Annotated in this window: 50 protein-coding genes (2 of these 50 running past the window's edge); 21 read left to right on the top strand and 29 right to left on the bottom strand. The window is 62.5% G+C overall.

From position 1 onward, the window contains the following. Positions 1 to 1,526, top strand: the 3' portion of a protein-coding gene (locus AC6H1L_RS06505) for an NAD(P)/FAD-dependent oxidoreductase (RefSeq protein ID WP_497600718.1). The gene continues 181 nt to the left of window position 1, outside the view; the window shows 1,526 of its 1,707 coding nt (coding positions 182-1,707); its start codon lies beyond the left edge, outside the window; it ends in the stop codon at positions 1,524 to 1,526. Here AC6H1L_RS06505 and AC6H1L_RS06500 read toward each other — a convergent pair. The 9 genes from AC6H1L_RS06500 to AC6H1L_RS06460 form a co-directional block, all read right to left on the bottom strand. Further along, positions 1,500 to 1,703 (bottom strand): hypothetical protein, encoded by a 204-nt coding sequence (locus tag AC6H1L_RS06500; protein ID WP_497600717.1) that lies wholly within the window; start codon positions 1,701 to 1,703, stop codon positions 1,500 to 1,502. The genes AC6H1L_RS06505 and AC6H1L_RS06500 overlap by 27 nt on opposite strands. A 25-nt stretch (positions 1,704 to 1,728) precedes the next feature. Beyond that, the gene (druD, locus tag AC6H1L_RS06495) at positions 1,729 to 2,886 is read right to left on the bottom strand and encodes a Druantia-type antiviral defence protein DruD (RefSeq protein WP_497600716.1); all 1,158 of its coding nucleotides are present in this window, start codon (positions 2,884 to 2,886) and stop codon (positions 1,729 to 1,731) included. Between the two features lie 4 nt (positions 2,887 to 2,890). After that, entirely contained in the window at positions 2,891 to 5,038 is a 2,148-nt protein-coding gene (locus tag AC6H1L_RS06490) for a hypothetical protein (RefSeq protein WP_497600715.1), read from the bottom strand. 183 nt (positions 5,039 to 5,221) lie between these two features. Then, positions 5,222 to 7,150: a hypothetical protein gene (locus AC6H1L_RS06485; protein ID WP_497600714.1), complete on the bottom strand. Its 1,929-nt coding sequence runs from the start codon at positions 7,148 to 7,150 to the stop codon at positions 5,222 to 5,224. 511 nt (positions 7,151 to 7,661) lie between these two features. Then, the gene (gene cutA / locus AC6H1L_RS06480; protein WP_497600713.1) at positions 7,662 to 8,000 is read right to left on the bottom strand and encodes a divalent-cation tolerance protein CutA; all 339 of its coding nucleotides are present in this window, start codon (positions 7,998 to 8,000) and stop codon (positions 7,662 to 7,664) included. A gap of 19 nt (positions 8,001 to 8,019) precedes the next feature. Continuing rightward, on the bottom strand, positions 8,020 to 8,160 hold the full coding sequence (locus tag AC6H1L_RS06475) for a hypothetical protein (protein ID WP_497600712.1): 141 nt from the start codon (positions 8,158 to 8,160) through the stop codon (positions 8,020 to 8,022). Further along, the gene (locus AC6H1L_RS06470; protein WP_497600711.1) at positions 8,151 to 8,291 is read right to left on the bottom strand and encodes a hypothetical protein; all 141 of its coding nucleotides are present in this window, start codon (positions 8,289 to 8,291) and stop codon (positions 8,151 to 8,153) included. Before AC6H1L_RS06470 ends, AC6H1L_RS06475 begins: the two co-directional genes overlap by 10 nt. 3 nt (positions 8,292 to 8,294) lie before the next feature. After that, complete coding sequence (locus AC6H1L_RS06465; protein ID WP_497600710.1) at positions 8,295 to 8,447, bottom strand: hypothetical protein; 153 nt, start codon at positions 8,445 to 8,447, stop codon at positions 8,295 to 8,297. A gap of 741 nt (positions 8,448 to 9,188) precedes the next feature. Further along, positions 9,189 to 10,463: a glycoside hydrolase 5 family protein gene (locus tag AC6H1L_RS06460; RefSeq protein WP_497600709.1), complete on the bottom strand. Its 1,275-nt coding sequence runs from the start codon at positions 10,461 to 10,463 to the stop codon at positions 9,189 to 9,191. 239 nt (positions 10,464 to 10,702) lie between these two features. Between AC6H1L_RS06460 and AC6H1L_RS06455 the strand changes: the two genes are divergently transcribed. From AC6H1L_RS06455 to AC6H1L_RS06445, 3 genes are all read left to right on the top strand, one after another. Next, a complete protein-coding gene (locus tag AC6H1L_RS06455; RefSeq protein WP_497600708.1) occupies positions 10,703 to 11,809 on the top strand; it encodes a LacI family DNA-binding transcriptional regulator in 1,107 nt (368 codons plus the stop codon). A 267-nt stretch (positions 11,810 to 12,076) separates the two neighbouring features. Next, positions 12,077 to 15,154, top strand: a complete 3,078-nt coding sequence (locus tag AC6H1L_RS06450) for a beta-galactosidase (protein ID WP_497600707.1) — start codon at positions 12,077 to 12,079, stop codon at positions 15,152 to 15,154. Positions 15,155 to 16,260: 1,106 nt separating this feature from the next. Continuing rightward, positions 16,261 to 17,643 carry an MFS transporter gene (locus AC6H1L_RS06445; RefSeq protein WP_497600706.1) on the top strand — a complete coding sequence of 461 codons (1,383 nt, stop codon included), beginning with the start codon at positions 16,261 to 16,263 and terminating at the stop codon, positions 17,641 to 17,643. A gap of 140 nt (positions 17,644 to 17,783) precedes the next feature. Here AC6H1L_RS06445 and AC6H1L_RS06440 read toward each other — a convergent pair whose 3' ends face one another. The 12 genes from AC6H1L_RS06440 to AC6H1L_RS06385 all read right to left on the bottom strand — a co-directional run bounded on the left by AC6H1L_RS06440 (position 17,784) and on the right by AC6H1L_RS06385 (position 30,519). After that, on the bottom strand, positions 17,784 to 18,125 hold the full coding sequence (locus AC6H1L_RS06440; RefSeq protein ID WP_497600705.1) for a lycopene cyclase domain-containing protein: 342 nt from the start codon (positions 18,123 to 18,125) through the stop codon (positions 17,784 to 17,786). A 6-nt stretch (positions 18,126 to 18,131) separates the two neighbouring features. Next, the gene (locus AC6H1L_RS06435) at positions 18,132 to 18,494 is read right to left on the bottom strand and encodes a lycopene cyclase domain-containing protein (RefSeq protein WP_497600704.1); all 363 of its coding nucleotides are present in this window, start codon (positions 18,492 to 18,494) and stop codon (positions 18,132 to 18,134) included. 501 nt (positions 18,495 to 18,995) lie between these two features. Then, entirely contained in the window at positions 18,996 to 20,396 is a 1,401-nt protein-coding gene (locus tag AC6H1L_RS06430; protein ID WP_497600703.1) for an aldehyde dehydrogenase family protein, read from the bottom strand. Between the two features lie 117 nt (positions 20,397 to 20,513). Next, a complete protein-coding gene (gene tcuA, locus AC6H1L_RS06425) occupies positions 20,514 to 22,028 on the bottom strand; it encodes an FAD-dependent tricarballylate dehydrogenase TcuA (RefSeq protein WP_497600702.1) in 1,515 nt (504 codons plus the stop codon). Further along, a complete protein-coding gene (locus tag AC6H1L_RS06420; protein ID WP_497600701.1) occupies positions 22,025 to 22,333 on the bottom strand; it encodes a Dabb family protein in 309 nt (102 codons plus the stop codon). The genes tcuA and AC6H1L_RS06420 overlap by 4 nt, the downstream gene beginning before the upstream one ends. 99 nt (positions 22,334 to 22,432) lie before the next feature. Next, on the bottom strand, positions 22,433 to 23,191 hold the full coding sequence (locus tag AC6H1L_RS06415; protein ID WP_497600700.1) for an SDR family NAD(P)-dependent oxidoreductase: 759 nt from the start codon (positions 23,189 to 23,191) through the stop codon (positions 22,433 to 22,435). 196 nt (positions 23,192 to 23,387) lie between these two features. Then, the gene (locus AC6H1L_RS06410; RefSeq protein ID WP_497600699.1) at positions 23,388 to 23,870 is read right to left on the bottom strand and encodes a cupin domain-containing protein; all 483 of its coding nucleotides are present in this window, start codon (positions 23,868 to 23,870) and stop codon (positions 23,388 to 23,390) included. Then, on the bottom strand, positions 23,867 to 25,669 hold the full coding sequence (locus tag AC6H1L_RS06405; RefSeq protein ID WP_497600698.1) for a thiamine pyrophosphate-binding protein: 1,803 nt from the start codon (positions 25,667 to 25,669) through the stop codon (positions 23,867 to 23,869). The genes AC6H1L_RS06410 and AC6H1L_RS06405 overlap by 4 nt, the downstream gene beginning before the upstream one ends. Before the next feature lie 127 nt (positions 25,670 to 25,796). Next, on the bottom strand, positions 25,797 to 26,540 hold the full coding sequence (locus tag AC6H1L_RS06400) for an ABC transporter ATP-binding protein (protein ID WP_497600697.1): 744 nt from the start codon (positions 26,538 to 26,540) through the stop codon (positions 25,797 to 25,799). After that, complete coding sequence (locus AC6H1L_RS06395; protein ID WP_497600696.1) at positions 26,533 to 28,317, bottom strand: branched-chain amino acid ABC transporter ATP-binding protein/permease; 1,785 nt, start codon at positions 28,315 to 28,317, stop codon at positions 26,533 to 26,535. Before AC6H1L_RS06395 ends, AC6H1L_RS06400 begins: the two co-directional genes overlap by 8 nt. An 11-nt stretch (positions 28,318 to 28,328) precedes the next feature. Continuing rightward, positions 28,329 to 29,210 carry a branched-chain amino acid ABC transporter permease gene (locus tag AC6H1L_RS06390; protein WP_497600695.1) on the bottom strand — a complete coding sequence of 294 codons (882 nt, stop codon included), beginning with the start codon at positions 29,208 to 29,210 and terminating at the stop codon, positions 28,329 to 28,331. An 85-nt stretch (positions 29,211 to 29,295) separates the two neighbouring features. Further along, entirely contained in the window at positions 29,296 to 30,519 is a 1,224-nt protein-coding gene (locus AC6H1L_RS06385) for an amino acid ABC transporter substrate-binding protein (RefSeq protein WP_497600694.1), read from the bottom strand. Between the two features lie 847 nt (positions 30,520 to 31,366). Between AC6H1L_RS06385 and AC6H1L_RS06380 the strand changes: the two genes are divergently transcribed. Further along, positions 31,367 to 32,044: a GntR family transcriptional regulator gene (locus tag AC6H1L_RS06380; protein ID WP_497600693.1), complete on the top strand. Its 678-nt coding sequence runs from the start codon at positions 31,367 to 31,369 to the stop codon at positions 32,042 to 32,044. Positions 32,045 to 32,347: 303 nt separating this feature from the next. On the opposite strand, the gene AC6H1L_RS06375 is transcribed toward AC6H1L_RS06380, so the two are convergent. After that, positions 32,348 to 34,108, bottom strand: coding sequence for a glycosyltransferase family 39 protein (locus tag AC6H1L_RS06375; protein ID WP_497600692.1), 1,761 nt, complete (start codon positions 34,106 to 34,108; stop codon positions 32,348 to 32,350). Positions 34,109 to 34,534: 426 nt separating this feature from the next. Here AC6H1L_RS06375 and AC6H1L_RS06370 point away from each other — a divergent pair, with 426 nt between their 5' ends. From AC6H1L_RS06370 to bioB, 6 genes are all read left to right on the top strand, one after another. Continuing rightward, positions 34,535 to 34,711: a hypothetical protein gene (locus AC6H1L_RS06370; protein ID WP_497600691.1), complete on the top strand. Its 177-nt coding sequence runs from the start codon at positions 34,535 to 34,537 to the stop codon at positions 34,709 to 34,711. Next, positions 34,704 to 35,534: a COG4705 family protein gene (locus AC6H1L_RS06365; RefSeq protein WP_497600690.1), complete on the top strand. Its 831-nt coding sequence runs from the start codon at positions 34,704 to 34,706 to the stop codon at positions 35,532 to 35,534. The genes AC6H1L_RS06370 and AC6H1L_RS06365 overlap by 8 nt, the downstream gene beginning before the upstream one ends. 354 nt (positions 35,535 to 35,888) lie before the next feature. Continuing rightward, positions 35,889 to 37,085, top strand: a complete 1,197-nt coding sequence (gene bioF, locus AC6H1L_RS06360) for an 8-amino-7-oxononanoate synthase (protein WP_497600689.1) — start codon at positions 35,889 to 35,891, stop codon at positions 37,083 to 37,085. 167 nt (positions 37,086 to 37,252) lie between these two features. Continuing rightward, positions 37,253 to 38,620: an adenosylmethionine--8-amino-7-oxononanoate transaminase gene (gene bioA / locus AC6H1L_RS06355; protein ID WP_497600688.1), complete on the top strand. Its 1,368-nt coding sequence runs from the start codon at positions 37,253 to 37,255 to the stop codon at positions 38,618 to 38,620. Beyond that, entirely contained in the window at positions 38,617 to 39,426 is an 810-nt protein-coding gene (bioD, locus tag AC6H1L_RS06350) for a dethiobiotin synthase (RefSeq protein ID WP_497600687.1), read from the top strand. Before bioA ends, bioD begins: the two co-directional genes overlap by 4 nt. A 34-nt stretch (positions 39,427 to 39,460) precedes the next feature. Next, positions 39,461 to 40,507, top strand: coding sequence for a biotin synthase BioB (gene bioB, locus AC6H1L_RS06345; protein WP_497600686.1), 1,047 nt, complete (start codon positions 39,461 to 39,463; stop codon positions 40,505 to 40,507). Positions 40,508 to 40,638: 131 nt separating this feature from the next. On the opposite strand, the gene AC6H1L_RS06340 is transcribed toward bioB, so the two are convergent. From AC6H1L_RS06340 to AC6H1L_RS06320, 5 genes are all read right to left on the bottom strand, one after another. Beyond that, positions 40,639 to 40,980: a hypothetical protein gene (locus AC6H1L_RS06340; RefSeq protein ID WP_497600685.1), complete on the bottom strand. Its 342-nt coding sequence runs from the start codon at positions 40,978 to 40,980 to the stop codon at positions 40,639 to 40,641. A 142-nt stretch (positions 40,981 to 41,122) separates the two neighbouring features. Further along, complete coding sequence (locus tag AC6H1L_RS06335; protein WP_497600684.1) at positions 41,123 to 42,088, bottom strand: RpnC/YadD family protein; 966 nt, start codon at positions 42,086 to 42,088, stop codon at positions 41,123 to 41,125. Between the two features lie 286 nt (positions 42,089 to 42,374). Next, on the bottom strand, positions 42,375 to 42,749 hold the full coding sequence (locus tag AC6H1L_RS06330; RefSeq protein ID WP_497600683.1) for a hypothetical protein: 375 nt from the start codon (positions 42,747 to 42,749) through the stop codon (positions 42,375 to 42,377). A 197-nt stretch (positions 42,750 to 42,946) separates the two neighbouring features. Continuing rightward, positions 42,947 to 44,020, bottom strand: coding sequence for an RpnC/YadD family protein (locus AC6H1L_RS06325; protein ID WP_497600682.1), 1,074 nt, complete (start codon positions 44,018 to 44,020; stop codon positions 42,947 to 42,949). A gap of 355 nt (positions 44,021 to 44,375) precedes the next feature. Next, positions 44,376 to 44,618, bottom strand: a complete 243-nt coding sequence (locus AC6H1L_RS06320) for a helix-turn-helix domain-containing protein (RefSeq protein ID WP_497600681.1) — start codon at positions 44,616 to 44,618, stop codon at positions 44,376 to 44,378. A gap of 247 nt (positions 44,619 to 44,865) precedes the next feature. Here AC6H1L_RS06320 and AC6H1L_RS06315 point away from each other — a divergent pair, with 247 nt between their 5' ends. The 3 genes from AC6H1L_RS06315 to AC6H1L_RS06305 all read left to right on the top strand — a co-directional run bounded on the left by AC6H1L_RS06315 (position 44,866) and on the right by AC6H1L_RS06305 (position 46,404). Continuing rightward, complete coding sequence (locus tag AC6H1L_RS06315; RefSeq protein ID WP_497600680.1) at positions 44,866 to 45,141, top strand: hypothetical protein; 276 nt, start codon at positions 44,866 to 44,868, stop codon at positions 45,139 to 45,141. A gap of 129 nt (positions 45,142 to 45,270) precedes the next feature. Then, positions 45,271 to 46,014, top strand: coding sequence for a hypothetical protein (locus AC6H1L_RS06310; RefSeq protein ID WP_497600679.1), 744 nt, complete (start codon positions 45,271 to 45,273; stop codon positions 46,012 to 46,014). Between the two features lie 141 nt (positions 46,015 to 46,155). After that, positions 46,156 to 46,404 (top strand): hypothetical protein, encoded by a 249-nt coding sequence (locus AC6H1L_RS06305; protein ID WP_497600678.1) that lies wholly within the window; start codon positions 46,156 to 46,158, stop codon positions 46,402 to 46,404. Positions 46,405 to 46,617: 213 nt separating this feature from the next. Here the strand turns inward: AC6H1L_RS06305 and AC6H1L_RS06300 are convergent, their stop codons facing one another. Further along, on the bottom strand, positions 46,618 to 47,661 hold the full coding sequence (locus AC6H1L_RS06300) for an extracellular catalytic domain type 1 short-chain-length polyhydroxyalkanoate depolymerase (protein WP_497600677.1): 1,044 nt from the start codon (positions 47,659 to 47,661) through the stop codon (positions 46,618 to 46,620). Positions 47,662 to 48,153: 492 nt separating this feature from the next. On the opposite strand from AC6H1L_RS06300, the gene AC6H1L_RS06295 reads away from it, so the two are divergent. The 6 genes from AC6H1L_RS06295 to AC6H1L_RS06270 all read left to right on the top strand — a co-directional run bounded on the left by AC6H1L_RS06295 (position 48,154) and on the right by AC6H1L_RS06270 (position 54,108). Continuing rightward, entirely contained in the window at positions 48,154 to 49,407 is a 1,254-nt protein-coding gene (locus tag AC6H1L_RS06295) for an ABC transporter substrate-binding protein (RefSeq protein ID WP_497600676.1), read from the top strand. 215 nt (positions 49,408 to 49,622) lie between these two features. Continuing rightward, positions 49,623 to 50,540, top strand: a complete 918-nt coding sequence (locus tag AC6H1L_RS06290) for a branched-chain amino acid ABC transporter permease (protein WP_497600675.1) — start codon at positions 49,623 to 49,625, stop codon at positions 50,538 to 50,540. 20 nt (positions 50,541 to 50,560) lie between these two features. Next, the gene (locus AC6H1L_RS06285; protein WP_497600674.1) at positions 50,561 to 51,682 is read left to right on the top strand and encodes a branched-chain amino acid ABC transporter permease; all 1,122 of its coding nucleotides are present in this window, start codon (positions 50,561 to 50,563) and stop codon (positions 51,680 to 51,682) included. After that, the gene (locus tag AC6H1L_RS06280; protein ID WP_497600673.1) at positions 51,679 to 52,539 is read left to right on the top strand and encodes an ABC transporter ATP-binding protein; all 861 of its coding nucleotides are present in this window, start codon (positions 51,679 to 51,681) and stop codon (positions 52,537 to 52,539) included. The genes AC6H1L_RS06285 and AC6H1L_RS06280 overlap by 4 nt, the downstream gene beginning before the upstream one ends. Next, positions 52,526 to 53,338, top strand: a complete 813-nt coding sequence (locus AC6H1L_RS06275; protein ID WP_497600672.1) for an ABC transporter ATP-binding protein — start codon at positions 52,526 to 52,528, stop codon at positions 53,336 to 53,338. Before AC6H1L_RS06280 ends, AC6H1L_RS06275 begins: the two co-directional genes overlap by 14 nt. Then, positions 53,338 to 54,108, top strand: a complete 771-nt coding sequence (locus AC6H1L_RS06270; RefSeq protein ID WP_497600671.1) for a 3-hydroxybutyrate dehydrogenase — start codon at positions 53,338 to 53,340, stop codon at positions 54,106 to 54,108. The genes AC6H1L_RS06275 and AC6H1L_RS06270 overlap by 1 nt, the downstream gene beginning before the upstream one ends. Before the next feature lie 57 nt (positions 54,109 to 54,165). On the opposite strand, the gene AC6H1L_RS06265 is transcribed toward AC6H1L_RS06270, so the two are convergent. After that, on the bottom strand, positions 54,166 to 55,008 hold the full coding sequence (locus tag AC6H1L_RS06265) for a TetR/AcrR family transcriptional regulator (protein WP_497600670.1): 843 nt from the start codon (positions 55,006 to 55,008) through the stop codon (positions 54,166 to 54,168). A 335-nt stretch (positions 55,009 to 55,343) separates the two neighbouring features. Here AC6H1L_RS06265 and AC6H1L_RS06260 point away from each other — a divergent pair, with 335 nt between their 5' ends. Beyond that, on the top strand, positions 55,344 to 56,638 hold the 5' portion of the coding sequence (locus tag AC6H1L_RS06260; RefSeq protein ID WP_497600669.1) for an acyl-CoA synthetase. It continues 256 nt past the right edge of the window; the window shows 1,295 of its 1,551 coding nt (coding positions 1-1,295); it begins with the start codon at positions 55,344 to 55,346; its stop codon lies off the right edge, out of view.

The raw sequence follows: 56,638 nt of genomic DNA, 5'->3' as shown, positions 1-56,638 counted from the left end.
GCGCCTATGAGAAGGTGGCCAATGCTGGCTTTCTGGAGAAGCTGGGGGCAACCTTTATTTGGGGCCGCAGCCGTGAGCCGTGGGGCTTTGAGTTTGATGAGTTGATCTCGCAGCTCGTGGCTCAGGGCAAGCGTCTGCCGCGGCTCTATACGCGGGCCTGGCAGGTGCGGCGCGCTGAGTACGATGAGCTGCTGCTGCGCCATGCGGCCAGCCTGGGGGTTGAGGTGCGCCAGGGGGCCCGGGTCACGCGCGTCCTCTGGGAGCGCGAACCGTTGGGGGCTTCGTCCTCAGATGCCGATGGTTGGGGGCCGCGTGCCATCGGCGTCGAGTTTGTCGATGGGCGTGGTTTGCAGACAGTCTATTGCGATTGGTTGCTCGACTGCAGCGGACAGCAGGCCCTGATCGGGCATGCGCTGAAGCTGCGCGAGTATGATCCTCAGATGAATAACTACGCCCTCTTTGGCTACTGGCAGGGGGCGAAGTGGCTCTATGAGTATACGGGCTACCCGGAGCTGACGCGCATCTGCATCATTACCACGCCGCGCGGCTGGATCTGGTATATTCCTCTGAAGCGCGATGTGATGAGCGTGGGCTTTGTAACCCATCGCCAGACGCTCAAGGAGCTGCCCGCCGGACCGGAACAGCTCTATCTGGAGGAGCTGCAGGCCTGTGACGAGGTGCGCGATCTGCTCAAGGAGGCCCACTTGACGCGCATTGCTGCCGATCAGCGGCGCGATGTCTGTGCTATTCAGGACTGGTCGTATCGCAGTCGCCGGCTCAGTGGGCCCGGCTGGGCGATGGTCGGCGATGCGGCGGGCTTTGTCGATCCGATCCTCTCCTCGGGCGTGATGTTGGCCCATGAGCTGGGACAGAAGGCGGCCTATACCCTGGTATCGAGCTTTGGGGCCAGCAGCGATGAGGAGGTTCGCCGCTACTGGGAGTTTTATGCTCAGACCTATCGCACCTATTTGCAGGCCTATCGCGACATGGCCGCCTTCTGGTACAGCAATAATTTTTCGCTAGAAAGCTGGTTCTGGCAGGCGCGGCGCATCCTGGCGCGCAGTGGCAGTGAGCTGAATCTCTCAGATCGCCAGGCTTTCACGCGTCTGGCCTCGGGCTATGCGACGCGTGCGGAGTCGCTGAGTCTCTTTGGCAGTTATCCCCTGCATGAAGCGCAGCAACTTGTCAACGGTCTCTTTGGGGCGCCCTATTGCCGCGAGGAGCTAGCAGCCCAGTACGCGGGGCGTCCGCTACGCCTCAAGGATGCCGAGCTGTGCGATGGCCTCTACTACTATCAGGGGGCAGTGCGTCAGACGCGGCGGGTGATCAACCGCCAGACGCGGCGCTATCTCGATCTGCATCCCGGCGAGGAGGTGCTACTCTCGCTCTTCGACGGTGCGCATACGCTGGCCCATCTGGAGGAGACGGTGAAGGCTCTGCAGGCTCTGCCGCAGACAGAGCGCCTGCCGCTGCGCTCGGGCCTTGATCTGCTGGTGCAGCTAGAGATGATTGGCGTTCTGGCCTGACGTGACGTGCTCGCCGCCAGCTCCTGCCCCATAGTCGCAGGCCCTGGCGGCGGCTGGCTCATAAATAAAAGTGGGCGGAGCGCCACGGTCGGCGGAATGGACCGGCAGCGCTGCTAGCGGGACACTATGGAGACCGCGCTGCGGAGCACCTCCGCCTGTGGCCGTGTCGCCCTGCATCGGCGGCGAACATGTGTAGTGGGCCTCAGTCCCTGCTGGCAGCCGAGTGATACTCGCTCGTGATGCCCAGGGCCTGCAGGGCCTGCGTCACGAGCGGCAGATCAGCGCGGGCGATGGCGCACCAGCGGTAGCGCAAGGTGGCCCTTTGGCTGGTTGGCTGCCGTTCACCGACGGCCTGCAGCAGGCGATACTCACGCCTGGGCAGGCGGCTCTCCAGGCCAAGCGCTAGCGTCTCGCTGCCGGTCGGGGCAAAGTGGGCTACGGTCTTTCTACCGGCGGCCTGGTCGAGGGCATAGCAGAGACGGGGCGTCTCAATGTCCATCTCCTCCCAGGGATGGGACTCCTGCAGAATCCGCCCCTGGTCCAGCAACACGATCCTGTAGTGGAAGCGTCCGCGCGACCAGCGGTCTGGCCTGCGCAGCAGGTAGCGCCCCGCTGGTAGCCTGGCGGCGCGGGTCACAGGCAGCCAGCGCTCTTCCTGGGGACCAGCGTGGTGGGGCCAGTAGACCTCACTGGGTTCGTCCTCCAGCGGGGCGCTGTCAACGGAGATAAGTGGAGCCTGCTGAAAGAAACTCTGCAACTCGGGCAGACTGGACGGCTGGGGACCGAGCCAGTTTGTCAGGCTCTGATAGGCGTAGGGCCAGCTCGCGCCCGCGGAGAGCGGTAGCAGGCGCAGGGTGTTGCGCAAAGTGATTTGCTCCTGGAGCACGGCGGGCAGCGCGTGCAGGGGGAGACCGCCGGCGAGCAGATAGTGGCTGCCGAGCGGAACAAGGCGCGGCGGGGCCGGTAACCAGTGCGCTCCCCTGTCGATGAGCTGGAGCAGATCGCCTTGCTCGGCGAGCCGCTCCAGGAGCCGGCGATCGATTTGCTCTGGAGCCGGCAGAGCACCGAAGCCGGCTCCGGCCTCGCGGAGCCGGTCTTGGTCAAAGGAGGCGGAGGCTAGCCGCTGCGGCGCGAAAGGTAGCAGCAGACGGCGCGCCTGGTGCAGCAGCGTACGGGTCGAAACGGCGGTGTCGCGGCTCATGCTCAGAGCGCCGGCGCGTCCCCGGCACAAGGCCCAGAGGACCACGCGTACGGCCTCGGCTTGCCGCGCCTCCGGCGTGGGCTGCCCGGTTCCCAGCAGCGAGGAGCTGACGAAATAGCCAGCCTCCTGGCTCTGTAGCAGCTCGATCTCAGCGCTCAAGGCGTTAGCTCACCTCCTCTGCGGAAGCTGTGGCGAGATCATAGGCCGCCTTATTGAGAAAACCCTCCTCGAAGGAACAGCCGAAGAATTGGGCTGTCTGCTTGAGAAGATCCAGGACGGCGAGAGCAGCGTTGGCGCTGGTGTCGTTGCTGGCTGTGCCCGCGAGCGTTTGATTGACGCTGAGGCGCCAGCGCTGCCAGTCTGCGGCTGCGACCTCGCCTCGCTCCTGGGGAGCGTTGAGCTGGTGCTGATTGAGGCTTAAGGGCAGCCGACTGGGCTCGAGGTGGACCAGCCAGCCCCGGGTGATGGTAGGTAGCGGCAGGCTGTGCAGATCGCTGTCGCAGGTTGCCGTCAGCAGCAGGTTGCGTGGCCAGTGAAAGGCCGCTAGAGAGCGGTAGGGGTCATCAGGGGGCAGCACCTGGGGATGGAAGAGCGGCACCGCTGTCGGCGTCGCTGTGGGACGGTGCTGCATGGCCATGTATTGCTGTAGAAGCGGGACGTAAACGGCGGCGCCGGGGATGCGGTCCAGTCCTTCGAGGACAACGATGGCGAGTTGCTCGGGATGGTTGGCGGCCCAGAGCACGGTATCGGCCAGGGGAGAGGCAGCAGGTAGGAAAAGCCGCTCTTTGGTGCTAAGCTGGCCGAGGAGGTCGAGCGGTTGCAGGGCATTGAGCGGAATGGGAACGCGGCAGAGGCGCCCACCGCTGAGCACCTGGCTGAGCGCTTCCAGCGTGGCGAGGGCGTGGGGTCCGCTGAGCGTGGGGATGAGGCCTGTCAGTAGAACAATGATGCAGAAGCGCACAGCCGCCGGCTTGACGCCGTTGTACTGAGCGGCCTGGCGGACGGTGTCCAGTTGGAGCAAGATAGAGGGATCAGCAATGGACTTATGCGGCCCGGCGTTGGCCAGCTCTGGCCAGAGGGCCTCTGTGGTGTGCTGGAGGGCGGTGCCTGTGCCCATGCCTCTACTGGTGTCTCTTCTGCTGCCTCTCCTATTGTCTGTACTGGCGCTGGCCACCAAGAGCCAGTGGTCTGCAAGCACCTGGCTCAGCACCTCTAGCGGCTGTTGGCGTAGCTCTTCCAGACGCTGCCAAAAGCGTGCCTCGAAGGCCTGAAGCTGCGCTTCTTGTTTCTGAAGTAGGCGCTTTTGTGCTTCTGTTTCTTCTTTATATAGCTCAAGCTCATCAGAGGCTTCTTTGATAGCTCGCGTGAGCTGATCAAGCTGCCGCTCACCGTCTGCAAGCTGCTGGCGTTGCTCAGCAAGACGGGCCTCAAGTTCGCGGGCAATGGCCTCCTCCTGCTCTCGATAGAACTGGGCCAGGTGCTGGCGGGCCTCTGCCTGAGCCTCCTGGTAGGCTCTCTGGTGGGCTGCTTCGCGGGCCGCAGCGAGCTGCTGCTGGACGGCGGGGAGCTGCTGCAGGAAGTCGCTGAACTGTTCCAGGGCGCTGATGGCCTGTTCTCCTTCGTGGAGCAGAGCTTTGGCCCGGGCGAGGGTGTCCGGCAAGAGGGACAAGGCCGTCGGCGGCAGAGAACTGAGGGCATGTTTCAGCGCTTTCAGGACGCGCCGCACTTCGTCGGGCTTGAAATCTTCTATGAGCAGTTGCTTGGAGGCGGTGAGCACCTGTTTGATGATCACACTGGGCGGTGACCAGTCCTGCTGCTCGCAGGCTTGTGGCTCGATGGTCAGGAGGCGTAGCTCCTCACCGTTGTCGAGTAGGAACGTAAGGATCTCTTGCTCATCTTGGGGAAGATCACAGACGGTCACGTATAGCTCCGAACTGCCGTCTGTGTAGGCGCGAGGACCCAGCCGCTCGCTGTCTAGCTCAATTGGCCCATAGAGCTGTTGCCCGTGTTGGATATAGATGGTTTTCGTATAGCATGGCCTGGCGAAGGGTTCGCTCAGCCTGGCGATGAGCCGCTCTCGTGGGGTAGTGCTCCAGTCGAGTATCTGAGCCAGTCCCTCAGGTGAGGGCAGGAGAGAGCCAGCGATACGGTAATGGGCATAGGTTGGTGAGTCTTTGCTGTCTTCACGAGCCGGAGTCGGCTCAACTCGAAAGCTGTAAAGCAGCCCTGGCGCCCACTCGGGCCAGCAGAGAACCTTACCGGCTTTGGGAAAACAGCTTTTATGCGCCTGCCAGATGAGCGGCTCCCACATCCGAGATTCACCATCGAAAAATGCGAGAGGAGTAACAAAAGCGAGTCTTTCCTTTAGATCATCTTTTTGAATAATTCCGATCCACCGATAGCTTTCAACATCGATCATGGCTAAGGCCTTTCCGATCCCAGTGGAAGCAGTGAAGCGAGCGGGCAAGTGAAGAGAGTCGCGAGTGTGAAGCTGCTACTGTCCCTGCAGAAGAGCCAGGAGGCGGAGCGCCACCCAGAGCGGTAAGCGAGCACGCAAGAGACGTCGCAGCGCCAGCGCGAGCGGCGGGTCATCCCGGTGGGCGGCCTGCTCTAGAGAGCGCAGCCGCTGCTCCAGAGCAACCGGGAGCGCCGGCGCAGGCTCGGCTGCGGGCAGGGCTGTGATGCAATAACTCAGCCAGAGCAGCTGTGCGCGTTGAGCGGCGCTGATCAGCGGAGCCGCGGCGACCGGCCTGGCGGCTGGCTGTAACGAGATCTCCAGGCAGCCCAGGGCGCTCCCATCGAGGATCAAGCGGGCCTGGCTGGCTCTGGAGAGCGCCGGCCAGATCTGCTGCTGCCAGAGAGCTGTGAGCTGCTCCCCCGTTGTCACCAAATCCGGGTGCCGCTGCCAGCCGGAGACAGGGCCAGCCCCACTGGCAGGCAGACCGGCATGAGAGCACTGCCAGGCGACAGTGATCGGAAAACCGTCCGGAGCCAGCTCCCAGCTCAGGGCTGCCCCTTCTTCTGCCGTCGTCAACTGGAGGCGGTGCGGCTCCGCCGTTATGGCAGCCCTTGCTGTCGACGCCGAGCTGAAAGCCGCGAATTCCTGCCGGGAGCCGTCTGGAGTCACCGCAGTGCAACGCAGGCCGGCCAGCACTTCAGATGGCCAGAGAGCGGCCCCGACCTCCTCAGTGCGGGAAGCAATAACAAAGGCCAGCCGACCCGGCTGGTTTTCCTGCCAGAGCTGATACGCGCCTGGGGCCAGGCCATCCAGTGCCACATAGACCATAGTGATCTCTCTGGTCAGCGCAAACCGTCGCCCCACAGACTCGCCATTGCCTTCTTGTTTAAGACGCAGATCCAGGGTGATGGTGCCGGCGTGCCCAGACTGGAAGGAGGCAAGGTCGGCGGGTGGCCTGCAGCCTACGACCACTTTCGGGCATGGCCCGAGCACGGGCGGCCCCTCCTCCGGGAGCAGCAGGGGCGGACTGAGCAACATCAGCGACCAGGCCGACCGCTGTGGTTTCAGGTCGCTATAGGTCAGCCAGCGCTTGAGGCGGGTCTCACAGTCCGGGGTGACCAGGGCCGCCGGCGTCAGCTCCAGTTCCCACAACTGCCAGCCGGAGCAGGGCGGACCGATCTGACGCTTCGAACCGGGCCAGTCCTCAAGTAGTCCCTGCTCAGCATCAAGGTTGCTGCGCACCAGCCAGTAGAGCCGCCTTCCAGGATAGAGCTTCACGCTCTCACCGCGGCGCAGGCGCCGGAGGAGCTTCTCCTCTTCTGTCTCAAGCTCCTCCTCCTCAACAAAGAGTGTTCCCTGCCAGTCGGTACCAAGCCCGGGCGTCTGGGGCACTGTCTGGAGGCGATGGCATCCGTTGGGAAGCCGACACCACAGCTCATATGCTGTGCCCTGGGGAGGCACCGGTAGCCGAGGTAAAAACGCCAGCTCCCTGAGCGATCGCCCCCCGGTTAGCGCTGGCGGGCCGGTCAGCAGACGAGCCTCTGCCGGCGAGCCGGCGAGCCGCAGCAACTCCCGCCATGTCTCCTCACCCAACGCCGAGAGATCAAGAGAGAGCTGCCAGCGTTCCCCCTGATCGTCTGGGTTCACCGTTAGCAACAAAGGTAGCCCTGAGAGGGCCTCGTCTCTATCCCCCAATTCATCGTCGTCATCGTCGGGCTTGGAACTACTGGGCCGACTGGCCGCGAGCGAGAGGCCTTTTGTAAAGAGATAGCCGTTATCTCGCAGCTTATGAAATGTCCCCCGGGAGAGGGAAACGCCCTCATCCTGTCTGCCGGGGCGAGGGAGCCGAATACCCCACTGAGCCAGCCGAAAAAGGCCCTCGCGCGTGATCTGAAAGGTCCCCTGGCTCTTACCTACAACAATATAGAAGTGGCTCCCGTCCTTGGCCTGAAAAAGCGTCGCCATCGAATCTCACTCTACAAGTACCTCATGCGGTGAGCAGCCGCCGGCAAACCAAATTAGGAAACAGGAGAAGCCGGGTCCCGGATCTGGTCAGGCCGGAGTGTTCCCAGAGGAGGTCTCACAGATGAAGCACAGCAGGCAGAAGATCAGACCAAAGGCCCCGGTGCTCTCATTGATGAGAGTTACTATACTCCATTAAGACAATCAAAAGCAAGAGAGATACTTCACTCTTCGCTGCAAAACTCGCCCCGGCACCACATCTGAGGTGGCTGGCTGACTCACTGGTTAGCTGACTGGCAATTGACGGCCCAGCGCGAAGCTAATGGTATGGGATGATGGGCCTCAACATTGCGGGGGGCGGCTAACAGAGGGAGATAGGGCGGAGCTGCCAGGTTTCCGACTTCTCCATCGAGAGACGTTTTGCAGCTAGCCAAAGGCGGACAGGAGGAGCGTTGACCCAACTCCTGTCCGCCTCCCTGGCATTGCTGGCCTGCGTAGAGCACTGAGGGTCGGCTCAGGCCTGGTCACTGCTCGCGGGACGGGTCTCAGCCGCTAGCCAGCGCAGGTAGCCAGCGCTGCCGGCCACCAGTGGCAAGGCGATAATCTCCGGCTCCTCGTAGGAGTGAGCCGCGCGAATGGCCTGCTCGACTGCGCTATAGAGATCGGCGCGCGTCTTGGCGCTACAGAGCCATTCCTGAGCCTGCTCAATAGCTCCCTGCCACCAATAGACGCTCTGAATAGGGCCGGAGATCTGCACACAGGCGGCCAGGCGCTGCTCGATGAGCTGCTGGGCGATCCGGCGTGCGCCCTCCTCCGAATCGATCGTTGTGCGCACCTCAAGGAACTCTGCCATTGTCTACCTGTTCCTTCCTTCAACCTGGGCTAGGCAACGGATTGAAGAAATCACGGGCCAGCCGCTGGATCTGTGGCTCATGCCGCCAGGAGCGCGGCGCCCGCTGAAAGACTTCGAGTACCTCATTATAGCGTTTCTGGCTGTGCAGCGTCAGGGCCAACTCGGCCTCCTGGCGTACATAGCGGGCGAAAAGATCCAGTCAATGGCCTGCCAACCGCGCTGCTGATAGCCAAAGTCGGAGAAGTGAGCGCTCAGCTCCAGGCACATCTTGCCCTCCCACTGGTAGAGCAACGTTCAAGCCACATTCGGCATAGGCGAAGCTGGGGTCGAGTTCTGGGGAGTGGGGAAAGCGTCCTGAGCGAGCGTCATATAGTGGAGCGCCCGACGCTCGTCGCCAGACTGAGCATAAGCCTCAGCCAGCCCCAGCGCCACATCGCTGCCCGGCATCCACCAGTCCCTCGGCGGCAGCGGTCAGGCTCGCGCTGCCGTCGCCAGCGAAGGGTTCCAGCAGCAGGGTCAGGCCTGCTGGCCAGAGACCGCGAGCTGATCTGCTGCCTGGGGAGAACCAGCGGCGCACGTAGGGAATAAGCCGGGTCTTGCCGCCTGGGTAGCGAAAGGGGCTACGCTAAGTAAGGTACACTGGCTGTATGAACAGGCCCAGGCTCTGTCTCCGCCTGGAAGGAGGCAGGACCACTGGCATTGTTTGCTACCGCACCATCATCAAAGAGCGGACTTATCAGAGAAAAGACATGTTCTTTTGAATGAACCCATTCAATCCTCCTCCCAATCATGAAGCTCCGAGGCCGTCGGAAAGCTGCTGAACGTCTTCCCAATTTCTCGCCTGGCAGCGAGCCTGCGCTTTGGTCGCCTGGGGCGACTCTTTCCCTGAAGCTCTATTCTTCCCAGAGGGAGGAACCTGGGAAACCGCTGCGGGCGCAGCTAGCGCGCTCTGCAGAGGCCCAAAAAGCGACTGCCTGGACCGGGCGATCCAGGCAGTCCGGTGTCACAACAAGCAGGAAACCCAGGGCGTGAGGGTGTGAGTGAGGTGGTAACGAATCTCCTGCTGCTCTTGCTCCTGCCGCTCTTCCCACCGCCCTCATGTGCGGCGCGCGAGCAGGAAGAGCTTGCCCCGACTGATCGATGACTGACCCCTTTCCTGAGCTTGTCTACTGAATGATCTCCCTGGCGCTAGGCGCGAACCTGGGGACCACGCGCGGGCCGCTGCGATTTGGCGCGCATCTGGGCGGCATGCTGGGCAATCACCGTAGCCGTGCTGCTCGGATAAGTCACCCGGAAGCCGTCATAGTTGGGGTAAAGCGTGCCGTCGTCCTGCAGGCCCGTCAAAATCCAGAACTGATCACCGTTGCCATTCAAACGATAGACCTGGTCGGTCCACTGGCGATAGATATTGTCACGGGTGGCCATGTCCAGCCAGCCATATTCCTCCAGCACCACCGGCTTGCCCAGCGCGTGACCATCGCGGATATGATCGGCGATCCATTGTAGCGACCAGGCGTTGTCTTTGCCCCAGTAGTCGGGATAAAGGTGGAAGGTGCCGTAGTCGACCGTTGGCAGCGCAACCAGGCGCTTCCAGTCCACGCCCTGGCTGCCGTTGCGCGTCCAGTCGGTGTTCCCCGGCTCGTTGTACCAGCCCTCGTCACCAACCGCCACCAGGTGCAGACCGTCCATGCTCTTGATAAAGGCACTCATCTCGCGGACCCAGGCCGTCAGAGTCTGGCCGCTCGGGTCCGACTGACAGCGCGGCTCATTGGCCAGCTCCCAGGTCATGATCGTGGGGTCGTGGTAGAGCGGTTTGCCTGTGTAACGGTTCACGCGGTGAAGGAAGTGACGCACATAGGCCTTGTAGGCAGCCTTGATCTGGGGGTTGGTATAGAAGTCGTCATGACCACTGGCCCCGAACCAGGCCACATATTGATTCATGCCGCCGAAGTCATCCCAGTTGTTGACCAACGGCACTACCAGCTTGATCCCAAGCTGCCCGGCGCGCCAGACAGTGTAGTCAAAGCGCTCGTAGCCGTCTTCAGGATAGACCCCGGGCGAGGGCTGCATGACAAAGCCGTTATGCGGCTGCCCGTCAAGGAAACCCCAGATGCGGAGGACCGGCAGCCCCATCGCGACAACATCCTTGAGAACATCGTCGATCATGAAATGGGACTGATAATGCATATAATAGTTGTTAGTGCCGGCGAAATAGAAAGGCTCGCCACCCAGCATAAAAATGGGTCCGCGCCGGGTCACAAAGCTGTCACGCTTCTGTCGCAGGCTGGCTGCCGAGAAACGAGGGGGTGATGCAGTGTCTCCACTGGGGCGCGCAAAAGCCGTTCCCGCACCAAAGCCTGTACCCGCCGCCCACAAGCCTAATCCGGCGGCGGCTGCAGCTCCAAGAAACGCTCTCCGGCTCACAGACAGTCGCGGGCTGTCATCAGCATGTGCATCCTGCATATGCTCTGCTCCTTCCTGGATGAGTGGCTGCGCTCCAGTCGTTTCAATGAACTATGCAAATTTTTCAATGAACCGTTACACGGAAGAATGGTACCATCTTGCCGGCCATTCTGTCAATAGGTGCCCTTTCTCATAGTTGAGTCTCGTCTTACCACCTGCTGGCCGGCCTAAAGATTGACATAAATCAATGTGGATGTTATCTTTTTCGTAAACGTTTCACAGCCTCGGAGGAATCGGCGTTGGCAAACACAGTCACCTTGAGAGACATCGCCAGGGAAGCGGGGGTCTCAGTTGGCACCGTTTCACGCGTACTCAACAACCACGGCAACGTCACCGAAGAGACGCGCCAGCGTGTCTTACGCGCGGCCTCGCGCCTGGGCTACTTCGGGGGTGGGAGGCAGGGCCTGGGCCAGGCGAGTGAGGAGCGACCTTTCGAAGGGCGGGCGGTTCGCGAGATTGGCTTTCTCTTCTGCTCGTTTCTGCCCAAGACCAGCGTTCCCACCAATCCATTTTGGTCGCACATTCTGCATGGAGTTGAGAGCGAGGCGCGGCGGGCCAACGTCAAAGTGACCTACCGCGCGATTAGCGAAGTCCAGACCGACCCTGACCGCCTGCTGACGATGATCTACGATATGCGCCTTGGCGGCATTCTGCTGGTGGGGCCGGCGGAGGCCGTGACGGTGCGCACCATTCAACAGACGGGCACGCCACTAGTGCTCGTCGACAATTATGTCCCTGGAACAGATGCTGTGCTGGGCAACAACCTGGACGGCGCTCGCCTGGCTGTTGAGTACCTGATCAGCCTGGGCCATCGCCGCATTGCCTTCATGGGGGGCCCTTTTGTCACAGGGACGGCTGAGCGACAGGGGAAAGAGCCGCCCCGAAATCGGGTCTACACCATCGAGCGTCGTGCTCAGGGGTATCGCCTGGCTCTCCTGGAAGCTGGCCTGCCGATCCTGCCGGAGCTGTACGAGGACGGCGGCCTGTCGATGGATGGCGGCTATCTGGCCTGCAGACGGCTGCTGGAGCGCAAGGTGCCATTTAGTGCCCTCTTCTGCGCCAACGACGAGATGGCCGTTGGGGCAATGAAGGCTCTGCGTGAGGCCGGGCGGCGTCTGCCCGAAGATGTCTCGCTGGTCGGCTTCGACGACATCGATATGGTGGAGCACCTGACGCCAGCTCTGACGACAGTTCGCGTCAATAAGGAGGCGCTCGGCATCGTGGCCCTGCGGCGGCTGCTGGCTCTGATCAGCCATCCCGACCCCGTGCACGTGGTCTCTATGCTAGACGTAGAGCTAGTGAAACGCGAGTCGGCCTGCGCCCCTGCTCCTTCTGCCCGGCTCTGAGGCGCTTATACCCACTCCTTCGCGCATCTGGGCCCTGACGCGCTCCTGTCAGGCTACATAAGGAGGAAGGAAGCGCCTTGTTGGTCCCCACGCAGGGATGCTGCCAACCACGTGTCAGAAGAGCGCTGCTCTCTCCCGCTGTTCAAGATTGCTGCCGGCTGAGCCGACGCCGGCTGGTTCCCTCGCACGTCTCGCGGGCCGGACCCCGGAGACGGGCTGCTGCAGCCGGCGTATGCTCCTTGTCTGGATGCTTTTGTGTGAGGAACAATGACAGCCTTGATTCGCTCAGATCGCGTGCTTGTCTTTGCTGATCCGGCCTATCCGCGGGCCTGCAGTCAGGCCCTGCCAGGCAGACTGCTGCCCGTCCCCTTTGAGGTCTGTGACGCCGCCCATCTGGCTGAGGCCCTGGGGACCTCGCCGCGCCTTCTGGTCTCTTTTCATGGTCCCTATTTCCCAAAGGCTGCCTGGAATGCCTTATTGCATTTCTTGGAGCGTGGGGGCAATCTGGCGATCTTCGGCGGGATGCCCTTCGCGCGACCAGTGACCGCTACAGGCGAGGTCGAGCCGGAACAGGATGTCTATACCCGTCAGCTCTGCCTGGGGCCTTTCTTCCCCGTGGATCTGGCGGCGGGCGGGGCGCAACCAGGCTCGTTGCGCCTGGTCGCTGCGCCGGAGGCACACTTTTTGCGTAATTGCGCGCTATCTCTGCCTTCAGAGCGACCAGGACGCTTCTGGGCCTGTTATCCGCGTTTGACACAGACATCCGACTACCCCGAAGAGATTGGCTCAGCGGGGCCGTTTGATACCTTGTTACGGCCTCTGCTGTTCGCCGTTGCCACCACGCCCTATGGTGAAGAGCGGCTGGCGACGCCTGCCTTAGTGCTCGACCAGCTAGGGGGGCGCTTCCAGGGAGGGCGCTGGCTGCTCTCGCTCTGGGAGCCTGCCGCTGAAGAGGATTGGCTGACCCTGGCTGAGCCTATTCGGCGCTTGATCGCCTTTGCACTAGAAGACCCGCTCTGCTTTGCTGTTCGCCCGGTGCTGGCCTGCTATCAGCCGCAGGAGACACCTGCTCTGGTGGTGACACTGCCCGAGCGGCTGGCGCTGGAGCTACGCATCACCGTGACCCATGTCGATGAGGGCGAGGTACTGCAAAGCTGGACCTTTGAGGCGCCCGCCTCACCGCTGCGCTACGAACGCTATCTGCAGTTGCCGTCACCTCCCAGGCCCGGCCTCTATCGAGTGCGCAGCGAGTATCGTCCTGGGGGAGGTCAGTGGCTGGCCCAGGAGACAGGCTTTTGGGTCTGGGATGAGACGCTGATCGCTGCGACGCGCGGAAAGCGCCTGGTGGCGGGACGCGACTATTTTTATCAGGGCGAGCGCCTCTTTCTGGTCTGCGGCACGACCTATATGGATAGCCGCGTCCAGCGTAAGTACTGGCGCCTGCCCAATCCGGCCCGCTGGGAGCGTGAGATGGCTGAGATGAAGGCCGCTGGCATCAATATGCTGCGAACTGGTCTCTGGACAGCCTGGCGCGAGGTGATGCCGGTCGCCGGGGTTCCGACAGAGTCTTTCCTGCGTGCGCTCGATGCCTTTGTCCTGACGGCCTGCCGCCACGATCTGCAGGTGATCTTTACCTTCTTTGCCTTCTTCCCGCCGCTCTTTGATGGTCTGAACCCCTGGCTTGATCCGCGCGCGCTGGAGGCCCAGGAGCGCTTTCTAGCCCTGCTGGCCCGCCGCTATGCCCGCGTGGAGCTGCTGTCGTGGGATCTAATCAATGAGCCAAGCTTTGGGGCGCCGGCCCGCGCCTTCGCTCAGCGGCCCCTGCCAAACTATGATCGCTACGAGCAAGAGGCCTTTGTCCAGTGGCTCAAAGAGCGCTACTCGCTGGAACAGTTGCAGCTGCGCTGGCGTGAGACACCGGCGGAGCTGCCTTCTTGGGAGCAGGTGCGCCTGCCGCGCGAGGCCGACTATTCAACAGCGGTGCGCGATACAACGGCCCGCGCCATGCTCAAGGTGGCCGACTATACGCGCTTTTCGCAAGAGATGTTTGTGGCCTGGGCGCGGCGCATGTATCGCGTTATCCGCGCCGCCGGCAGCCAGACGCTGATCGGCGTGGGCCAGGATGAGGCGGGCGCGCGCATTGCACCGCAGTTTTACGCCAGCGCCGTTGATTATACGACAACGCATCCCTGGTGGAACGTCGATGACCTGCTCTGGGATATGCTCCTTGATAAGACGCCGGAGCGGCCTAATCTGATCCAGGAGACGGGAGTGATGCTGGTGCGCGATGTTGATGGCCGCCCCTGGCGCACAGAGCAGGCTAATGCCTGGCTGCTGGAGCGCAAGCTGATCTTGGGCCTGATAGCCAATGGGGCCGGGCTGATCCAGTGGCTTTGGCATACCAATGCCTACATGACCAGCGAGAATGAGAATAGCATCGGTCTGGTGCGCGCCGATGGCAGCGCCAAGCCGGAGCTGCTGGTGATGCGCGAGTTCTGTCGCCTGGTCCAGGCCCTGGAGGGGCAGCTCCAGGAGACGCCGGAGCCGCCGCCGGTCTGGCTGGTGATCCCGTACAGTCAGTGGTTTATCCGCCCGGACCTGGGGGCGCTACCGACCCGCCAGGCGGTGCGCGCTCTGGCTTATGAGCTGGGCGTGATCCCGCAGCTCATCGGTGAGCACCGCTTACCGGAGCTGCTTGCCAGGCACTATCGGCCCCAGACGCTCATTGTGCCTTCTCTCCAGTTCTGTGAGCCGGCGGCCTGGTTCGCCGTGCTCGATTATGTATATCGCGGTGGCACGGCCCTGGTGAGCGGTGTCATCGGGCGCGACCTGCATAATCTGCCCTTCGAGGCGCGCCTGAACAACGGCGCTGCGCTGCCCGAGCCAGAACCTGAGCCGGTGGCTCCCTATGAGGAGCTCCTGCTTGAGCCTGGGAGCCGCTATCAGCTGAGTTTTGCCCAAGAGAAGACGGGCTACGTGCGCAAAGCTCATAATGAGTTGCGTGAGCTGCGCTTTGGAGCAGGACGCCTGCTATGGGCGGGGGTGCCACTGGAGCTGGCCAGCGAGCTGGAGCCGCTGGCGCGCCTCTATCAGCGGGTGCTGGGGAGAACGCCCCTGGAGCCACAGCCCGAGGGGCGGCGCCGTCCCTGGCTGCTGGTGCGCCGTCCGCTCAAGGAGGGCACGCTCCTGCTGGTGGTTTCCGAAGCTGGCAGTGAGCAGCGGATCACGCTCCCGGAGGAGGGCCTGACGCTGGCGGTGGCTCCGCAGCGTGCGGGGGCTGTGCTGTGGCGTCGTGGGGAGCCGCCGCGCACCTTTGGGGGTCTGCGCTGCCGTGAGGCAGATTAAGCAATGGGAGGAGCCGACGGGGAAGCGATGTCTAGTGCGACATTTGCTTCCCCGCTGGCGGCAGGGTGTAGCTCTGGACAGAGGCCATTTGTCCAGTTATACTATGATGCCTGTTCGAGAACTCTTCTTTTCAGAATGGGGCTGCCGATGAGCAGATTCCATCCTCTTTCCTTGTAATGTAAGAGGAGAAAGAACAGGGCGTGAACCATAGGCTGGCTTGCCCAGGACAGATGCCGGAGCTTTTAGGGGCAAGGTGGCACAAAGGGATGTGGGTTGTTTGATAGCCATAGCCTCACGTGAGCAGGGCCTGCATTGTGGGAGGAGGCTTGAAAGTTACCGCCAGGGGTGTGAACTGTGCAAAAGCAAAAGCGGTGATCCTTCCTGTGAATGGAGGAAACGTTGTGGGCACATGATTGGTACATACGACACAGCCTCCTAGCACATGCGCGGTAATCGCTGCCGTTTGACTATCCCTGATCGTCACACTAAAGGGATTGCTCCTACGCTGCAACACGAACGAGCAATTCACCGATCTCAGCTCGCTGACTGCTGCTCTTGACAGCAACAGGCCCAAAATGAGATAATCTAATTAACTATGGATCTCGTTGCAAAAGTATACTGTGGCTGGCAGGCTTCCCCGAGATGCCAAACTAGTCATAGTATAGGCAATCAGCGAGTCCTGGGGAAAGGCAAACCTCTCAGACAGCGGGTGCTGTGGCGGTCCATCGACGCAGCTCGCCCATAGCGCAGCAAAGAGGCGAGACCGGACAAAGGTCCCTTCTCACGACCGACTCACTCCTCTCTGACTGAGAAAGCTGCACGGCAGATACGGCGCGGCCATCGCCTTATCTGCGTCTATGCATGCAAGAGAAGCATTGCGTGCAACAAACGAATATGAAGCATGCCGTTGCCTCGTCGGGCCAGCAACGCTGCCGCCTGCCCTGTCGTTTGGTGCCGCGAAGGTGAGGCCACTGCGCTGGAGGAAGAGCGCAAGGGGGTATCTTATGACAAGCGCCCTCTGGTGTTAAAAGGCGCTCTGCTGCTTCAGTCTTCCTCGATGCGATAACGTCGCTGTTGATCCCTGACTGCGCTTCAAGGAGGAATGCATGGCAACGGTCTCAGAGACGAGTCCCGTCACTGTACGCCGCATGGTCCCCATTCTAGCGGCCAGCACCGTCGGAACGGCCATCGAGTGGTACGATTTCTTCCTCTACGGTTTCCTCTCGGCGACGGTCTTCCCCAAGCTCTTTTTCCCGGAGCTGGACCCGGTAGCGGGGACAATCGCCTCCTTTACGACCAACTTTGTCGGCTTCTTTGCTCGTCCGCTCGGTGGGGCCTTCTTTGGCTGGTTTGGGGATCGCGTGGGGCGCAAATCGACACTGATTGCGACGCTCCTGCTGATGGGGATCGCCACGGCCCTGATGGGTCTCTTGCCGGGCTATGGTCAGATCGGCCTGGCGGCTCCACTGGTGCTCTCCGTGTTGCGCTTCCTACAGGGGGCTGGCGTGGGGGGCGAATGGGGTGGCTCGGTGCTGCTCTCGATGGAGTATGGCGACGATCGCCGCCGCGGCTTCTGGATGAGCTGGCCTCAGACAGGCGTGCCGCTGGGGTTGGCCCTGGCGGCCATCGCGGTACTAGGCTTTCAGGCCCTGTTCCCTGGTGAGGCTTTCCTGTCGATCGGCTGGCGCATTCCTTTCCTGCTGAGTGTGCTGCTGATCTTCGTCGGCCTCTATATCCGCCTGCGCATTCTGGAAACGCCGGCCTTCCGTCGCGTCAAAGAGACGGGGCGCATCGCTCATGTGCCGCTGGTAGAGGTCTTCCGCCACTACTGGCGCGAGATCATCCTGTCGGCGCTGGTGCGCTCGGCTGAACAGGCGCCCTTCTATCTGTTCACGACGTTCATCCTCTCCTATGGTTCCAAGACGCTCAAGGTCGATTCCAGTGTCCTGTATGCTGGCCTGATTATCTCGGCGCTTTGCAGCCTGGTCCTGATGCCGACCTGGAGCCACCTGTCCGATCGCTTTGGGCGCAAGCGCTGGTATATGATTGGCTGCGTCCTGATGGCCCTCTATGCTTTCCCCTACTTCCTCTTGCTGGAGACGCGCCTGCCCGTGGTCGTGGTGCTGGCGATGATCCTCTCGATCAGTTTCTTCCACGACTGGCTCTACGGTCCGCAGGCAGCCTTGATCTCGGAGCGCTTCGGAACGCGCCTGCGCTATAGCGGCGCCTCGCTCGGCTATCAGCTCGCTTCGATTACGGCGGGCGGCCCGGCGCCGATCCTGGCGACCTGGCTGGTGGCTAATACGCGCACATACATAGGGGCGGGTACTCCTCCCTATACCCTGATCGCCGTCTTCATCATCTTCATGGCGGTGGTCTCCTTCATCTCAACGGCCCTGATCGGACGCGAGCTAGCTGGTCAGGCCGCCGTGGAGGAGGTCGGCGGCGAAAGCACGGAAGGCCCAACGCTGGCGGCCCAGGCGCAGTAGCCCGGCGCTGACCGGAGCTGGAGCGCAGCCAGAAACTAGACGACCCCTCATCTTGCTGGCTACAGTGAAGCTGCTGAGAGGCGGGCCTCCTTCCCTCGCTCCAGCGAGCAGGGCCCGCCTCTTCTTTGCTATGTCGGCAGTCAGGGGCCTGGCTCTGCTGGGGAGCCAGAGGGAACGGCGGAAGATGGGAGCAGGAGGATAAAGCCCTGAGCGATCATGGCTGCCGTCAGAAAGTAGAATAGGGCTTCCTCCAGGGGGACATTGCCGAGGGTCAGACCCAGGATGAGCGTGGGCTGAAAGAACCAGAGATGTTGAGCAATGGCCAGGCTATCGGCCAGGGTCAGGTAGCTGCCAACAAGAAGCACCGCCCAGGGCCAGCGGTGGCGCCAGGCCCAGAGCTTGCGCCAGCCAAGGAGCCATTGCAGGCCCAGAATGGGCAAGGCCCAGGCCACTAAGAAGAGCAGATAGGTCATGTGCGCCATGCTCGCTCAGGCTCCTTTCTTGTTGGCAAGCTGTCCCTCTGAGATGCGGCGCCTGGGGGCAGAGCGGGAACGAGAAAGCAAGAGGGCGAAAAGCAAGAGGGTGGTCAGCAGGGTCTCCAGCAGCGCGAAGAGATATTCTTCGAGAGGGATAAGCCAGAGGCGTAGGCCCCAGGTCTGGGCGGAAGACCAGTTCCAGATACCACGCGCGACGGCAGCGTGATCCCAGGGGGCCATAGCCAACAGCACAATGCAGGCGAGCAGGGCCGTAGTCAGCCAGTAGCGCCGGCAGAGCAGTTGCCGGCGCAGCAGCAGGGCCAGTAAAGCGCTGGGTGCAAGCAGGAACAGAGCCAGAAAGCCAGCGTAAGTCATACAAGATCGCTCCTGTGATTGTGGATTGGGCAAGAGTGGATGAGATGGATCGCATGAGTGAGAGAGGATAAGAGGGCGAAGAGACGAAAAGGACCTCTCGCACGATGCCCCTCTTCTGAGAAGGACGCTGACCACGTCCGTTTCTGGTCCTGGCCCGCCCCATCGCTGAGGCTTCTGTCTGCTACGCAGGAAGAAGAGGCAGGCGCCCAGGGCGGAATAAGGCTCTGACAGCGCGCTGATCACCGTCTGGGCGGTCTGCAGGCGAGCACGCGAGCGCGGCAGGCGCCACGCGCCTCCAGACGCCTGCCGTCGTCGGAGGGCGCGGCGCCTCCCTCCTCACGCAGCGGGGGGTAGGGGCGAGCGAAATGCACGTCCCCGCGCTGAAGCCGTGTGCCCCTCAGCGCAGGCCGCGCACGACCCCGCTGCGTCAAGAGGCGCCCGTGTGCCAGGCAGCCCCTGGTCGAAAGGAAGCAGCGAGAAGCGCGCCGGCAGGCGGCTCACTCACGGTCCCAACATGACCAGGCGCTCAATGGTCATCTCACGGATAGCATAGGCCGGCCCTTCCTTGCCGAACCCGCTATCTTTCATGCCGCCGTAGGGCATGCCGTCGGCGCGCGTACTGGAGGTGCCATTGATAATCACACCGCCCACTTCCAGACGCCGGGCCAGCTCCAGGGCCGTCGCCAGCGACGACGTATAGACCCCGGCTTGCAGACCGTAGCGGCTGGCGTTCGCCGCCTCAATTGCCTCCTCCAGACGTTCGAAGCGCACGAGGCTAACCACTGGCGCGAAGATCTCCTCGCGTGTGATGCGCATGGGAGGCCGAACCTCGCACAGCAGCGTTGGCCGGAAGAGCGTGCCCTCGCAGGAGCCGCCGACCAGCACGCGCGCCCCCGATTGCAGCGCCTCCTCAACCAGCGCGCAAGCCCGCGCTGCCGCGCTCTGACTAATCAGCGGCCCGACGTCCGTCGCCGGGTCCGCGGGGTCACCGCTCTTCAGCGCTGCCACATGCTCGCTCAAGAGCGCCATAAACTCGCGCTCGACTGAAGCGTGGACAAAGAGCGACTGAACCGAAGTACAGACCTGGCCGGCTTTGCGATAGCCGGCGTGAGCTACATCGCGAGCGGCGCGCTCCAAATCGGCGTCAGCGCAGATAATGGTGGCCGAGACGCTGCCCAGCTCCAGCGAGACCGGGCGAAGGCCCGTTTCACGCTTCACCAGCGCCCCCACCTCGGTCGAGCCGGTGAAGGTCGTAAAGCCGATGCGCGGATCGCGCAAGAGCCGCAGGCCGACCTCGGAGCCGGAGCCATAGAGCACCTGCAGACGGCCCTCCGGTAGCCCGGCCTCGTAGAGGATCTGAGCCAGCAGCGAGGCCGTCAGCGGGGTCAGCTCCGCCGGCTTGAGAATAACGGCATTGCCAGCGGCCAGGGCTGGCCCGATTTTGTGACAGACGGTATTGAGCGGCGCATTGAAGGGCGTAATCGCCAGGACGATGCCCAGCGGCACGCGAATCGTGAAGGCTAGACGCTGCTCAAAGCCAGGGCTGGCGTCCAGCGGCACCACTTCGCCACCCAGACGCAGAGCCTCCTGCGCACAAAGGGTCAGAGTCACCACGGCCCGGGCAAATTCCTGCTCAACATCTTTGCGCGAAAAACCCGTTTCGCGGCGCATGGTCTCCAGGACAGTGGTCCGGCGCTCTTCGAGCAGCCCCACTGCTCGCTGAAGCACTGCCGCCCGCTCGCGTGCCGGCCACGGGCGCCGGCTAGCCTGCTCTGCCGCCTGCAGCGCCTGCTCAATCTCACGCTCCCCGGCCCGCGGTAGTTCACCAATGATCTCGCCGCTCCACTTGTCGCGCACAACGACCGCCCTGGCGGCAGCCGATGACTGACTCATCGTGCTCATCCTTTCCTCATTGCTCCTGAATAATGCAGGCAGAGATCTTCTCTTCCCATGTGGACCAGGCTTGCTCAACCAGCCTGGCCCTGACAGGCTGTGACCAGCGGGGTGAGACGCCAGGCGTTAGCTGGCCTTATCAAGGGCCCGTCTCTCGCGCGACCACTGCCCGGCGGCCCGCCCGGCGCGTCGACCGAAGACCGAACCGGCCATTAAACCAGCCCCGCCCGGATAGTTGTGGTAGAAGAGGCCTCCGACCAGCTCACCAGCGGCATACAGGCCGGGAATCGGCAGATTGAGCCGATCCAGCACACGCCCATCGGGATCGATGCGCAGCCCCCCGAAAGTGAAGGTGATGCCGCAGGTGACCGCAAAGGCATAGTAGGGAGGCGTATCCAGAGGTTGGGCCCAGTTCGATTTTTTGGGCGTGATGCCGACCGTGCACTTACCGTCTTTGATGGCCGGGTTGAACTTCACATCGCGCACCACGGCGGCGTTAAAGGCGGCAACCGTCTCCTCCAGGCCGTCGGGATCGATGCCGGCCTTCTGCGCCAACTCGCGGATCGTCATAGCCTCGAAGCGCGAAACGCCGGGCGCAGTATACTCATCCTTGCGCAGCAGCGGCTCAGTTTTGGCATCGAAGAGCTGGAAAGCAATGCCATCGGGCTGCTTCATAATCTCGGCACCGTAGCGGGCATAGGTATAGTTGCGGAAATCAGCCCCTTCATCGATGAAGCGCTTCCCCTGGCTGTTGACCACAATTCCCAACGGGTAGGACTGCTTGGTCAACAGGTTGGTCAGGAAGCGGTCGCCGTAGGGAGGAGAAGCGACGTCCCAGGCTACAGAGTGGCAGCCACTCCAGTGGCCATATGGCTGGGCCCCCAGGGCCAGCGCAGCAAAGAGCACCTCGCCCGTGTTGTAGGGGGTCCCGCGCACGCGAGCCAGATCCCAGCCTGGCCCCAGGTAGCACGTGCGTAGCTGGGGATTGGCCTCGAAGCCGCCCGCAGCCAGAACCACGGCGCCAGCCCGAATACGCTGTCGCTCTCTCCCAGGCGGAGCGCATAGCACACCGCACACTGTCCCCGCCGCGTCGCGCTCCAGGTCAATGACCGGACTGTTAAAGCGCACTTCGATGCCGCTGGCCGTTGCCGCCTGCAGATGCTGCTCAATTAATCCCTTGCCGCCATTGACTGTACCCAGAGCCAGCCCGCCCCAGAAGCGGAACTCACCGTCGACCTGGAATGACTGGCGATCGTACATCAGGCGGAAGCGCAGCCCTTTCTGATGAAGCCAACGGATCGTTTCAGCAGCCTCTTGCACCAGAATGGCCGTCAGCTCTGGGTCACAGCGGCCCTTGGTCGTGCGCTGCATATCCTGCAGGAACTGCTCAGGCGTATAGGGAGGGAGCGCGGTTCGCTGGAGAAAAGCCTCATCGCGCTCGTCCAGCAGCGGCAGCAGCTCCTCCAGGCTAGAAAAGGTGGTGCGGAAGGCGCCCGCTGTGAAATAGCTGTTGCCGCCAGCCCAGTCGCTGCCGGCCTTTTCCAGCACCAGTACCTTATCCACCTGCTCGCGCGCCGCATGTGCAGCGCTCAGGCCGGCGTTACCACCGCCGACCACGATGACATCGTAGTACTCGGTCATTGGCCCTCCATTACCAGTTGTACCATTGCGCGCCCGTCGCTGCGAATCAGTTTAGACGTCAGACGCTGGCTAATCTCCACATGTGCTGGATGCTGCATATAGCGCTCCCAGGCCTCCATGTCATCAAGATCGGCCACCAGCGCTACTGTGTACTGCTGATCACGCGGGCTGATGTTGCGCCCAGCCACCAGGCTGCGCAAACCCGGTACTTGCCCGACCAGTGAGCGCCAGGCGGCACACAGCTCCTCTAGCTGTTCTGGCGTCGCCTCGGCGCGGGCCTTCCCAAGAAAGATATGGCGTATCACCTTGCTGTCTCCCTCCTTTCTCCTCGCTCGCTCGCTCGCTCGCCCGCCCGTCCACCCGCTCGCTTACTCCCTTCCTCCTGAGCCTCTAGCCTGGGTGAGCTACATGGTCAGCCAGCCGCCATCGACGTAGAGTGTGATCCCCGTGATATAGGCTGACTCATCAGAGGCCAGGAAGATCGCCGCTCCGGCCAGATCGCTCGGCTGCCCAACGCGTCCCATCGGGATATGCGCCAGCGTGGCCGCCAACGACTGCGGATCATCCAGGCGATCCTTGCTCAGCTCGGTGTAGATCGGACCGGGGCCAATGGCATTGACGCGGATATTGGCCTTGACCAGCGCCAGCGCCATCGCTTTGGTCAGGGTACGCACGCCGCCCTTGCTGGCACAGTAGTGAACGGTCGTCGGGTTGACGCTCTCGGCATTAACCGAGGCGATATTGATGATGACACCGCCACCTTGCTCCTTCATCCGGCGCGCAAATGCCTGACCGCAGAGAAAGGTCCCCTTCAAATTGACGTTGAGCACCCGATCCCATTCAGCTTCAGTGATCTCCAGAAAATCGTAACGTCCGATAACACCGGCATTGTTGACCAGAATATCGACACGTCCGAATTCACGCACCGTCCAGGCGGCCAGCTCATTGACCTCCGCCGCGTTGGTGACATCGAGATGCCGCCCGACAACCCGTTGACCTGTCGCCTGAGCAAGCTCGCTAGCTGTCCGACGGGCAGCCTCCTCCATGATGTCAGCGATCACCACGTGGGCCCCTTCGCGAGCATAGGCTTCAGCGATGGCGCGTCCGTTGCCACGTGCCGCACCAGTAACCACAGCAATACGATCCTTCAAGCGCTCTCCCATGATAGTAGCCAGCTCCTTTCCGTGTTTTTTGCTTGCTTCAAGGCCGCCAAGGCTGGACGAGCGGCGACCAGCTCTCTGTGAGAGATATGGCAGGCAGAGGCCGGCGGGCCGGCCGGCTTGTTCAGGCCCGGCCCCTGCCGGTCACTGCGCTGGTGGGCGTCAGGCACACACGCACAAAACGAGCACCTGCCCGCCGCTAGGCGCCCGCACTGCCGGGCGAGGCCGCTCCGCTGTCGGTACTGTTGACCTCGCTCTCACGCCGATCGCGACGCTCCAGCTCGCCGGCGGGCACTGTCACTACGATGAAAAGCAGATCCTCCAGGCCCGTATTGGCCAGCGAATGGACTACCCCGGGAGGGATGAAAATCGCCGTATGCGGCTCAACCACGTATTGACGCTCGCCCAGACGCATGAGGCCACGTCCCTTGAGAATGTAGTAGACATGTTCGGCGTGCTCATGGACGTGATTCTCTGCGTAGCCGCGCGGCTGATAGAGCGAGAGCCGGAAATCAAAGTAGCGCGTCGTGCTATTATCCGGGTTGACCAGCAGCTTGGAATAGGCCTCGTGATGCTGCGGTGGCTCGACCCAGACCAATTCTTCGGCCCGTACCGGACGCACCTCGCTGGCCTCCTTGGGAATCGAAGAAGGTCGCGGATCAAACGACGGCGATGCACTCATAGCTGATCCTCCCTCCAACTGGGGTCGGGCAGCGGATGAGGCAACGGCGGTAGCTCCCAGCTTGCCGTTGCCGGCGGCCTGATCTCGCGATCGACGCGCACATCAAGGACCGTCGGGCGCTCGCTTGCCAGGGCCTGGCGCAGGAGATCGCCCAGATCGCCGGGGCGCTCGACCGTATAACCCTCAGCCCCCATTGCGCGCGCCATAGCCGCGAAATCTGCCGAGAGCAGGCGCCCACTCTTCACCTCGACAAAGCTGGTCACCAGCTCGCGCCCGCTGCCAAAGTAGCCGAGCTGCTGATCGCGGATCGAACAATAGCCATAGTTGTTCCAGACCAGCCAGACGACGGGAATGGCATATTCGACCGCCGTGGCGACCGTAGCCGGCCACATCAAGAAGCCGCCATCGCCGCAGACACTGACCACGCTACGCTCAGGAGCGGCCAGCTTGGCCCCCAGAGCACCAGCGACCCCGAAACCCATTGACGCGAAACCGAAGCTCTGCAGCAACGTACGTGAGCGATAGGCCGGGAAGGCCGAAACCAGCCAGTTATGGTGAACGCCGACATCGGAGACCACAATAGCGTCCTCGGGCAAAGCTGCGCGCAGCTCACTGATGACACGCTCGGGCCGAATGGGCACCGCCTCCGAGCGGCGCGGCTCATTGACATGGGCCTCCCATTTGCGTTGCCACTCGCCAATCTTTTCCAGCCAGGCTCGGCGTGCTTCCGCTTGCGCCTCTAACGCTGTCGTCGCACACGACGACAGGGCCTCCAGCAACTGACGCAGCACCGTTCTCACATCGCCGACAATGCCGACCGCTGGCTGAAAATTCCTGCCGATCTCACTGGGATCGATATCGACATGAATCAGCCTGGTGGGTGGAATACGATAAGTAAAGCCAGGCAACCAGGAGCTAGTCGAGCGATCATCAAAGCGCGTTCCTAATGCCAGAATGACATCGGCGTTACGCGTCGCGGCGTTGGCCGGATAGCTGCCGTTGCGGCCCGTTGCTCCCAGACTCAAGCGATGGCGCGCGTCGATGACACCCTTGCCGAGCGGTGTGGTCGCCACCGGGATCGATAGGCGCTCGGCAAGGTGCAACAGCTCCGTTTCGGCCTGGCTCAACTCGACACCATGCCCGGCTACGATCACCGGACGCTGGGCTGCCAGCAAAAGGCGCAGCGCCTCCTGCAAATCAGCGGGATCGGCGCCGGCGCGCGACGAGATCGGGCACTCCCATAGCTCACGCTCGGCCTCCTCACGCTCCACGGTCTCAACAAAGACATTGAGCGGCACATCGAGATGAACCGGTCCCGGGCGCCCGCTCAGCATCAACGTGTAGGCCTGGCGCAGAGCCAACGGGAGCATGTCGGCCCGCGTCGGCTGAAAGCTGCGCTTGACATAGGGGCGCAAGACATTCACAAACTCCCCCTGGAAGTAGCGCCCGCTCTCCTGAAAGGGGCCGCGGTTCCACTGCGAGGTAGGCACATTGCCAGTGATGGCCAGGAAGGCCGACGAATCCATGAAGGCCGAGGCGATGGCCGGCACCAGATTGGTGGAACCAGGACCACAGGAGGTAAAGGTCGCAACCGGCCTCTGAGCGACGCGGAAATAGGCGTCGGCCATGAAGGCGGCGCAGGCCTCATGGTGCACAGAAATCGCCTGTAACTCGTCCCGACGATCGTAGACGGCATCCAGAAAGCCAAGGATACCGTGACCGCAGAGACCGAAGACGTAGGGGACGCCACGCCTGATCAGAAAATCTACGATCAGTTCCGCCCCCTTGATAGCTGCCATCGACGATCAATCCTCCTCCTGCTGACTGACAACGGAATGATGATAGTGGTGCAAGCACAGGGCGCGCTGGCCAGACTCAGGCTATGGCCTGCCACACCCAGCGGCTAGCCGGCTCGGACCCAATCCATCACGTGGGTCCCTGGCCGCTCGCCATTGGGCTGGCGCGCCCGACGTAAGACTCCACCAGGTGTGGATCATGCAGCAGCTCGGCGGCAGGTGCCACACGCGTGATGTGCCCATCCTCGAAGACGTAACCGCGTTGGGCGAAGCGCAGGGCTGCATAGGCATTCTGCTCGACGACAAAGACCGTCAGACCGCCACTGTGCAAGACGCGCAGGGCCTGATACAGCTCGCCGACTACCCGCGGGGCTAGACCGGTCGACGGCTCATCAAGGATCAGCAGCCGCGGGCGAGTCATCAAGGCACGCCCAACCGTGACCATCTGCTGCTCACCGCCGGACAGGAGACGGCAGCGCGTCTGGCGCAGGCGCTGGAGCTTGGGAAAAACCTGGTAGATATAGTCCAGGCGCTGGCGCAGCTCTGCCTTGCTGGCGCGGTAGGCCCCGATTTCCAGGTTTTCCTCAACGCTCATCTCAGGAAAGAGAGCGCGCCCCTCGGGCACATAGCCGATGCCCAGGCGCACGCGCTCAAAGGTCGGGAGACGTCCCAGATCGCGGCCCTCAAAGAGCACCCGCCCGCCGCTCAGCGGGAGCTGGCCCATGATCAGGCGCAAAAGGGTCGTCTTGCCGGCTCCATTGGCCCCAACCGCGGCCACCGCCTCACCCTCAGCGACGCTCAAACTCACCTCGTGGACCACCATGCGACCGTGGTAGCCACCCGAAACCTGCTGTAGCTGGAGCAACTCAGGCATTGACCGGCTCCTCCTCTCCCGTGCCCAGATAGGCTTCGATCACAGCGGGATTGCGCAATACTTCGTCGGGCCGGCCCTGGGCGATAGTGGTACCGAAATCAAGCACATAGACATGGTCGGCGATGGGCATAATGGCGGGGACGACATGTTCGATCGCTACGACAGCGCAGCCCGCCGCTACCGCCTCGCGCAGTAGCGCATGGATCAAACGGATCTCTTCGGGCGACATGCCGGCCATGACCTCATCCAGGAGCAGCACACGCGGACGCAGCATCAAAGCCCGCCCAATCTCCAAGAAACGCAGCTGACCCGGCGGCAGGCTCTCGGGCGAAGCATCCCACTGATCGCGCAAGGCCAACCGCTCCAGCATCTGAGCCGCCGCTCTGATCGCCTCCTTCTTGGAGGCACCTGTCACCAGTGCCGGCAAGAGCAAGGTCTCCCAGGCCGTCAGCGACGGGAAAGGCCGACAGGTCTGGAAGGTACGAGCGATACCGGCCCGGGCGATGCGGTAGGGCGCCAGACGGTTCAGCAGCAGCTCGCCGAAACGGATGGCCCCACCGTTGCAGCGATCGAAACCCGTAATCAGATTAAAGAGGGTCGTCTTGCCGGCCCCATTGGGACCGATCACCGCTACAATGCGTCCGCTGCGAGCCTCCAGACTGACCCGATTGAGCGCAGTCAGGCCGCCAAAGCGGCGAGTCACTGCCTCGCAGCACAGCACAGGCTCGCCACTATTCCCAACCGCTTCAGGAAAGAGCGGCAGGCGCTCCTCCCTCCCCACCGCAGGCGGAGGACCCCACACCGGACGGCGCCGGAGCCAGCCGAAGCGTTGGAAGAGCGAGACCAGGCCGCCAGGCATCCAGATCACCGCAATCAGGATCAAAGCCCCGAGAATGATCTGCTGCTGCTGCGGGAACTGAGCCCAGAGAGCATTGCTAATCAGAGAGATGACTACCGCTCCCAACAGCGGCCCCCAGAGCGTCCCAATGCCGCCGAAGAGCACCATCAGGATCGTCTGCAGCTCATAAGTATTGTTGAAGGCGCTGCCGGGATCGATAAAGCCCACGTTCCAGACGTAGAGCGAGCCAGCCAGCGCCGCCAGGCCGGCACTCAGGCAAAATGCGGCCACCTTGCTCGCGTTGGTATTGATCCCGGAAGCCTCAGCGGCCTTCTCGTCGTCGCGCAAAGCCAGCAGACGCAGCCCCAACGGCGAGCGCAGCAGCCAGGCCGTCAGCACAACAGCCCCCACAGCGCAGCCTAGCATCACCAGGGCTGTCTCCTGCGTCGTGCCTACGATGGGAACCGGCTCGCCCATGCTCCCACCAACCAGTGACGTGGAGGTCGCGATCAGCGCACCAATGCGGCTCAGCCCGAACATACCCAGAGCGAAAAAGATGCCCTGCAGCCGGAGCATGACTGTGCCCAGCGGCAACGCCAGCACAATGGCCGCCAGGACCGCAGCCAGCGCCGCGACATACCAGTCCCACTGCCAGACAATCTGGCAGGTGGCCGCCACATAGGCCCCGATGCCGAAGAAACCCACCTGGCCAAAGGAGACATAGCCACTCAGCCCACTGATAATGTTCCAGGCATAGGCCAGAACCACGAACAGGCAAGTAGAAAAGAGTAACTGAGCCTGATCGCCATTGCCGAAGATCGCCACCAACACCGCTGCAAGAACAACGAGGCCGAAAAGCAGCCAGGCGCCCTCCTGTCTGATACGAGTGAGCACGGCGCCCACCCCTGGCACCCTGGCCCACGCCACAGGTGGTCTCATCTGTCTCTCTCTCATATGCGCCCCCTCTGGCCAAGCAGGCCCTGCGGTCGCACGATCAGCACCAGAATAAAGATCAGATAGATCAACGCCGACGCGGCGCTGGCCCCCAAGAAGTAGCTGCTACTGACCTCGATCACACCGAGCAAGATGGCAGCCAGCAGGGCACCCAGATAGTTGCCGAGGCCACCGAGAGCGATCAGCGTAAAAGCCTGCACGGTCACAAAGCCACCAGAAGCGGCCTGAACAGGGATCAGCACCACGGTGAGGGCGCCGGCAGCCCCCGCCATCGCGGCCCCCAGCGCGAAGGTCAGCAGGCGGATGCGACCCGTGTTCAGACCACAGCTCGCCGCCCCCAGCTCTGACTGAGCCGTGGCGCGCACCAGCCGTCCCGAGCGTGTGCGCGTGAGCCAGAGCTGAACGGCAAAAGCCAGAACGAAAGCCACCAGTGACGAGACAATCAGCGACTCCGGCAGGAAGAGCGGCCCCAGACGCACAGAGGATTGAAAGAAAGGCACCGACTGATACTGGCCGCCCCAGATGAGCAGAGCGATATTCGAGATGATCGACGAGAGACCGAAAGTAATGAGCAGTGTGCGCAGCTCGCCTTGCGGCCCCGCCGTATCCACGTGGGCGAGCAGGCCGCGATAGACCACAAGGCCAACGACGAGAAAGAGCAAGGCGGCCAGAGGGATGGCCAGAGCTGGCCCGGCCTGGAAGGCCCCGTAGAGAGTCACGGCCAGCAGGCCTGCCACGACGATGAAATCGCCGTGGGCCAGATTGACCACCTTCATAACGCCGTAGATCAGGTTGAGGCCGAAGGCCATCAGCAAGTAGACCCCACCCCACATGATGCCGGTCAGTAGAAGTAACAGATAGGTCTGGAGCTGAAGCATCGTTCGCGTTCCCCCTCTTCCAGGTCAGACGGGCGCGCCCGCCCCGCGCAGACCAACGCCACGCCGGCCATGCTGGCTGGCGTGCTCACCAGTTCGGATGCGGCAACTGCACCGGGCTGGTAGCCACTTCCGGCGGCCAGACCAGCTCTTGCTTACCGTTTTGCCACTGCAGCACGTAGGACTGATAGCCCAGTTGCTGACCAAGGCTGTTCAGCTTGAACTCACCAGCCACCGTTTGCAGATCGAGCTTGAGATAGGCGTCGCGGATCTTGGTCTGATCCAGGCTGCCGGCCATCTTGACGGCTGCCGCCAGGGCCTGCATCGTGGCGTAAGCCATCGCCGCGTGATAGTCAGGGTCGCGGCCAAAACGCGCGCGGAAATTCTTAACGAATTCAGCGTTGCCGGCAGTCTTGAGCGTGGGGAACCAGAGCGTTGTACCCAGGATACCGTTAGCGGCGCTGCCCAGAGCGCTGCCAAATTCTGGCTCGACTGGCCCGATGCTGAAGGCGAAGAGCTTGGCATTGACGTTAGAGGCCCGCGCGGCGCGAATGATGCCTTCGGCGTCGGCTAGATAGGTGGCGCCAATGATCATGTCAGGCTTGGCGGCGCCGGCCTTGAGCACAAGGGCCGTGAAATCGTTGGTGTCAGCGGGGTAGGTGGCTTCAAAGACCACGCGGATGCCGCGCGCAGCAGCCTCTTGCTTGATACCCTGGGCCAGCTCGCGCGGGAAAGCGGTATCTTGGATCAAGAGCGCCAGCGTCTTGTAGCCCTTGGTAGCCGCCAGGTCGATGACGGGGATCATGTAACGTGGTGTCTGGGTAATCGACTGCACAAGGTAGGGATAGCGCCCACTGAATGGCTCCAGGTTGGCGGCCATTGCCGGCATAGCCATCTTGTAGCGCGTCACCAGAGGGGCGATGGCCGAGGTCAGGTCGGTCTGATACGGCCCGACCAGGAGGTCAACTTTGTCGGTGGTGATGAGACGCTGATAGAGCTGGACGGCAGTTGAGGCGCTGCCCTGGTCATCGTAATAGACCAGTTGCACTTTGCGCCCAAGTAATCCCCCCTGGGCGTTGATGGCCTCGGCGCCAAGCTGGTAACCTTGGAGATCAAATTTGGCAGGAGCCGATTGCGGCCCCGTCTCGGTGATAGAGAAGCCGATGCGGATCGGCCCCGAGGACGAAGCGCCGCCGGCATTCGAGGAGGCGCAGGCTGAAAGCGCCAGGGCGATCAGCAGCAGGCAAGCAATGAAGAGGTGGCCGATTGGAAGCGGACGACGGGGCGCGTGCGGTCGCTGAAATAGTGCCATGTCAAGACACCTCCTTGTGATGGTTGAATAGGCCGCCATTGTTCGTGCGTTCGTCCATTCGATAGGGCTGGAGGCTCTTTCCTCCTGCGCCTCCGGCATGACGGTGCCGTGCCATGCCGGATCAGACTGACCAGCGTGGCGCGCTGCCGCGGGGCAGGCAATCTGACAAACAAGTAGACACAGGTTGCTCGGCAACGCCCGAGAAGAGCGGGAGAGAACAGGGCAGGGAGCCGAGGGCCGACCAGCCATCAGCAGGCTCGCCGACCAGAGGCGGACAGCCCTGGCCAGCCTGCTGCTCCTTGCCATGATGGGCGCTTCTCCGCTCGTCCTATCGTACGCCTGATTGGGCATACTGCTGTATGTACAAGAATGCGTAGAGATCAGCCAGTGCTTCTGTTGGTTCTCCATCTGCTCCCTGGCTGGCCAGGCAGCCGGGCGGCAGTGCCTCGCTTCAGCGGCGAGATACTGGCGGCCTGGCGAACCGTCGGGAACTAAACGCTGCCGTCGCGGCTCTCGCCAGATCCAGGGGGGAGGTCCACAGGCTGGCGATTGTCTCGCCGCAGGCAGCGCCGAGGCTCTGGCCTGCTCCCATCACAAAACTCTCACTGTATACAGTCGTATACAGTTGTACAACAGTTATATACACTGGGGAAGGGGGCTTGTCAAGAGGGTGATCCTGGCAGAATAGCGCTCTCTGGCTCTCTGGTGAGAGGGGTAGAAACGGTATCTGCTCCCTGTCAGGAATTTCCGGCTCGCTTGACAGCGTCTTGCATACGGATGTATACAATTAAGGAGAGCAAGGAAGGCTCTCCATTACACTTCTCTCTCAGGAAAGTGGGTGAAGTACATGCCTCTCTCACGAATCCAGCTTCCGGGCGAACGCTCCCGCGCTCAGGAACTGTATGAATTTCTGCGCAATGCCATTCTTGATGGAACCTTAGAGCCGAATGAGCGGCTTGTCGAGGAGAACATCGCCGCTCTAGCCTCAGTCAGTCGCACACCGGTACGGGAGGCGCTGCGCAAACTGGAGGCGGATCATTTGGTGAGGGATACCGGTCAGGGCATTGTCGTCGGGACGACCTCGCCGGAGGAGTTAGAGGAGCTGTGTGCTGTGCGCGAGACGCTAGAGGGGATGGCTTCGCGGCTGGCGGCGCGTTTGCGTTCGGAGCTGGAAGTAGCCAGTTTGCGGCGCATTCTCGAGGAATATCGCGAGGCGACGCAACAGCGCGATGTTGAGCGGCTGGTAGTGCTCAATCATGCCTTTCACGAGACGATCTGGCAGGCGGCACGCAATCGCTATCTGTTCCGCGAGCTGACGAATCTGCGCGACTTGATTGAACGCTTGCAGAAGACGACGCTCGATAAGCCAGAGCGCCAGCAGGCGGCTCTGCCCGAGCATGAGGCGCTCTTTGAGGCTATTGTGCGCCAGGATGAGGATGAGGCTGAGCGTCTGGCGCGGCAGCATTTTCGCGAGGCGATGGCCATCCGCTTGATGATGGCGCGCCTGGCACAGAAGCGCATGTAGGCTTGGTGGCTTCGCTTGCCCGCCTATCCGCCTGACTGATCGCTCTTTTCTTCCCCAAATGTTGATATGGCTCTTCTCTGCTCTGACTGGGGTTGTTGTTTGATCCTGTTCGCTCGACTGATTCATCTGCTCGTCTCTTTCCCCCTTTTATACTGCCATGTCAGGTTGCGCGGCTGGCGGCAGAAGACTGGCCGATAAGGCCTGCGCTGGTGCTCTGTGGGGGGGCAGGCGCGCCTGCGGGTGGGTGCAGCGAGCGCTGGCGCGCCGCTCGCAGGCCTGGCCTGCCTATCTTTGCCCGAGCTTCTAGCGCACCGGGCTGGTGCCGCCTGGTGATAGGCTGGCCGTGGACGATGTCAGGCCTGGCGCTGCTGTTACCTGGTAGAGGTGCACGCTGATGAAGCCGGCGCAGGTGATGCTATCCAGCAGCCTGTAATGCTGATCCAGCCAGTTTATCATCTGGTTTACCTGCCGAGCGGCCTGGCTGTTGGGGACGCGTCCGACGATATAGAAGAGGCGAGGATGTTGACGGGCGTAGGTGGTAACAGCATTGATGTCGAGGGCGGCGTTGGGGGTACGGCGGGGGGCGGCGTAGCCGCTGTCGGTCTGCCAGGAGAGCAGGTTACCGGGGGAGTCGTTGGTAAAGTGGGCCTGGCTGATGGGGTAGGCATAGAAGTAGTATTCGAAGGCGACCTGGCAGCCCTGGATGGTGTTGTAGCAGACGAGACCGTCGTTGGCCTGGTAATGGCGTTGGAGCCACATGGCAGCGCTGCGCCAATCTTCGATCTGGGCCTGGGGATAATAGTGCAGGGCGTTGGCGAAGGAAAGGGCGATGAGGAGAAGGGTCAGCGCCCTCTGCAGCAGGTAAGGACGGATGAGTGAGAGGCTCAGGGCGCTGAGCAGGGCGAAAGCGGGCATGGTGACCACAAGATAGCGGGCAGAAAAGAGGCGCGCTGGCCCCAGTGACAGGCCGAAGCTGAGGAGGATGGTCAGGATGAACCAGCAGCCAGTGAGCCAGAGCAGTGGGAGGTGATCTAGAAGGTGGGGCCAGCGCTGGCCGCCGGGAGCCGGGGGCGGACTGCTCTCGCTATGGGAAGTGCTGGCGACTGTCTCGGCGGTGGGGGCCGCCTGAGATTGGTGGGGCTGGTGGCGTTGCCGGCTGAAGGCCAGCGGGATGAGTATCAGCGCGGGCAGGCAGCTCAGAACCAGCAGGGTCACGAGCAGATGATCACCGCCGAGCATGACGGCAAGCAGGTTGAGGAGATCATGGAGGTGCGGCTTGGCCAGCCAGTCTGTTTTACCGGTCTGCTTGGCCACCGGTACTAGCGGAAGGGCGAGTAGCACGATAGCGGCGGGGGCGCTGGCGAGGAGTTTCCAGCGCTGGCGAGCGCGTTCGCGCCAGGCGGTAGGTAGCAGCCAGAGGCCGGCGATAGCCACAGTTTGAATGAAGAAGATGATCAGGCTGAAAAGCTGGGCGTAGAGGGCCAGCGTGGTGGTGATCACGTAGAGAGTCCACCAGCCGCCCAGGCGCCGGCGCGCGGTGTAGCAAGCGACCAGGGCGTACCAGGAGAGGGTGAGTAGCAGAAGTTGCAGAGCGTAGGCGCGAGTTTGCTGGGCATAGATCAGAGTCGAGTAGTTGAGAAGGTAGAGCAGGGCGGCGCAGAGGCCGGCGCTGATGCTGAGGTAGCGTTTGCCGAACAGATAGGTGACAACGACGCTGAGGGCGGCACAGATGGCCGAAGGTAACCGTACGATGAATTCGGTAGGGGCCAGCCCGAGGGCTCCGGTGAGTTGCAGCCAGAAATGCAGCAGCAGATAGTACAGCTCCATGTTCGGCTCGGGTCCCCAAATGGCTTGCCAGAGCCGTGGGAGCGGTTGGCGGGCCAACTCGACAGAAAAGGCTTCGTCAAACCAGAGGCTGGGCTGCCCCAGGGCATGGAGGTAGAGGATGAGGGCGACCACCAGGAGCAGCATCGCTGGAAGCCAGGTGGTAAGCCGGTCACGTGAGGCCTTCAAACGGAGAGCGAGGCTGGTCATGATGTGCAGGTGCACTCTCTGGGTGTTCATAGCTATTCCATCCTGCTTATTTTTTTTAGGTTGAGGAATAGAGCCAAGGACGCTTTATGGATGAGCATAGCATATGCAAGCGAGAGGCAAAAATTTTTCAGGTAAAGGTCATAGCGAGGTGAGCGAAGTCATTGTAAGCTGGGCTGGGGTAGGTGGTACTGGTCGCCGCTGTCGCTGAGAGGCAGGCAGATGCTTCTGCGCTCGTGGGAAAGGACAGCTCCTTTTTCTCTCGCTGTAGCCAGACGAGAGCCTCTATCGTTGTGGTAGAACGGCGGCGAAAGAGAGCGAGAGAAGGAGGCGGGGCCGCTGCCGTTCTGCCTTGTCCGGCTCTCGGGCAGAGGTGATTTTTGGGCTGATCAGCCCTCTCTGCTCTTGATTGCGCTCGTTACTGAGCTGAATTCCTGCACGGAGGGACAAAAGGACAATATGGATGCTAAGGATGCTCGTCTGACGGTGGTACTGGCCTGCCCCTTGCAAGTGGCGAGGCTGACTGCTTCTGCGGGTCTGGCCGGGGGCGATGTGAGCGCTCGCTGGCTGGAGTATGTGAGGTATCTGATGGGACCCGGGTGGGGACTACCTGGGAAGGGGGAGAGCCATGTCTGAGATCCGCCCGGCGCCGGTGGTCTCCCCGTCGTCGTCTCACCTGCCATCCTCGCGCTCGCCCCAGCAATGGCAGCCCTTGCTTGTCAAAGTGCCGGAGATCACGCTCTACTTCTGGGTGATCAAGCTATTGACGACGGCGTTAGGCGAGTCGACCTCGGATTTTCTGGTCTACCAGATCAATCCGTATCTTGCGGTGGGTCTGGGATGCTTCGGGCTTGTAGCGGCGCTCATCCTGCAGCTCTGGCTGCGGCGCTATGTGGCCTGGGTTTACTGGTTGGCGGCCTTGATGGTGGCGGTCTTCGGAACAATGGCCGCCGATGTGCTGCATGTGGTTCTTGGTATCTCGTATGTTGTCTCGACAATCTTTTTCGCGACGGCGCTGGCGCTGATCTTTGTGGTCTGGTATCTGTGTGAGCGCACGCTCTCGATCCACAGTGTCTATCGCGGGCGCCGTGAGTGGTTTTACTGGGCGGCGGTGATTGCGACCTTTGCTCTGGGGACGGCAGTGGGCGATCTGACGGCGGCCACGCTCAATTTGGGTTACTTCCCTTCGATTGTGCTCTTTGGCGTGCTCTTCGCGCTGCCGGCGCTGGGGTACTGGCTACTGGGCTTCAATGCCATTGCGGCTTTCTGGTGGGCCTATATTGTAACCAGGCCCTTGGGGGCCTCGATTGCGGACTGGCTGGGCAAGCCGTATCTGGGCGGTTTGGGGTTGGGCGACGGCAAAGTCTCACTAGTCTTGCTGATCTTGTTGATCGGGTTCGTGGCCTATCTGAGTATCACGCAGCGCGATGTCCAGCGCCGTCCGGCTGAGCCGCGCTGACCGATTGAGCGCCGGTGTGATAGATGGGGCGCCGCAGGGCGACCGGCCTGCTTCTGCAGCGGCAGCAGGTGGTCGCCTCTTTTGGTTTGAGGGCCTGGGCCGTGTCTCTGGCCCCGCTTGACTCGCTCCACTGGTCCGAACGAAGGCATCTGCTCTGCTGGGCTGGTGGCGCGGCGCAGAGCATCAGTGAGAGGACCAGACCTGCCAAGCCAAAAGCGCCCTTGCCAGTCAGGGCCAGCTTCGCTACAATAGGACCAACCGCGTCGCCTCAGCGCCTCGCCAGCGCAGCGCCACCGGGGCCACGAGGCATAGCGAACCTGGAACAATCATAGCTCACCCGAGGGGGATGTGTAGATGATGCAGGAGGGCAGGCCCCTGGATTTCATGCGCGAGAGGCTGGAAGCCCTGCGCACAGCTCAGCTCTATCGGCGGCTGCGTCCAGAGCTAGGGAGTAGCGAACCCTGGCTAGAGCGCGATGGGCGCCGCTTGCTCAATCTCAGTTCCAACAACTACCTTGGTCTGGCCACTCATCCCGCCCTCAACGCTGCCGCCAGCCAGGCCAGCGAGCGCTACGGCTGCGGTGCCGGCTCCTCGCGCCTGATCGCCGGCAGCAGCGATCTGCACGCCGAACTTGAGCGACGTCTTGCCTGCTTCAAAGGCTGCGAAAGCGCCCTCCTCTTCAACAGCGGCTACGTTGCCAACATCGGCGTCATCAGCGCCCTGGTTGGTCCCGGCGACCTTATTCTCAGCGATGCCCTCAACCATGCCAGCATCATCGACGGCTGTCGACTCAGCCGGGCCACCTGCCAGGTCTACCCTCACAGCGACAGCCGCGCTGTCGCGCGATTGCTCGCCGAAGCGCAGCGCAGCGGGCACTATCGCCGCAAGCTTGTCGTCACCGACTCCGTCTTTAGCATGGATGGCGACGTCGCTCCCCTGGAGGAACTCATCGCCCTCTGTCGCCAGTATGGTGCCCTCTTGCTGGTTGACGAAGCTCACGCCACTGGCTGCCTGGGGCCAGGAGGTCGCGGGCTACTCGCTTCCATAGCGAGCGATTACGAGGGCGTCATCGCCGTCGGCACGCTCAGCAAAGCTCTCGGCAGCTTTGGCGCCTTTGTCGCCGGCCCTGCCCTACTCACTGACTACCTGGTCAACGTTGCGCGTCCCTTCATCTTCACCACCGCCCTGCCGCCGCCAGTCATTGCCGCTTCCCTGGCCGCGCTCACCCTTCTCGAAGAGTCTCCCGCCCTGGTCGAGCGGCTTCAAGCCAACGCTGCCTACCTGCGTCGAGGACTGCAGGCCCTCGGCTTTGACACCCTGACCTCGAGCACGCACATCGTCCCTGTGCTGGTCGGCGATGCCGGGCTGGCCCTCAAGATGGCGGCGCGCCTGCAAGAGCGAGGGGTCCTCGCCGTGGCCATTCGCCCGCCAACAGTGCCAGCGGGCATGGCCCGCATCCGGGCCAGCGTCATGGCCGTGCACGAGCGCAGCGATCTCGATTTTGCCCTGGAAGCCTTCGCGGACGTCGGGCGCGAACTGGGCCTGCGCTGAACGGGAACGGCAGGCGCTCGGACGAGCGAGCGGGGCAGGCGTCAGACCACCATGACGGGGGAGCGAAGACAGGGTACGGCGGGCGAGTCGCTTGCTCCTGAGCGTCTGCCTGGCCTGCCCCTGGAGAACGGTGGAAAGGAGTCACTGAGGAAGAAAAAGGAGGAGCTATGGCCTCTCACGGCGAGAGCATTCGCTGGCAGAATCTCGATAAAAGCGTCCTCTGGCACCCGTTCACCCAGCAAAGCGACTGGGAAGCGGAGGCCCAGCTTGTCATTGAGCGCGCCGATGGCTGCTATCTCATCGACAGCGACAACAATCCCTACCTTGACGGCGTCTCATCGCTGTGGGTTAACATCCACGGGCACCGCCATCCGACCATCGACCGCGCCATTCGCGAGCAGCTAGAGCGTGTCGCCCATACGACCTTTCTGGGGCTGACGCATCCGCCCGGCATCGAGCTGGCGCAACGGCTGGTCGATCTGGCGCCGGGGCGCCTGCAGCGCGTCTTCTACTCTGACACGGGAGCAGCAGCAGTCGAAATTGCCCTCAAGATGGCTATCCAGTACTGGCAACAGTGCCCTTCGCCCCAGCCGCAGCGCACCAAATTCTTTGCCTTGCACAGCGCCTATCACGGCGACACCGTCGGCGCCATGAGTGTCGGCGGCATCGACATGTATCGTCGCTCCTATCTATCGCTGCTCTTCCCCCATGTCGAAGCCCGCAGCGCCTACTGCTATCGTTGTCATCTGCAGAAAACTTATCCGGCCTGTCAGATGGCCTGTCTCGAAGAAGTTGAGCGGGTCATCAGCACCCATGCTCACGAGCTAGCGGCGGTCATTATGGAGCCGCTGGTCCAGGCAGCGGCTGGTATCTATGTCTATCCCAAGGGTTACACGCGAGCTGTCTGGGAGATTGCCAAACGTCACGGCATCCTCTTCATTGCCGACGAAGTGGCCACAGGCTTCGGGCGCACGGGCAAGATGTTCGCCTGCGAGCACGAGGGGATTGAACCCGACCTGATGGCCATCGGCAAGGGGCTGACCGGTGGCTATCTGCCGCTGGCGGCCACCCTGACCACCGAAGAGATCTATCGGGCCTTCCTTGGTCCAGGACGCACCTTCTATCATGGCCACACCTACACCGGCAACCCGCTGGCCTGTGCAGCAGCTCTGGCCAATCTGCAGGTCTTTGAGCAAGAAGAGACGCTTCAGCGTCTGGAGCTGCGCATCGCCCTTATGGAGGAGTGGCTACGTTCCTTCCAGGCCCTGCCGATTGTCGGGGACATTCGACAATGCGGTTTCATGGTGGGCATTGAGCTGGTGCAGGACAAGCAGACCAGGACGCCCTTCCCTCCTGAGCAGCGGGTAGCGGTGCGGGTCATCAAGGAGGCGAGGCGACGGGGGCTGATCTTGCGTCCGCTTGGCGATGTCCTGGTTATCATGCCGCCGCTGGCGATCTCGCATCCCGAGCTGGTGCGCTTATTGGATATTACCTATGCTGCCATCGAGAAAGTTGCGGAGGAAGTACTCTCGTGAAATGGGCATGCTTTGTCACTGGTACCGATACGGGTGTTGGCAAGACCATTGTCACGGCGGCCCTGGCCGCAGCTCTTGCGCAGCGCGGGCTGCGTGTCGGGGTCATGAAGCCGGCAGAGACCGACTGTCCCCCGGAGCAGGGGCGTGAGGGGGCCCACGATGCCCAGCTCTTGCGGCGGATGGCGCGCTGTACGGCGCCGCTGGAACTGATTGTTCCCTACGCCTTGCCGCTGCCGCTGGCGCCGGCTCTCTCGGCGGAAGAGGCCGGGGTAACGATCGAGCTGGCTGAAATTGTGCGCTGCTATCGGCAGCTCCTGGCGACACATGACGTCGTCCTTGTGGAGGGAGCGGGCGGCTTGCTGGTGCCGCTAACGGCTCAGCAGACCATGCTGGATCTGGCCGCTACGCTAGGGCTACCGCTGCTAGTCGTAGCACGCAATGTGCTTGGCGTGATCAATCACACCTGCCTCACGGTGGCTGTCGCCAGCCGGAGAGCGCGGGTCTTAGGGGTGGTGCTCAACCATCCAGCGGCGCCTGACGAGAGCGATCCGGCGGTGCGCAGCAATGCCGAGGCTCTACAGCGCTGGTGTCCGGTGCCATTATATGGGCCTCTGCCTCATCTGGCGGAGGTGACCGAGGCAGCGTTGACGACGGCTGGCAACCAGCTCCTGAGCGCCGGGCTGCTGGAGAGCATGGCGCTGGATATTGCCGAGGGCGAGAGCGTGGGCGCCGCTGCGTCCGGTGCAGCGACAGCGGCAGCCGACGAGGGGATTCCAACCGAACCGCTCAATGAGGCTGGTGCCTGATGAGTAGCAAGCTGCCTGGGGAGGAATAAGAGCGATGTCTGTTGATTTTCAGCAATTGGCTGACAAGGCCATCAAGGGGGAGGTGCTCACGCGTCAGGAGTGTCTGGCGGTGCTGACCTGCCCGGATGAGCGCATCTTAGAGCTATTGGCCGCGACCTATCGCGTGCGCCTGACCTTCTGCGGTCGGCGTGTGCATCTGCACATGCTGATCAATGCCAAGAGTGGGATCTGTCCCGAGGATTGTCATTATTGTTCGCAGTCGAGTATTTCGCGGGCGGCCATCGAGCGCTATCCGCTGGTCAGCCTGGAGCGCCTGCTGGAGGGAGCGCGTCGGGCAAAGGAGGCGCGTTGTCGGCGCTATTGCATTGTCATTAGCGGGCGCGGGGCCAACAACCGCGAGATCGATTTTCTGGTGCGGGCCGTGCGGCGCATTAAGGAGGAGGTCGACATTGCCATCTGCTGCAGTGTGGGGCTGATCTCGGAGGAGAAAGCGCGCCGCTTGTATGAGGCAGGGGTGGAGCAGCTCAATCATAACTTGAATACCAGCGCGCGCTACTATCCAGCTATCTGTACGACACATACCTACGAGGATCGCTGGCAGACGCTGCAGGCGGCGCGTCGGGCCGGCTTACACCTCTGCAGTGGGGCCATCTTTGGTCAGGGCGAGTCGCTGGAGGATATTATTGATGTGGCGCTGGCCTTGCGTGAGCTGGAACCGCAGTCGATCCCGGTGAATTTCTTGCTGCCCATTCCGGGGACGCCGCTGGAGCACACGCGCTATTTGCGCCCCTATGACTGTTTACGCATTCTGTGTTTGATGCGTCTGACGAATCCGAAGCAGGAGATTCGGGTATCGGCTGGGCGTGAGGTGCATTTGCGTTCACTCCAGCCATTGGCGCTCTATGCGGCCAATTCGGTCTTTGTGTCAGGCTATTTGACGACGCCAGGGCAGCATTATAAGGAGACGTGGCAGATGATTAGCGATTTGGGCTTTGAGATCGAGGAGCATGCGCCCGCAGCGTCAGGGGAGCCAGAGCCGGCCTTGACCTGTGGCGAGACCGTTGAGGCTGGGGAAGCCTGACGAGGAAAGGGCCTGGCTGGGCTGGGCTGCCAGGCCCTCGGATCAGGACGCAGAGGGCAGCCATCCTGTCGGAAGCGAACAGGGTGGTTGCTCTCTTTCTCTGCTAGCAGCGAGGGGACTGGGGGTGAGCTTTACGGTTCGACAGGCGAAAGCTCGTCTCCGCTGTCCTGTGTGGGAGGGTAGGAGCACAAGAGCCCGCGCAGATGCTCGGCGTCAGGGGCCCGGCCGATGGCGAGCAAGAGCTGATGAATGGTGCGCAGCGAGTGGATATGAGAAGCCACGCTGGCGGCTAGCGGTTCCAACTGAGGGAAGCGACTACGCACGCCGGCGATGAGATCCTCGCGGCCCTCTCTCAGGCTTTGCTGAATGCCTTGTTGGAGGCCTTGCTGAATACCTTGTTGCAGCCCTTCCTCAATGAGGGCGCGGGCGGCGTCGGTCTGTTTCAGTTCGGCGATGAGGTCATCGAGCGACATGGCAGGCTGTGGTCCTTTCCTGGTCCGTGTCAGGGCAAGTGGTCAGCTCCGCTCGTGATGAGCGAGAGCTGACCACAGCAAGGGAGAAGCTAACTTCGACGGCGGTGGAAGTGAGTGATGAGAGAATGAGTCTGATCCAGAGCTAAGGCTGAGAGCCGTTGTCGGTGGGCGACTGGGCCGAGCTGCCAGGCAGATGGGCAAGCAGCAACGACTGGAGCTCCTCAGCGTTACGCGCGAGGCCGATAGCCAGCAAGAGCTGATGAATGGTGCGCAGCGAGTGGATGTGAGAAGCCACGCTAGCGGCGAGCGGCTCCAACTGAGGGAAGCGACTGCGCACGCCAGCGATGAGATCCTCGCGGCCCTCTCTCAGGCCTTGCTGAATGCCTTGCTGAATACCTTGTTGCAGCCCTTCCTCAATGAGAGCGCGGGCGGCGTCGGTCTGTTTTAGTTCCTCAAGGAAATGTGACAGCATCTGGATCTGCTCCTGAAGCCACTGGCGCTCGCTGGCAGGGGCGTCGGCCCAGGCCAGCGAAGCTAACAACAAGCCAACTTCGAGTAACTCAAACTGGCGTGCCTGCTGCAGGCGCTCGATCATCGCGCGGATGACCTGACGACTGCGCCCCTCGCGAGTGAGCGGCAGCAAGGGTAAGACCCCCAGAAGCTGCCGATCTAAGAGTTCCTGAGAAGGGCACTCCCAGAGTGGAATGACGCCGAAGTGAAACTCGTGGACAGGCGAGGTGTCGGGTAAGAGCCGCCGATACGGAGTCGAAGGGACCCGACAGCGTCGCAGATAAATGACACACGAGTAGACCGGGCAGCGGTGACGCTGGTCTGCAAGGATATTATACATCAGCAGGCGGTGTACCATCTGCTCATCGGCCTGGCTCTGAAACTCGATGTGGACCAGCAGGGGCTGATCAGCCAGGAGGCAACGGCTCAAAACATCAGCATAGAGAGCACCCAGCTCGGTGAGCGGAGGATCGGTTTTGACGACGAACTCCCCAGAAGTGTGTTGCAGAAAATGAGCCTGGGGCAGGACGAAGGTGATCAAGTCCTGGGCGGCGAGAGAGAAAAGCTGCTTCATGCTCCGGTCCCAGCGAGAAGCCATAGAGTTGCGGTGAAGCCTCCTGTTCTGCGGTGGTGGAGTGTAGAAGAGTATAGTGTATTTAGAGTCATAAATCAAGAGCTTTTTGGTGGTCTTCATTATATACACAAGAAATTATTAATAAACAAGCGAGCAATATTTAGAGAAGCAAGATGTGAAAAGAGAACACTGCCCCGCCGAGACGGTGGCAGTGGAATGCAGATCCTCCGGTCCAGAGCGGGAGGGCGCAGCGGCTCTTGCTCGCTCTCCAGGCCGGTGGGGCGAAGGAGAAACTGCCGCTGTGCCTCTGTTATTGAGAGCCGTCAACGGATGGACGAGATGACGGCTGGACCGAGCTGGCGGACAGGGAAGAGAGCAGCCAGGCGCGCAGGTGCTCGGCATCGGGCAGGCTGACAACTTGCTCCAGCAGAAGCAGGAGGGCGTCGAAATCGTCCAGACGGGCGACGACCTGAGCCGCCAGCCCGTAGAGGTGGGGGAAGCGAGCGCTGACAGTCGTTAAGAGGCGCTGGCGAGCCTTGTGGAGGCCCTCTTGACGACCCTGTTGGAGGCCCTCTTGACGACCCTCTTGACGGCCCTGCTCAATGCCTTGTCGCAGCCCTTCCTCAATGAGGGCGCGAGCGGCGTCGGTCTGTTTCAGTTCGGCGATGAGGTCATCGAGCGACATGGTGGGCTGTGGTCCTTTCCTGGTCCGTGTCAGGGCAAGTGGTCAGCTCCGCTCGTGACAAGCGGAGCCGACCATAGGAGGGGCAAAGCCGACTCCGACAGCCATAGGAGGGGCAAAGCCGACTCCGACAGCGGTGAAAGTGAGTACAGTGATAATATCAGTCTTAATAAAGAGAAGAGAAAGGGTCTGACCCGGTGCTAAGGCTGAGAGCCGTTATCGGTCGGCGGTGGGCCTGCGCTGTCGGGCAGCTGAGCGAGCAGCAAAGCGCGCAGGTGCTCAGTGGTGGGCGCGCTATACACTTGCTCCAGCAGGAGCAAGAGGGAATCAAGGTCATTGAGATGGGCAGTAACCTGGGCCGCCAGCCCGTAGAGGTGAGGGAAACGGGCGCTGACAGTCGTTAAGAGGCGCTGGCGAGCCTTGTGGAGGCCCTCTTGACGACCCTGTTGGAGGCCCTCTTGACGACCCTGCTGGAGGCCCTCTTGACGACCCTGCTGGAGGCCCTCTTGACGACCCTGCTGAAGGCCCTCTTGACGACCCTCTTGACGGCCCTGCTCAATGCCTTGTCGCAGCCCTTCCTCAATGAGGGCGCGAGCGGCGTCGGTCTGCTTCAGTTCTTGTAAAAATTCGGTCAGCATCTGGATCTGCTCCTGAAGCCACTGGCGCTCGCTGGCGGGAGCGTCGGCCCAGGCCAGCGAAGCTAACAATAAGCCCACTTCAAGTAACTCAAACTGGCGCGCCTGTTGCAGGCGCTCAATCATCGTGCGGATGACTTGACGACTGCGCCCCTCGCGCGAGAGCGGCAACAGGGGCAATAACCCCGGCAATTGTCTCGCAAGCAACTCCTGCGCGGGCAGCTCCCAGAGCTTGATCACCTGAAAGTAGAAGTCGTAGACGGGCGTGGCATTGGGCAACTGACGCCGGTAAGGCGTAGCCACTACCCCGCAACGACGCAGATAGATCACACAGGAGAGCACAGGAGAACCATAGCGCTCGTCTGCAAGGATATTATACATCAGCAGACGATGAGCCATCTTGTTATCGGCTCGACTCTGAAACTCAAGATGGATGAGCAGCGTCTCCCCCTCCAGAGAGCAGGCGCTCAGGGTGTCGGCGGCAAGCAAACCTAGCCCTGGAAGAGATGGATCGCTCTTGAGCACAAACTCCCCCGAAGCATGCTGCAGAAAACGCGCCTGCGGCAGGACAAAGGTGATCAGGTCCTGAGCCGCCAGGGCGAAAAGCCGCTTCATGCTCCGGTCCCAGCGGGAAACCATCGCCCCGTCTACTCCTTCCTTGATGGCAGAGCTTCTGAGAGGAGTATACCAGATTGAGCAGTATAGATCAAGTGCCGGGATAATATCTTTGCCCAAAGCTGAAACATCATTCCTAAACAAGCATGCGATATTTAGACGAATGCCCCGCGACGGCGATCGCTCGCCGCGAGGCAAAGGCTCGGAGCAGATAACTGACTGATAACCCCAGCGCTCAGCAAGCTTGTCAGACGGCAGCGCTCCGGCTGAGATCGCCTCTGGCTAGAGGGAGGGAGGCTTGCGACGAATCAGCCCAGGACGCCAGCGACGACGGCGCTGGCCCTTCCCCGGCTCACAGGTGCGCTGAACCTCAAGCGGCTTACTCCTCGGCGTGGTGCCCGTTCTCCGTTTCCCCTTCCGGCCCCTCAACTTCTTCTAGCAGCTCCTCCATCGGCACTTTGAGATAGCGCGCTACTTTCCAGAGCGTCAATGAACTTGGCATGTAGTGCTTGTCGTTCACCAGACGCCGAACGAGGTTAATAGGTATATTGGCTTCGCGAGAAAGGCGACCCTGACTGATTCCTCTCTCTCGCAGGATTTCTCTGACACGCAAACGTAACATGAGTCGATCACTCAGAATGTTCCCTGGCTTTCTTGTTCTGAGTATACAGATCACTCACTAGTGCTAGAACTCCCCTTATCAGAGCGCTCTAATAAGGGGAGTTTAATGAAGTACACTCCATTATGGTCCTCAAACTTTAGAGCTTTCTTATATAGTGGTCTTTATAAGAGTGCTCTGATATGATATACTTGATCAGATACTACCGCTGAAGGTTCCGAAGATGTCTATCAAGGAGAAAGGAGCGTGCATGATGACGCGCCAGGAAGCTGAAGCGCTGGCCGAACGTATTCGCAACGATCGAGAGGCGCGGGTCACGGTTCTGCGCATCCAGGAGCAGCCAGAGCCGCGAGGCAGCTATCATCTGCTCTGTGTTCATGCCAACGGCCTGTGTTTCCTGGTCACCAAAGAGCAGGACTGGCAGCGCCAGCGCCAGCACGCGCTACAGGGGCATCCCCTGACCAGACTGGCTCTGGAGAAAGAGAGGTGGGAACCGTTGTCGCACTTCGATAGTGCTGCCTTGTGAGGCGGCGGCCTCGGGGGCGTCGGGCGTCGCTCGTCGCGACGCGCTTGAGCGCCTGGCTCCTGTAGAGAGAGTTGGTGTGGTTCTGTGATCTTGTTTGCTTGTTTGTTGAAGACGTGGAGAGTGGACCTGATGTTACGACGCACCCTGTTGCTCGGCTCACCCGCGCTGGCTCTGGCTCTGAGCGGAGCCGCTGCGCAGGACGCCGACGCCTGCGATGATCCAACCGTCGTGCTGGCCCTGGACAAAGACGAGTGTCAGGCGCGCCTCCTCATGAGGGCGGCGACCCTGGCCGAGCGTAGCGGCAGGCTGGTCGAGGCTCTGCGCCTGACGCAAGCGGCCTATGAGCTGGCCCGGCGCTCTGCCTCCCCTTATGCGGAGGCCCCTGTCGCCTATCTGGCGGTCCTCTGCAGCGAATATGCCCGCCAGCGGCATGATGTCCCCATGCTGGAGAGTGCCCACGCGCTGGCGAGCAAGCCGCATGGCAGGCTCTTGCGCGATGGCGACCTGGCGCAGCTCCGCCTGCAGATCGCTCTCTTGACCACGCCCAGCGCCGCCGCTGAGCTGGCCCGCCTTACGCTCGATGTCTGGTGGCGTCCCGAGCTGATGCTGAACGATGGAACCTGGCACTGGGCTCGCGGCGGCTTCGTGGTGAAGTCGCTGGAGGCCCTGATCTTAGGCGGCTACCTGGCCCAGGCTCGCGAGCTGGCTGACTATTTCTCTCACCATCCAGAGACGTTCACAGCGTACGAGGCTCTGCGCTGGGAATGGGCCGCCATTCGAACCCGCCTCTACGGGAGCCTGGCTGAGCGCCGCGCCTTCCGCCGTCAGGCGTGCCGTCGCGGCTACGTCCGTCAGGCGGTGGTGGCGCTCTAATTATATTAAGGAATGCGTGAAGGAGGCTCGCTCAAATGACCGCTGCTCAGGGGAGAGAAGAGGAAGGCCGACCCGCCATGCTGGCCATCTATCTATAAGTCCATCGCCTGCCGGCGAGAGAAGGACTATCGTCGGCTGCTGGTGGCCTCGGGACGTGCCTGCCGTCCCTATGGCTCCCTCGGCGATGATCCGCTCGCCGTGAGGGTACTGACGCCGCGTTTCGAGCGCGCCGAGCGCGAATTTCTGCCGGCCCGCATCCGGCGCCGCCTGGTCCGTTTCCTGCGGAGCCAGGCCACCGACACTCACCCGGCTGCGGCACCAGGCCCACCGGATAGCCAACAAGCAGACTCCCTCTCCGATCTCTACGGTGGGTTCCGATTGTTCTCTTGACCCTCTGTCTTGCTCAGGACGGGAAGGGCGGCCAAGGCCGCTCTTCCCCATCTTCTGATCCTGCCATCGGGCCGATCCGGGCGACCCGACGCTCTTCCTCGTCGGGTCCGCCCGGACCGCTCCGCCTGGACAGCAGCGCCTCAACGGATGCGGCTGCCGCCAGGGGCCGGCTCAGCCGGAAACAGCAGGCCGAGCCGACAGGCGGCAAAAGGCTCACGACATGGGATGATTCAGAAAGAAACTGTACATAGCATTGGTGGCGCTTGGACCGGAGGGATCGGTATAGCTGCCGCTGCTGCTGCCGCCCGACCAGGCGTGGCCCATGCCATAGACCTTCCAGTACTCCTGGATCTCTCTCCCACTGCTATCGTTCCACGTCTGAACCGTGTAGGTATGCCCGCCGGGCACCTGACCGCTGCGGCTGCTCGCTGGACTGCCAAAGCTGGCGTTGTAGCTACCGCCGGAAGCCAGCCGATCGGTCGTCATCCACTGCTGCACCACCTGATCGCCATTGATCGGATAGACCACGTAGTCGCTCTGACCGTGAAAGACGATAGTCGGCACCACGCGCGCTCGGCTGCCCATTGCCTGATAGGCAAGCTGGCCCTGCTGCTGGGGATCGGGGCCGCCGTAAAGCTGGGCCAATGGTGCGCTATAGGCCGAGGTGGCAGCTCTGTATTCGAGGCCCGAGGCCACACCGATGGCCGCGAAAAGATCGGGATAGGTCGCGCCCATGATCACGCTCATGGCCGCCCCGGCGGAGAGGCCAGCCACATAGACACGCCGGCGGTCGATGGTCCAGCGGGTTGTGTTCTGCTCTACCGTCTGGACAATGCCAGCAATAATGGCCGGCTCTCCCGAGCCACGCACCTGGTTGCCCGGCAGGAACCAGTTCCAACACGCAGAAGTGTTATAGAGGCTGGTCTGCTGAGGATAGACGACAATGAACTGCTGCTGATCAGCGAGCGCATTCATCTGGGTGCCGGCGGCGAAGTCGATGGGGGTCTGGGTGCAGCCGTGCAGCATGACGACCAGAGGGACAGCGGTGCCGACATGGTAGCCGGCAGGAGTGTAGACATAGTAGGGCCGGCTCCCCGCCGGTCCGCTATAGGTGTACTGGACAAAGGTGCCGCCGCTGGCCCGAGCCGCCGGGGCTGGCAGAGCGCCGAGGCTCAGTAGCAGCAGGACAGTCAGACCGCTGAGCCTGAGCAACAAGCGGAGCTGAGGAAAAAAAGCGCGGGGCAGAATGGCTGGCATACGGCAATCTCCCTTGCTTGCCTGGCGGATGCCCTCATGACATCCTCGGGACTGTGCTCGCAACTCTGGCAGGCAACTCATACGCTCAAGAGGTTGTCTGGACAGAAGAAGGCTGCGTCGCCCTCCTCTGCTCTACGCGGCGCTCGCCACCTCCGGCCAGCCCCGACCCGTTAGGGCGCTGAGCAGCTCGCCAGTGACGCTGGCAGCCCCTCGCGGGCCGGGCCTGCCTCGGCTAACCGGAGGCGCGAACATGACACATGATTCATGTATCATATCCGTTGCGATCCTGTCAAGGGAGGCTGACGGAGAATTCCCCCCTTGACAACGGCGCTTTTCTGACTATCATGATACATGAATCATGTGTCATATGACAAGTGACTCATGATTCACCAGCCGATCACAGCGATCGCCCGCGTGCAGCAGCGCAGCCCAGCGCTCAGTGTGGCTACCAGGCGACGAGGCTGTCACCAGCGGAAGGAGGAAAGCGAGACCATGAGGCTTCTGAAATCGCCGGCCCCAATGGAGCGACGTGGACAGAGCGGCCCCCCTCTGGGCCTGCTCCTCTCGATCTTACTGCTACTGCTCTTAAGTGCCTGCGGCAGTACCAGCGGCGGCAGCAGCGGAGGAAGCGGCTCCAGCGCGCCCGGGGTTAGCGCCGACACCATCACCATCGGAGGAGTACTTGACACCACCGGCCCCATCAAGGTGATCTGCGCTCCCATAGTGCAGGGGGATCAACTTTATTTTAGCCAGGTCAACGCCTCGGGAGGGGTCAACGGGCGCAAAATCAAATTCATCCAGGTCAGCGACAATGGCGACTCCACGCGCACACGCGACGCGGTGCGCCAGCTTGTCGAACAAGACCATGTCTTCGCCATCTTCCAGGTCTGCGGCTCCGGCAATGCCAACGTGGCCGAGAGCTACACGGTCCCGCGTGGCATTCCTTTTATTGACCCCATTGGCGGCGGCTCCAAATACACCGACCAGAACGGCAAAGCCCTGCCCTGGGTCTGGATGACGCAGCCCAACTACGGCGACGAAGGGCACGTCATCGGCTACTATGTCGCCACCACTCTCAAAGCGCGCACCGTAGCCCTCCTCTATGAAGACGACGTCTTGGGCCTGCAACAGAAGAGCACCCTGAGCGAAGCGCTCCAGAAATACGGCAGCAAACTTGTGGCTGCCGTGGGCTACAACGCCACCCAGACCGACTTTGCGGCGGCCTTCCAGACCCTCAAAGCTGCCGCGCCCGACCTGATCGTCCTCAACGGTCTGCCCAGCCCCACGGCGCGTTTCGTTGCCACCGCAGCCGCCCAGGGCTACCGTCCGCGCCTGGGCTACCTGGCCAACTACCCGATGGCTGACAACTCCTGGGCCAAGGTTCTCGGCGCCGCCGGAGAGGGCATCTACGTCAGTGGCTACACCAGCATGGATACGCCCGTTGCGCAGCAATATTTACAAGCCACCCGCAACGATCCTGTTTTCAGCGCCTACAAATTTTACGGCTACATCAACGCCAAGATCATGGTAGATGCCCTGCGCAAGGCCGGCGAGAATCCCACGCGCGCCAGCCTGCGCGCTGCCCTCGACCACGATTTTGTCAACTACGACACCGGCTTCGGGCCAACACTCACCTGGACGCCGGAACGCCACGGCGGCGTGAGCGACTTCATGTTCTTCCAGATCAAGCAGGGGCAGCTCACGCCCGTCAGCCCGTTTATCAAGGCAAGCGCTGTCTGGCCCTAAGCCTCAAGCGCTGCCGACGCGACGAAGCTGCGGACCTGACCGCCCTTCGTCCGTCTCTGCCTTGAGAGACCGAGCGACTAACTGACTGACAGCCCATATCGCGCCTGCTTGCCGCTGGCGCCCGCGCGGTCCTGCTCAGCGTGGGAGGGCCAGCGGCCCGGCGCGGCGGCTGTCAGTGCGCTGGCTGAAGCCTTTGCAAGAGAGGAGGCGCCCTTGTGCTTGCACTGCTCCAGGTGCTGCTATCGGGACTGGTCACCGGCAGCCTCTATGGCCTGTTAGCGCTGGGCATTGTGCTGATCTATCGCACCACCGGCGTGCTCAACTTCGCCTATGGCGCCCTGGCCGCCACAACGACCTGTTTCCTCTACATACTGCTGACGGGGCCGCGCCTGCCCTTCTGGCCGGCCCTGCTGCTGAGCCTGCTCTTTGCCCTGCTGCTCGGGGCCGTCGTTGAGCGAGTCTTTGCGCGCCCGCTGCTGACGGCCCCCATCCTTACCAAGGCGATCGCCACCCTGGCCCTGGCCCTGGTCCTTCAGACCATCGTTGAGGCCCTCTGGCCGCAGCTCACCTCGCCCGTGCACTTCCCGACGCCCTTCGAGGGGCACGCGCTGCGCCTCGGTGGTCTCTACCTCTCGCTGACCGACGGCCTGGCTCTCCTGACGACCGCCCTGCTGCTCGGTGCCTTGCAGCTCTTTCTCCAGCGCACCCGCCTGGGCATCGCCATGCGAGCGACCGCCGATAGTCTCGATGCGGCGCGGCTGATGGGCATCCCGGTCGGGCTGATCTTCTTGCTTGTCTGGATGCTGGCGAGTCTGCTGGCGGCCGTTGCGGGGAGCCTGATCGCCGCCCGGCAGACAGTGATCGATGTCCAGTTCATGGACCCGATAGTGTTGCTGGCCTTTATTGGCGCCGTCCTGGGTGGTCTCGACCGTCTGGCCGGGGCCGTCCTGGGCGGCCTGCTGGTCGGCCTGGCCGATAACGTGCTGGCGCTGCTGCTGGCCGGTCACAACCTGGGAACCCTGGACCTGGGCAATCCGGGTCTGCGTCAGGCCCTGATCTTTGCCGGCTTCGTCCTTTTGCTGCTGCTGCGTCCCCGTGGTCTCTTCGGCGGGGCAGCGCTGCGGCGCGTCTAAGGCCGATGGAGAGGTCTGCCATGAAAAGAAACGCCTTAGCGCTCGGCAACAGCCGACCCGCGTCTCCCACTTCCTCCGGCCCGGCGTCGGGAGGGGAAAGGCGCCCGGCAGGCGACCGTCCGGCCCGCGGCGGCTGGCGCTGGCTGGCGGTGCTGGTCTTGCTTCTGGCGCTGATTGGCCTGCCATTCCTCTTCGATGCTCTCTTTGGCGATGGGGCCGCTTTCCAGCTCCACCGCGTCACCCTGATTCTGATCCTGGCCATTGCTGCCCTGGCACAGAACCTGCTCACAGGCTACGCGGCCCAGCCTTCACTAGGCAACGCGGCTTTTTTCGGCGTCAGCGCCTATCTTCTGGCCTGGCTGAGCGGCGACCTGCAGCAGCCCTACTGGCTGGCGGTGCTGGTCGCTCTCGTGGCCTGTGCCCTGCTGGGCCTGCTCGTCGGCGGGCCGGCTCTGAGCGTTTCCGGGGCCCATCTGGCCATTGCCACCCTGGGCCTGGTCATCCTGACCGGCTCCCTGCTCACCCTCTGGGATACCAGCGCCGGGCGCCAAAGCTACGAACTGACGGCGTTGCCCGCTGTGCTGAGCGACGATCGCAGCCTCTACTATGTAGTGCTGGCGCTGACGGCCCTGATCTTTGTCTGTGCCTTCCACTTGCTGCGCTCGCGAGTAGGGCGCGCCTGGATCGCCCTGCGCGACAGCGAGGTTGCGGCGGCGGCCTGCGGCATCGCCCTGACGCGCTACAAATTGCTGGCGTTCGTGGTCAGTGCCGTGCTGACTGGCCTGGCGGGCGTGCTCTATGCGAGCTGGGGCACAACGGCCACGGCCAGCATGTCCAGCGTCGACCAAACCATTGCCTTCCTGACGATGATAGTTGTCGGCGGCCCCGGCTCGCTGCTCGGTTCGCTCCTGGGAGCTCTCTTCGTGGGCCTGCTCCCCTTGTTGCTGGGCGAGCTGCCCGACCCGCTGACCCTGGGGCCGCTGCAGCTCCCGATTGCCACGCTGACCACCGGTATCTATGGCCTGCTATTGCTGCTGGCCTTGATTAGCTTCCCAGGGGGCCTGAGCGCCTTCCTTAGCGGGCGCTCGCGCTGGCGCTCGCTCGCCTCTGGCCTGGTACGCGAGAAAGGAGGAGAGCCATGAGCGATGAGGCCCAGGCTACGCCGCCACAGACACGGCAAGAGCGCCAGGTACTGCTAAAGGTGCGAGGGCTGAGCGTGCACTTTGGGGGCCTGCTGGCAGTGGCCGGGCTGGACCTGGACATCGTCGAGGGGGAAATTTGGGCGCTGGTCGGTCCCAACGGGGCCGGCAAGACAACGGTCCTCAACTGCATTAGCGGCTTTGTCCGCCCGGCGGCTGGCAGTATCCACTTTGCAGGGCAGGATCTCCTGGCTCTCGGACCGGAGCGGCGCGCGGCCCTGGGGATCGGGCGCACCTTTCAAAATGGGCAGCTCTTCACCAGCATGACTGTTCTGGAGAACCTGCTCATCGGGCGCCATGCCCATCTGCGGGCCGGTTTCTTTCAGGGACTGCTGCCCTTTGGCCCAGCCAGGCGCGAAGATGTCCAGGCCCGCCAGCGCGCGCGTGAAATCCTGGCCTGGCTTGGACTGGAGGCCTATGCCGATCGGATCGTAGCGACGCTGCCGGCGGGCCTGCAAAAGCTGGTCGGCGTTGCGCGCGCTTTGGCGGGTGAGCCGCGCCTGCTCCTCCTGGACGAGCCAGCGGCGGGCGTGCCTGTGCGCGAGGTGGCGACGCTGGTCGAGCATCTGCGACGTTGGTGCACGGACCTCGGTTTGACCCTGCTTTTGATAGAGCATAACATGCACGTGGTTCAGGCGGTGGCGCAGCGCGTCTGCGTGCTCAACTACGGGCGTAAGCTGGCCGAGGGCGAGCCGGCGACTGTGCTGCGTGACCCCGCCGTCCTGGAGGCCTACCTTGGGCGCGAGGAGGAGGCGACCCCTCTGCTGGAGCGGGAGGTGAGCGATCATGCTACGAGTTGAGAACCTGCGCGCCGGCTATGGACCGCTGGAAATCCTGCACGGCGTCTCGCTGGAGGTGCCGGCTGGCGGCCTGGTAGCGCTGCTGGGGGCTAACGGCGCGGGCAAGACGACCCTGATGCGCACCCTCATGGGCCTGCTGCCGACGCGCAGCGGGCGCATCCTCTTCGCTGATCAGGAGGTGCAGCGCGCCAGCATTGAGCGCCGGGTGGGCCTGGGGCTGGCTCTCGTGCCCGAGGGACGCGAGTTGTTCTTATCGCTGAGTGTGCGCGAGAATCTCTTGATGGGGGCCTTCAGACGACGCGAGCGCCGCGCCATCGAGGCCGATATCGAGCGCGTGCTTGCCTACTTCCCGCGCCTCAAGGAGCGGCTGACGCTGCCAGCAGCCAGCCTGAGCGGCGGCGAGGGCCAGATGCTGGCCATCGGGCGCGCCCTCATGGGGCGGCCTCGCCTGCTGCTCATCGACGAACTGTCCCAGGGCCTGGCGCCGGCCATCGTCGAAAGCGTGCTGGCGGTCCTGCTGCGCCTCAATCGCGAGGAGGGCCTGACCATGCTGCTTGTCGAACAGAACGCGCGTAAAGCCCTCAAAGTAGCCAGTCTGGCCTACGTGCTACAGAGCGGCAGGGTGGTCTTGCGGGGCCGACCGGCGGAGCTGGCGACCAGCCCCATCATTCAGCAGCTCTATCTTGGCGGAGAAGCCGGCGCAGAAGCGCTCGACGCTGAGGGAGGCGGGCAGGTGTCCCTGGTGCATGGGAGCACGACTTGGCACAACGAAGCAAGAGAGGAAGGAGAAAAGCACTGATGCAAGGTTTGACAGGCAAAGTGGCGCTGGTGACCGGCGCCGCTTCGGGCATCGGATTGGCTATTGCACGAGACCTGGCCGGGCACGGCGTACGCGTCACGCTGTGTGATGTCAACACGACGCGCGGCGAGGAAGCGGCGGCGACCCTGCCAGACGCGCGCTTTGTGGCGGCCGACTTGACGCGCCAGGCCGACATTGAGCGCCTGGTGGCCGAGACGCTGAGCGCCGAGGGGCGCATCGATATTCTGGTCAACAACGCCGGTTTTCAGCATGTGGCGCCGCTGGAGCAGTTCCCTATCGAAAAATGGCGCCAAATGATCGACCTCATGCTCACTGCTCCCTTTCTGCTGACGCGGGCGGTGCTGCCCGGCATGTATGCACACGGCTGGGGGCGCATCGTCAATATCGCCTCCGTGCACGCGCTGCGGGCCTCAGCCCTCAAGGCGGCCTATGTCAGCGCCAAACACGGTCTGCTTGGACTGACACGCGTGACGGCCCTCGAAGGGGCGCCCCACGGCGTCACCTGCAATGCTGTCTGCCCGTCCTATGTGCGCACGCCGCTCGTTGAGGGCCAGATTCCCGACCTGGCGCGTCAGCACGGCATCCCGGAAGAGCGCGTCGTAGCGGAAGTCATGACGGCGCGCAGCGCTATTCGCCGCCTGCTAGAGCCGGAGGAGGTGGCCCAGTTGGTGAGCTATCTCTGCAGCGATGCGGCGGCGGGGATCACTGGCAGCGCTCAAGTGATCGACTGCGGCTGGACGGCGCAGTAGTCGCGAGAGTGAGAGGCCGCAAGGCGCGACGCGCCGTACGAGCCGGACCGCAGTCGATCAGGGCTGTGGCTCTGCCTGGCCGGCGTCCGGCGCTGACTCTGGCGCCGGCTCGGCCGGAGAAGGGGAGCCTGTCTGGCTGCCGGGGCCAGGCCCCGAGGTAGGAGCCAGGCCGTGGGTAATGAAGTCCATGAGCGTCGCAAAGACCTGCGGAGGGAGCACCTGCTCTGTGGGGCTCTGGTTGCCCTCACTCTGGCCGGCAGTTTCGGCTGCGGGTGCGGCTGACGTTGGGGGTTGGGGCCAGACAATCCAGCGCAGGGCCAGAAAATGGCCGATGCCCATGAGCGCGTAGGCCAGGGTCTCCGGGTCCATCTGACGGATCTCGCCCGCCTCCATTGCGGCGCGCAGGCCGCGCATGTAGCCGCGGCTGATGCTCTGGTAGTATTCCTGGGCGGCCTCGGGGGCCACGCGTTCGGCTTCTTCTACGATGCGGTAGACGCTGCGATGAGCGGCGGCGAAGCGGAAAAAGGCGGCGAAGCCTTGCCGTTCGATCTCCAGGCGATTGCTAAGGCCGGCAGTGGCCGCCGCTGAGGCCTCGCGCAGGCGCCGACCCAGGTCCTTGACCAGCTCCACAAAGATCTCGCGTTTGGTGCGGAAATAGATGTAGAAGGTACCTTGGGCGACGCCAGCGCGCCGCGTGATCTCGGAGATACTGGCCTCATAGTAGCCCTGCTCGCCGAAGACCGCTTCGGCGGCCTCTAAGATCCGTTGGCGCGTGATCTCGCCACGTGAGGGGCCTGAGCTTGAGCTGTCTTTCTCCCTGGTTGGGTGTGCTGCCCCTTCTTTGGTTGAGGGGGAATGGTCGTTTTCCGAGGCAGTAGGCTGAGCTGTTTCGTCCGTCATGCGCTGTTGACTGCTCCTCCTCACTCGTGGTCGTTCTGATGGCTCAACATGATCACAGACTGGACACTGCCTGTCCAGTTCTTTTATCGCTCTTTGCCGTCGCTCTGACGCTTCCTTGCTTGCGAGATGGAGGCGGACAGAGATGGCGGGGACCCGAGCATGAGGGGCCTTGCACGTCCTGGCGGCTTGATTTTCGGCCCGGCCTCGGGTACAGTTAGCGATATGATAGATGATTCACGTATCATATTTTAGCATATCGGTAAAGAGCCTGGGTAGCCGCATCGCAGCTTGCGCCGGGGCGAGCTGCGGGATATCCCCTATGAGGAGGTTCCTGGATGGAGAAGACCTTTCTTGGTCTAGGCGAATGGCTGGAGCGCCGGGCCCAACTGACGCCTGAGAAGATCGGCCTGGTCGATATCGAGAGCGGGGCGCGGCTGAGCTATCGTGTGCTCAACGGGCGCGCGCGAGCGCTGGCGACGCTGCTCAGCGAAGACTACGGCGTTACACCGGGCGCGCGTGTGGCGGTGCTGGCCTACAACGCGCCCGAGTATCTGGATGCGCTCTTTGCTGTGGCGCTGCTCGGGGCCATTCTGGTGCCGCTCAACTGGCGCCTGACGCTGCACGAGCTGCTGACCATCACGCGTGACTGCGAGCCGTGTCTCCTGCTGCACGATGAGGCGCACAGCCAGCGGGCCAGCGAGCTCGTGGCGGCGCTGGCGACGGGGGCCACGGCTGCGGATCTGGCGCCGCGCTTGCTTTCTTTTGCGGCCTTTCCTGGGGATGATCAGCGGCTGGCGCAGCGGGCGCGTTCCTTTCGCAGCGCCGATGGTGAGGAGCCGGTGCTGATCCTCTATACCTCTGGCACCACGGGCATCCCCAAGGGAGCCTTGCTTTCACACCGCATGCTGACCTGGAACGCCATTAATACGCAAATCAGTTGGGGGCTGCGCGACGACGATATCACGCCGACCTTTGCGCCCTTCTTCCACGCCGGCGGTCTCAATGTGCTGACGACTCCCCTCTACCATTGTGGGGGCACGGTCGTTCTGCTGCGCTCCTCCGATCCGGCCCTCATCCTGCGCACAATTGAGAGTGAGCGCTGCACGGTGGTTTTTGCGGTGCCGACGGTCTTTCAAATGCTGCTGGAGCATCCGGCTTTCGCTGCCACTGACCTTTCTTCGCTGCGCTTCTGCGTGACGGGTGGCTCTTCCTGTCCTTTGCCGGTCATTCGGGGCTATGCTGAGCGAGGGGTCCTGCTGCGCCAGGGATATGGCTTGACCGAGGTTGGGGTAAACTGTTTTAGTCTGGCGCCCGAGGATGCGCTACGCAAGGCTGGCTCAGTTGGGCGCCCGGTTTTCCACTCGCGGGCGCGCATTGTTGACGAACAGGATCAAGATGTAGCCCCGGGCGAGGTTGGTGAACTGGTGCTGGCTGGTCCGCATGTGTGCTCCGGCTACTGGCGACGTCCGCAGGAGACGGCGGAGGCCGCGCGCGGAGGCTGGTGGCATACAGGCGATTTGGCGCGCTGCGATGAGGAAGGCTACTACTATATTGTGGGGCGCAAGAAGGATCTGTTTATTTCCGGCGGCGAGAATGTTTATCCTGCCGAAGTAGAGGCGGTGCTGCTCTC

This window comes from Thermogemmatispora argillosa (assembly GCF_059696725.1).
This window is presented reverse-complemented; position numbering and strand designations above follow the sequence as displayed.

Excerpts from the sequence above, each read along its gene's own strand:
- AC6H1L_RS06500 (WP_497600717.1), bottom strand. The coding sequence starts at position 1,703 with ATGCAGGGCGACACGGCCACAGGCGGAGGTGCTCCGCAGCGCGGTCTC.
- AC6H1L_RS06490 (WP_497600715.1), bottom strand. The coding sequence starts at position 5,038 with ATGTGGGAGCCGCTCATCTGGCAGGCGCATAAAAGCTGTTTTCCCAAA.
- AC6H1L_RS06485 (WP_497600714.1), bottom strand. The coding sequence starts at position 7,150 with ATGGCGACGCTTTTTCAGGCCAAGGACGGGAGCCACTTCTATATTGTT.
- cutA (WP_497600713.1), bottom strand. The coding sequence starts at position 8,000 with ATGGCAGAGTTCCTTGAGGTGCGCACAACGATCGATTCGGAGGAGGGC.
- AC6H1L_RS06465 (WP_497600710.1), bottom strand. The coding sequence starts at position 8,447 with ATGCCGGGCAGCGATGTGGCGCTGGGGCTGGCTGAGGCTTATGCTCAG.
- AC6H1L_RS06460 (WP_497600709.1), bottom strand. The coding sequence starts at position 10,463 with ATGCAGGATGCACATGCTGATGACAGCCCGCGACTGTCTGTGAGCCGG.
- AC6H1L_RS06450 (WP_497600707.1), top strand. The coding sequence starts at position 12,077 with ATGACAGCCTTGATTCGCTCAGATCGCGTGCTTGTCTTTGCTGATCCG.
- AC6H1L_RS06445 (WP_497600706.1), top strand. The coding sequence starts at position 16,261 with ATGGCAACGGTCTCAGAGACGAGTCCCGTCACTGTACGCCGCATGGTC.
- AC6H1L_RS06440 (WP_497600705.1), bottom strand. The coding sequence starts at position 18,125 with ATGGCGCACATGACCTATCTGCTCTTCTTAGTGGCCTGGGCCTTGCCC.
- AC6H1L_RS06435 (WP_497600704.1), bottom strand. The coding sequence starts at position 18,494 with ATGACTTACGCTGGCTTTCTGGCTCTGTTCCTGCTTGCACCCAGCGCT.
- AC6H1L_RS06430 (WP_497600703.1), bottom strand. The coding sequence starts at position 20,396 with ATGAGCACGATGAGTCAGTCATCGGCTGCCGCCAGGGCGGTCGTTGTG.
- tcuA (WP_497600702.1), bottom strand. The coding sequence starts at position 22,028 with ATGACCGAGTACTACGATGTCATCGTGGTCGGCGGTGGTAACGCCGGC.
- AC6H1L_RS06415 (WP_497600700.1), bottom strand. The coding sequence starts at position 23,191 with ATGGGAGAGCGCTTGAAGGATCGTATTGCTGTGGTTACTGGTGCGGCA.
- AC6H1L_RS06410 (WP_497600699.1), bottom strand. The coding sequence starts at position 23,870 with ATGAGTGCATCGCCGTCGTTTGATCCGCGACCTTCTTCGATTCCCAAG.
- AC6H1L_RS06405 (WP_497600698.1), bottom strand. The coding sequence starts at position 25,669 with ATGGCAGCTATCAAGGGGGCGGAACTGATCGTAGATTTTCTGATCAGG.
- AC6H1L_RS06400 (WP_497600697.1), bottom strand. The coding sequence starts at position 26,540 with ATGCCTGAGTTGCTCCAGCTACAGCAGGTTTCGGGTGGCTACCACGGT.
- AC6H1L_RS06395 (WP_497600696.1), bottom strand. The coding sequence starts at position 28,317 with ATGAGACCACCTGTGGCGTGGGCCAGGGTGCCAGGGGTGGGCGCCGTG.
- AC6H1L_RS06390 (WP_497600695.1), bottom strand. The coding sequence starts at position 29,210 with ATGCTTCAGCTCCAGACCTATCTGTTACTTCTACTGACCGGCATCATG.
- AC6H1L_RS06385 (WP_497600694.1), bottom strand. The coding sequence starts at position 30,519 with ATGGCACTATTTCAGCGACCGCACGCGCCCCGTCGTCCGCTTCCAATC.
- AC6H1L_RS06380 (WP_497600693.1), top strand. The coding sequence starts at position 31,367 with ATGCCTCTCTCACGAATCCAGCTTCCGGGCGAACGCTCCCGCGCTCAG.
- AC6H1L_RS06375 (WP_497600692.1), bottom strand. The coding sequence starts at position 34,108 with ATGAACACCCAGAGAGTGCACCTGCACATCATGACCAGCCTCGCTCTC.
- AC6H1L_RS06370 (WP_497600691.1), top strand. The coding sequence starts at position 34,535 with ATGGATGCTAAGGATGCTCGTCTGACGGTGGTACTGGCCTGCCCCTTG.
- AC6H1L_RS06365 (WP_497600690.1), top strand. The coding sequence starts at position 34,704 with ATGTCTGAGATCCGCCCGGCGCCGGTGGTCTCCCCGTCGTCGTCTCAC.
- bioF (WP_497600689.1), top strand. The coding sequence starts at position 35,889 with ATGATGCAGGAGGGCAGGCCCCTGGATTTCATGCGCGAGAGGCTGGAA.
- bioA (WP_497600688.1), top strand. The coding sequence starts at position 37,253 with ATGGCCTCTCACGGCGAGAGCATTCGCTGGCAGAATCTCGATAAAAGC.
- bioB (WP_497600686.1), top strand. The coding sequence starts at position 39,461 with ATGTCTGTTGATTTTCAGCAATTGGCTGACAAGGCCATCAAGGGGGAG.
- AC6H1L_RS06340 (WP_497600685.1), bottom strand. The coding sequence starts at position 40,980 with ATGTCGCTCGATGACCTCATCGCCGAACTGAAACAGACCGACGCCGCC.
- AC6H1L_RS06335 (WP_497600684.1), bottom strand. The coding sequence starts at position 42,088 with ATGGCTTCTCGCTGGGACCGGAGCATGAAGCAGCTTTTCTCTCTCGCC.
- AC6H1L_RS06330 (WP_497600683.1), bottom strand. The coding sequence starts at position 42,749 with ATGTCGCTCGATGACCTCATCGCCGAACTGAAACAGACCGACGCCGCT.
- AC6H1L_RS06325 (WP_497600682.1), bottom strand. The coding sequence starts at position 44,020 with ATGGTTTCCCGCTGGGACCGGAGCATGAAGCGGCTTTTCGCCCTGGCG.
- AC6H1L_RS06320 (WP_497600681.1), bottom strand. The coding sequence starts at position 44,618 with ATGTTACGTTTGCGTGTCAGAGAAATCCTGCGAGAGAGAGGAATCAGT.
- AC6H1L_RS06315 (WP_497600680.1), top strand. The coding sequence starts at position 44,866 with ATGATGACGCGCCAGGAAGCTGAAGCGCTGGCCGAACGTATTCGCAAC.
- AC6H1L_RS06310 (WP_497600679.1), top strand. The coding sequence starts at position 45,271 with ATGTTACGACGCACCCTGTTGCTCGGCTCACCCGCGCTGGCTCTGGCT.
- AC6H1L_RS06300 (WP_497600677.1), bottom strand. The coding sequence starts at position 47,661 with ATGCCAGCCATTCTGCCCCGCGCTTTTTTTCCTCAGCTCCGCTTGTTG.
- AC6H1L_RS06295 (WP_497600676.1), top strand. The coding sequence starts at position 48,154 with ATGAGGCTTCTGAAATCGCCGGCCCCAATGGAGCGACGTGGACAGAGC.
- AC6H1L_RS06285 (WP_497600674.1), top strand. The coding sequence starts at position 50,561 with ATGAAAAGAAACGCCTTAGCGCTCGGCAACAGCCGACCCGCGTCTCCC.
- AC6H1L_RS06280 (WP_497600673.1), top strand. The coding sequence starts at position 51,679 with ATGAGCGATGAGGCCCAGGCTACGCCGCCACAGACACGGCAAGAGCGC.
- AC6H1L_RS06275 (WP_497600672.1), top strand. The coding sequence starts at position 52,526 with ATGCTACGAGTTGAGAACCTGCGCGCCGGCTATGGACCGCTGGAAATC.
- AC6H1L_RS06270 (WP_497600671.1), top strand. The coding sequence starts at position 53,338 with ATGCAAGGTTTGACAGGCAAAGTGGCGCTGGTGACCGGCGCCGCTTCG.
- AC6H1L_RS06265 (WP_497600670.1), bottom strand. The coding sequence starts at position 55,008 with ATGACGGACGAAACAGCTCAGCCTACTGCCTCGGAAAACGACCATTCC.